The organism is Paracoccus sp. MC1862, assembly GCF_016617715.1.
Taxonomy (GTDB): Bacteria; Pseudomonadota; Alphaproteobacteria; order Rhodobacterales; family Rhodobacteraceae; genus Paracoccus.
Genome location: NZ_CP067225.1, coordinates 2,068,700 through 2,122,677, shown reverse-complemented (window position 1 = coordinate 2,122,677; position 53,978 = coordinate 2,068,700). Strand labels below are relative to the sequence as shown.

64 protein-coding genes (2 of these 64 running past the window's edge) are annotated in these 53,978 nt (G+C 66.7%); 43 read left to right on the top strand and 21 right to left on the bottom strand.

Annotation, left to right across the window (positions count from 1 at the left end; all coding sequences use genetic code 11):
- Positions 1-2,864, bottom strand: partial view of a GH36-type glycosyl hydrolase domain-containing protein gene (locus tag JGR78_RS10520; protein ID WP_200559298.1) — the beginning only. The gene continues 5,692 nt to the left of window position 1, outside the view; only the first 2,864 of its 8,556 coding nucleotides appear in the window; its start codon is at positions 2,862-2,864; the stop codon falls past the left edge of the window.
- A 167-nt stretch (positions 2,865-3,031) separates the two neighbouring features.
- Between JGR78_RS10520 and JGR78_RS10515 the strand changes: the two genes are divergently transcribed.
- The 4 genes from JGR78_RS10515 (at position 3,032) to JGR78_RS10500 (ending at position 7,694) form a co-directional block, all read left to right on the top strand.
- On the top strand, positions 3,032-4,699 hold the full coding sequence (locus tag JGR78_RS10515) for an alpha-D-glucose phosphate-specific phosphoglucomutase (RefSeq protein WP_182804672.1): 1,668 nt from the start codon (positions 3,032-3,034) through the stop codon (positions 4,697-4,699).
- A 141-nt stretch (positions 4,700-4,840) separates the two neighbouring features.
- Entirely contained in the window at positions 4,841-6,055 is a 1,215-nt protein-coding gene (locus JGR78_RS10510) for an NAD-dependent epimerase/dehydratase family protein (RefSeq protein ID WP_182804669.1), read from the top strand.
- On the top strand, positions 6,055-6,882 hold the full coding sequence (locus tag JGR78_RS10505) for a glycosyltransferase (RefSeq protein WP_182790748.1): 828 nt from the start codon (positions 6,055-6,057) through the stop codon (positions 6,880-6,882). Before JGR78_RS10510 ends, JGR78_RS10505 begins: the two co-directional genes overlap by 1 nt.
- Positions 6,879-7,694: an NAD(P)-dependent oxidoreductase gene (locus tag JGR78_RS10500; protein ID WP_182804667.1), complete on the top strand. Its 816-nt coding sequence runs from the start codon at positions 6,879-6,881 to the stop codon at positions 7,692-7,694. Before JGR78_RS10505 ends, JGR78_RS10500 begins: the two co-directional genes overlap by 4 nt.
- Positions 7,695-7,789: 95 nt before the next feature.
- Here JGR78_RS10500 and JGR78_RS10495 read toward each other — a convergent pair whose 3' ends face one another.
- On the bottom strand, positions 7,790-8,584 hold the full coding sequence (locus JGR78_RS10495) for an IclR family transcriptional regulator (RefSeq protein WP_182790746.1): 795 nt from the start codon (positions 8,582-8,584) through the stop codon (positions 7,790-7,792).
- A gap of 102 nt (positions 8,585-8,686) precedes the next feature.
- On the opposite strand from JGR78_RS10495, the gene JGR78_RS10490 reads away from it, so the two are divergent.
- Positions 8,687-10,813 carry a malate synthase G gene (locus tag JGR78_RS10490; protein WP_182790745.1) on the top strand — a complete coding sequence of 709 codons (2,127 nt, stop codon included), beginning with the start codon at positions 8,687-8,689 and terminating at the stop codon, positions 10,811-10,813.
- On the opposite strand, the gene JGR78_RS10485 is transcribed toward JGR78_RS10490, so the two are convergent.
- The 3 genes from JGR78_RS10485 to JGR78_RS10475 are packed head-to-tail and all read right to left on the bottom strand — an operon-like array spanning position 10,810 to position 14,030.
- Positions 10,810-12,342, bottom strand: coding sequence for a phospholipase D family protein (locus JGR78_RS10485; protein ID WP_182804664.1), 1,533 nt, complete (start codon positions 12,340-12,342; stop codon positions 10,810-10,812). The genes JGR78_RS10490 and JGR78_RS10485 overlap by 4 nt on opposite strands.
- A gap of 45 nt (positions 12,343-12,387) precedes the next feature.
- Complete coding sequence (locus JGR78_RS10480; protein WP_182790743.1) at positions 12,388-12,771, bottom strand: host attachment protein; 384 nt, start codon at positions 12,769-12,771, stop codon at positions 12,388-12,390.
- 44 nt (positions 12,772-12,815) lie between these two features.
- The gene (locus JGR78_RS10475; RefSeq protein WP_182790742.1) at positions 12,816-14,030 is read right to left on the bottom strand and encodes a pyridoxal phosphate-dependent aminotransferase; all 1,215 of its coding nucleotides are present in this window, start codon (positions 14,028-14,030) and stop codon (positions 12,816-12,818) included.
- 76 nt (positions 14,031-14,106) lie between these two features.
- Between JGR78_RS10475 and JGR78_RS10470 the strand changes: the two genes are divergently transcribed.
- Together JGR78_RS10470 and JGR78_RS10465 are read left to right on the top strand one after the other, a co-directional pair.
- Positions 14,107-14,397, top strand: a complete 291-nt coding sequence (locus JGR78_RS10470; RefSeq protein ID WP_182804662.1) for a succinate dehydrogenase assembly factor 2 — start codon at positions 14,107-14,109, stop codon at positions 14,395-14,397.
- A gap of 57 nt (positions 14,398-14,454) precedes the next feature.
- Entirely contained in the window at positions 14,455-14,979 is a 525-nt protein-coding gene (locus JGR78_RS10465) for a MarR family winged helix-turn-helix transcriptional regulator (protein ID WP_182804660.1), read from the top strand.
- A gap of 4 nt (positions 14,980-14,983) precedes the next feature.
- Here JGR78_RS10465 and JGR78_RS10460 read toward each other — a convergent pair whose 3' ends face one another.
- Positions 14,984-15,406 carry a VOC family protein gene (locus tag JGR78_RS10460; RefSeq protein WP_182790862.1) on the bottom strand — a complete coding sequence of 141 codons (423 nt, stop codon included), beginning with the start codon at positions 15,404-15,406 and terminating at the stop codon, positions 14,984-14,986.
- A gap of 106 nt (positions 15,407-15,512) precedes the next feature.
- Here JGR78_RS10460 and thyX point away from each other — a divergent pair, with 106 nt between their 5' ends.
- From thyX to JGR78_RS10445, 3 genes are read left to right on the top strand one after another with little or no spacing between them, the layout of a single operon-like run.
- Positions 15,513-16,418 (top strand): FAD-dependent thymidylate synthase, encoded by a 906-nt coding sequence (gene thyX, locus JGR78_RS10455; RefSeq protein ID WP_182790739.1) that lies wholly within the window; start codon positions 15,513-15,515, stop codon positions 16,416-16,418.
- A gap of 49 nt (positions 16,419-16,467) precedes the next feature.
- The gene (locus tag JGR78_RS10450) at positions 16,468-16,953 is read left to right on the top strand and encodes a Panacea domain-containing protein (RefSeq protein ID WP_182804658.1); all 486 of its coding nucleotides are present in this window, start codon (positions 16,468-16,470) and stop codon (positions 16,951-16,953) included.
- Positions 16,954-17,634, top strand: coding sequence for a hypothetical protein (locus JGR78_RS10445; RefSeq protein WP_182804656.1), 681 nt, complete (start codon positions 16,954-16,956; stop codon positions 17,632-17,634). It begins immediately after the preceding gene.
- Positions 17,635-17,713: 79 nt separating this feature from the next.
- Here the strand turns inward: JGR78_RS10445 and JGR78_RS10440 are convergent, their stop codons facing one another.
- The 5 genes from JGR78_RS10440 to fabA form a co-directional block, all read right to left on the bottom strand.
- Entirely contained in the window at positions 17,714-18,553 is an 840-nt protein-coding gene (locus JGR78_RS10440) for an alpha/beta fold hydrolase (RefSeq protein WP_182804654.1), read from the bottom strand.
- Between the two features lie 150 nt (positions 18,554-18,703).
- Positions 18,704-19,384, bottom strand: coding sequence for a DUF1045 domain-containing protein (locus tag JGR78_RS10435; protein WP_182790736.1), 681 nt, complete (start codon positions 19,382-19,384; stop codon positions 18,704-18,706).
- A gap of 75 nt (positions 19,385-19,459) precedes the next feature.
- The gene (locus JGR78_RS10430) at positions 19,460-20,245 is read right to left on the bottom strand and encodes an enoyl-ACP reductase (RefSeq protein WP_182790735.1); all 786 of its coding nucleotides are present in this window, start codon (positions 20,243-20,245) and stop codon (positions 19,460-19,462) included.
- A 2-nt stretch (positions 20,246-20,247) separates the two neighbouring features.
- Positions 20,248-21,477 (bottom strand): beta-ketoacyl-ACP synthase I, encoded by a 1,230-nt coding sequence (gene fabB, locus JGR78_RS10425; RefSeq protein WP_182790734.1) that lies wholly within the window; start codon positions 21,475-21,477, stop codon positions 20,248-20,250.
- 19 nt (positions 21,478-21,496) lie between these two features.
- Complete coding sequence (fabA, locus tag JGR78_RS10420; protein WP_182790733.1) at positions 21,497-22,006, bottom strand: bifunctional 3-hydroxydecanoyl-ACP dehydratase/trans-2-decenoyl-ACP isomerase; 510 nt, start codon at positions 22,004-22,006, stop codon at positions 21,497-21,499.
- Positions 22,007-22,257: 251 nt separating this feature from the next.
- On the opposite strand from fabA, the gene gdhA reads away from it, so the two are divergent.
- Entirely contained in the window at positions 22,258-23,613 is a 1,356-nt protein-coding gene (gdhA, locus tag JGR78_RS10415; protein ID WP_182790732.1) for an NADP-specific glutamate dehydrogenase, read from the top strand.
- A 123-nt stretch (positions 23,614-23,736) separates the two neighbouring features.
- On the opposite strand, the gene JGR78_RS10410 is transcribed toward gdhA, so the two are convergent.
- Together JGR78_RS10410 and JGR78_RS10405 are read right to left on the bottom strand one after the other, a co-directional pair.
- Entirely contained in the window at positions 23,737-24,597 is an 861-nt protein-coding gene (locus tag JGR78_RS10410; RefSeq protein WP_182790861.1) for a glycosyltransferase family 2 protein, read from the bottom strand.
- A 122-nt stretch (positions 24,598-24,719) separates the two neighbouring features.
- Complete coding sequence (locus JGR78_RS10405; RefSeq protein WP_182790731.1) at positions 24,720-25,397, bottom strand: hypothetical protein; 678 nt, start codon at positions 25,395-25,397, stop codon at positions 24,720-24,722.
- Between the two features lie 201 nt (positions 25,398-25,598).
- On the opposite strand from JGR78_RS10405, the gene infC reads away from it, so the two are divergent.
- A complete protein-coding gene (infC, locus tag JGR78_RS10400; RefSeq protein ID WP_182790860.1) occupies positions 25,599-26,138 on the top strand; it encodes a translation initiation factor IF-3 in 540 nt (179 codons plus the stop codon).
- A gap of 69 nt (positions 26,139-26,207) precedes the next feature.
- Positions 26,208-27,332: an NAD(P)/FAD-dependent oxidoreductase gene (locus JGR78_RS10395; RefSeq protein WP_182790730.1), complete on the top strand. Its 1,125-nt coding sequence runs from the start codon at positions 26,208-26,210 to the stop codon at positions 27,330-27,332.
- Here JGR78_RS10395 and rlmN read toward each other — a convergent pair.
- Together rlmN and JGR78_RS10385 are read right to left on the bottom strand one after the other, a co-directional pair.
- On the bottom strand, positions 27,305-28,504 hold the full coding sequence (gene rlmN, locus JGR78_RS10390; protein ID WP_182804651.1) for a 23S rRNA (adenine(2503)-C(2))-methyltransferase RlmN: 1,200 nt from the start codon (positions 28,502-28,504) through the stop codon (positions 27,305-27,307). The genes JGR78_RS10395 and rlmN overlap by 28 nt on opposite strands.
- A gap of 97 nt (positions 28,505-28,601) precedes the next feature.
- Positions 28,602-29,123 (bottom strand): invasion associated locus B family protein, encoded by a 522-nt coding sequence (locus JGR78_RS10385; protein ID WP_182790728.1) that lies wholly within the window; start codon positions 29,121-29,123, stop codon positions 28,602-28,604.
- A gap of 147 nt (positions 29,124-29,270) precedes the next feature.
- On the opposite strand from JGR78_RS10385, the gene JGR78_RS10380 reads away from it, so the two are divergent.
- Positions 29,271-30,260 carry an asparaginase gene (locus JGR78_RS10380; RefSeq protein WP_182804713.1) on the top strand — a complete coding sequence of 330 codons (990 nt, stop codon included), beginning with the start codon at positions 29,271-29,273 and terminating at the stop codon, positions 30,258-30,260.
- Positions 30,261-30,269: 9 nt separating this feature from the next.
- On the opposite strand, the gene JGR78_RS10375 is transcribed toward JGR78_RS10380, so the two are convergent.
- From JGR78_RS10375 to JGR78_RS10355, 5 genes are all read right to left on the bottom strand, one after another.
- Entirely contained in the window at positions 30,270-31,019 is a 750-nt protein-coding gene (locus JGR78_RS10375; RefSeq protein ID WP_182804649.1) for a TSUP family transporter, read from the bottom strand.
- A gap of 7 nt (positions 31,020-31,026) precedes the next feature.
- A complete protein-coding gene (gene hspQ, locus JGR78_RS10370; protein ID WP_182790726.1) occupies positions 31,027-31,347 on the bottom strand; it encodes a heat shock protein HspQ in 321 nt (106 codons plus the stop codon).
- A gap of 116 nt (positions 31,348-31,463) precedes the next feature.
- Positions 31,464-32,186 (bottom strand): metallophosphoesterase family protein, encoded by a 723-nt coding sequence (locus JGR78_RS10365; RefSeq protein WP_182804647.1) that lies wholly within the window; start codon positions 32,184-32,186, stop codon positions 31,464-31,466.
- Between the two features lie 54 nt (positions 32,187-32,240).
- Positions 32,241-33,833, bottom strand: coding sequence for a phosphoglycerate dehydrogenase (serA, locus tag JGR78_RS10360; protein WP_182804645.1), 1,593 nt, complete (start codon positions 33,831-33,833; stop codon positions 32,241-32,243).
- 103 nt (positions 33,834-33,936) lie between these two features.
- Positions 33,937-35,085, bottom strand: coding sequence for a phosphoserine transaminase (locus JGR78_RS10355; protein WP_182804643.1), 1,149 nt, complete (start codon positions 35,083-35,085; stop codon positions 33,937-33,939).
- A gap of 321 nt (positions 35,086-35,406) precedes the next feature.
- On the opposite strand from JGR78_RS10355, the gene JGR78_RS10350 reads away from it, so the two are divergent.
- The 24 genes from JGR78_RS10350 (at position 35,407) to JGR78_RS10235 (ending at position 52,338) form a co-directional block, all read left to right on the top strand.
- Positions 35,407-35,655: a hypothetical protein gene (locus JGR78_RS10350; RefSeq protein ID WP_182804721.1), complete on the top strand. Its 249-nt coding sequence runs from the start codon at positions 35,407-35,409 to the stop codon at positions 35,653-35,655.
- Positions 35,655-37,259 (top strand): helicase RepA family protein, encoded by a 1,605-nt coding sequence (locus tag JGR78_RS10345; RefSeq protein WP_182804640.1) that lies wholly within the window; start codon positions 35,655-35,657, stop codon positions 37,257-37,259. Before JGR78_RS10350 ends, JGR78_RS10345 begins: the two co-directional genes overlap by 1 nt.
- Entirely contained in the window at positions 37,256-37,555 is a 300-nt protein-coding gene (locus tag JGR78_RS10340) for a hypothetical protein (protein WP_182804638.1), read from the top strand. The genes JGR78_RS10345 and JGR78_RS10340 overlap by 4 nt, the downstream gene beginning before the upstream one ends.
- Positions 37,548-37,781, top strand: a complete 234-nt coding sequence (locus tag JGR78_RS10335; RefSeq protein WP_182804636.1) for a transcriptional coactivator p15/PC4 family protein — start codon at positions 37,548-37,550, stop codon at positions 37,779-37,781. Before JGR78_RS10340 ends, JGR78_RS10335 begins: the two co-directional genes overlap by 8 nt.
- A gap of 86 nt (positions 37,782-37,867) precedes the next feature.
- The gene (locus tag JGR78_RS10330; RefSeq protein WP_182804634.1) at positions 37,868-38,113 is read left to right on the top strand and encodes an AlpA family transcriptional regulator; all 246 of its coding nucleotides are present in this window, start codon (positions 37,868-37,870) and stop codon (positions 38,111-38,113) included.
- Between the two features lie 66 nt (positions 38,114-38,179).
- Positions 38,180-39,382, top strand: coding sequence for a phage portal protein (locus JGR78_RS10325; RefSeq protein WP_182804631.1), 1,203 nt, complete (start codon positions 38,180-38,182; stop codon positions 39,380-39,382).
- On the top strand, positions 39,369-39,758 hold the full coding sequence (locus tag JGR78_RS10320; protein ID WP_182804629.1) for a hypothetical protein: 390 nt from the start codon (positions 39,369-39,371) through the stop codon (positions 39,756-39,758). Before JGR78_RS10325 ends, JGR78_RS10320 begins: the two co-directional genes overlap by 14 nt.
- Entirely contained in the window at positions 39,758-41,287 is a 1,530-nt protein-coding gene (locus tag JGR78_RS10315) for a phage major capsid protein (RefSeq protein ID WP_182804627.1), read from the top strand. The genes JGR78_RS10320 and JGR78_RS10315 overlap by 1 nt, the downstream gene beginning before the upstream one ends.
- A gap of 12 nt (positions 41,288-41,299) precedes the next feature.
- A complete protein-coding gene (locus JGR78_RS10310) occupies positions 41,300-41,680 on the top strand; it encodes a hypothetical protein (protein ID WP_182804625.1) in 381 nt (126 codons plus the stop codon).
- Between the two features lie 38 nt (positions 41,681-41,718).
- The gene (locus JGR78_RS10305; RefSeq protein WP_200559296.1) at positions 41,719-42,042 is read left to right on the top strand and encodes an HNH endonuclease signature motif containing protein; all 324 of its coding nucleotides are present in this window, start codon (positions 41,719-41,721) and stop codon (positions 42,040-42,042) included.
- Positions 42,039-42,518, top strand: a complete 480-nt coding sequence (locus tag JGR78_RS10300; protein ID WP_182804621.1) for a hypothetical protein — start codon at positions 42,039-42,041, stop codon at positions 42,516-42,518. Before JGR78_RS10305 ends, JGR78_RS10300 begins: the two co-directional genes overlap by 4 nt.
- Positions 42,519-42,521: 3 nt before the next feature.
- Positions 42,522-42,986, top strand: coding sequence for a hypothetical protein (locus tag JGR78_RS10295; protein ID WP_182804619.1), 465 nt, complete (start codon positions 42,522-42,524; stop codon positions 42,984-42,986).
- Positions 42,986-43,297, top strand: coding sequence for a head-tail connector protein (locus tag JGR78_RS10290; protein ID WP_234450950.1), 312 nt, complete (start codon positions 42,986-42,988; stop codon positions 43,295-43,297). The genes JGR78_RS10295 and JGR78_RS10290 overlap by 1 nt, the downstream gene beginning before the upstream one ends.
- Positions 43,297-43,716, top strand: coding sequence for an HK97-gp10 family putative phage morphogenesis protein (locus JGR78_RS10285; protein ID WP_182804711.1), 420 nt, complete (start codon positions 43,297-43,299; stop codon positions 43,714-43,716). The genes JGR78_RS10290 and JGR78_RS10285 overlap by 1 nt, the downstream gene beginning before the upstream one ends.
- Positions 43,716-44,126, top strand: a complete 411-nt coding sequence (locus tag JGR78_RS10280; protein WP_182804615.1) for a DUF3168 domain-containing protein — start codon at positions 43,716-43,718, stop codon at positions 44,124-44,126. Before JGR78_RS10285 ends, JGR78_RS10280 begins: the two co-directional genes overlap by 1 nt.
- A complete protein-coding gene (locus JGR78_RS10275; RefSeq protein ID WP_182804613.1) occupies positions 44,123-44,440 on the top strand; it encodes a phage head closure protein in 318 nt (105 codons plus the stop codon). The genes JGR78_RS10280 and JGR78_RS10275 overlap by 4 nt, the downstream gene beginning before the upstream one ends.
- Positions 44,437-44,826, top strand: a complete 390-nt coding sequence (locus JGR78_RS10270) for a phage terminase small subunit P27 family (protein ID WP_182804611.1) — start codon at positions 44,437-44,439, stop codon at positions 44,824-44,826. The genes JGR78_RS10275 and JGR78_RS10270 overlap by 4 nt, the downstream gene beginning before the upstream one ends.
- Before the next feature lie 10 nt (positions 44,827-44,836).
- Entirely contained in the window at positions 44,837-46,576 is a 1,740-nt protein-coding gene (locus JGR78_RS10265) for a terminase large subunit (protein WP_182804608.1), read from the top strand.
- A 9-nt stretch (positions 46,577-46,585) separates the two neighbouring features.
- Positions 46,586-49,081, top strand: coding sequence for a hypothetical protein (locus JGR78_RS10260; protein ID WP_182804606.1), 2,496 nt, complete (start codon positions 46,586-46,588; stop codon positions 49,079-49,081).
- On the top strand, positions 49,081-49,434 hold the full coding sequence (locus tag JGR78_RS10255) for a hypothetical protein (RefSeq protein ID WP_182804604.1): 354 nt from the start codon (positions 49,081-49,083) through the stop codon (positions 49,432-49,434). The genes JGR78_RS10260 and JGR78_RS10255 overlap by 1 nt, the downstream gene beginning before the upstream one ends.
- A gap of 316 nt (positions 49,435-49,750) precedes the next feature.
- Positions 49,751-50,134: a transposase gene (locus tag JGR78_RS10250; RefSeq protein ID WP_200559294.1), complete on the top strand. Its 384-nt coding sequence runs from the start codon at positions 49,751-49,753 to the stop codon at positions 50,132-50,134.
- Positions 50,131-50,487, top strand: a complete 357-nt coding sequence (tnpB, locus tag JGR78_RS10245) for an IS66 family insertion sequence element accessory protein TnpB (protein ID WP_200559292.1) — start codon at positions 50,131-50,133, stop codon at positions 50,485-50,487. The genes JGR78_RS10250 and tnpB overlap by 4 nt, the downstream gene beginning before the upstream one ends.
- Positions 50,488-50,554: 67 nt before the next feature.
- The gene (locus tag JGR78_RS10240; protein WP_182806247.1) at positions 50,555-52,123 is read left to right on the top strand and encodes an IS66 family transposase; all 1,569 of its coding nucleotides are present in this window, start codon (positions 50,555-50,557) and stop codon (positions 52,121-52,123) included.
- Entirely contained in the window at positions 52,087-52,338 is a 252-nt protein-coding gene (locus tag JGR78_RS10235) for a Rha family transcriptional regulator (RefSeq protein ID WP_182804999.1), read from the top strand. The genes JGR78_RS10240 and JGR78_RS10235 overlap by 37 nt, the downstream gene beginning before the upstream one ends.
- Before the next feature lie 28 nt (positions 52,339-52,366).
- Here the strand turns inward: JGR78_RS10235 and JGR78_RS10230 are convergent, their stop codons facing one another.
- Complete coding sequence (locus JGR78_RS10230; protein WP_182805001.1) at positions 52,367-52,660, bottom strand: Arc family DNA-binding protein; 294 nt, start codon at positions 52,658-52,660, stop codon at positions 52,367-52,369.
- Positions 52,661-52,761: 101 nt separating this feature from the next.
- Between JGR78_RS10230 and JGR78_RS10225 the strand changes: the two genes are divergently transcribed.
- From JGR78_RS10225 to JGR78_RS10205, 5 genes are all read left to right on the top strand, one after another.
- Entirely contained in the window at positions 52,762-52,914 is a 153-nt protein-coding gene (locus JGR78_RS10225) for an Arc family DNA-binding protein (protein WP_182805003.1), read from the top strand.
- 13 nt (positions 52,915-52,927) lie between these two features.
- Positions 52,928-53,134 (top strand): hypothetical protein, encoded by a 207-nt coding sequence (locus JGR78_RS10220; RefSeq protein ID WP_200559290.1) that lies wholly within the window; start codon positions 52,928-52,930, stop codon positions 53,132-53,134.
- Positions 53,134-53,343: a hypothetical protein gene (locus JGR78_RS10215; RefSeq protein WP_182805007.1), complete on the top strand. Its 210-nt coding sequence runs from the start codon at positions 53,134-53,136 to the stop codon at positions 53,341-53,343. Before JGR78_RS10220 ends, JGR78_RS10215 begins: the two co-directional genes overlap by 1 nt.
- A complete protein-coding gene (locus JGR78_RS10210; protein WP_182805009.1) occupies positions 53,340-53,681 on the top strand; it encodes a hypothetical protein in 342 nt (113 codons plus the stop codon). Before JGR78_RS10215 ends, JGR78_RS10210 begins: the two co-directional genes overlap by 4 nt.
- 94 nt (positions 53,682-53,775) lie before the next feature.
- Positions 53,776-53,978, top strand: partial view of a hypothetical protein gene (locus JGR78_RS10205; protein ID WP_200559288.1) — the start only. 322 nt of this gene lie beyond the right edge of the window; the window shows 203 of its 525 coding nt (coding positions 1-203); its start codon is at positions 53,776-53,778; the stop codon falls past the right edge of the window.

Sequence of the window (53,978 nt, the reverse complement as noted above, 5' to 3'; positions counted from 1 at the left end):
TATTCGCCCCGGACGCCGTCGCCTGCCGCCCGCTCCAATTCGCGGGCGGTGCGCCATTCCAGCAGGTTGCGGCGGCTCACGAACATCCGCCACAGCGCCCGCCCGATGGCGTCCACCGAGGCCGCCGCCCGGTGCGCCGCCGTCCCCAGGCGCAGGCCGAGCTGGGTGATATAGGTCATGAGGTCGCGCCCCATGTGGCGCAGGTGATAGTCCCAGGACACGCCATAGCCGGGGCGGAAGATCCGCATGTCGATCTGCAGCACCGGCACCAGCGCGACCAGCAGGATCAGCGCCGCCTGCCACAGGATCGGATAAGCGCCCGGCAGCATCAGCCAGCCCGCGATCGAACCCGCGACCCAGAAGGGCGTGACCAGCGACCGGCGCAGGTTGTCCACCATCTTGAAGCGTGACAGCCCCGACAGCCCGTTACGGGGATCAAGGATCAGCGGCAGCAACTGCCAGTCGCCGCGCGTCCAGCGGTGCTGGCGGCTGGCCTCGGTGGCGTAGCGGATGGGGAAGTCCTCGACCACCTCGACATCCGTGACCAGCGCCGAACGGGCGAGGCTGCCTTCCAGCAGGTCGTGCGACAGGACCGCGTTTTCCCTGATCCGGTCGCCGATGGCGCGTTCAAAGGCGTCCACGTCGTAGATGCCCTTGCCGGTGAAGCTGCCTTCCCCGGCAAGGTCCTGGTAAAGATCCGAAACGGTGAAGACGTAAGGGTCCAGCCCCCGGTTGGCCGAGAAGATGCGCTGGAAGACCGAGGCCTCGGCCCCGGTCGTCAGCGAGGGCGTGACGCGCGGCTGCATGATGCCGTAGCCGCGGATCACCACCCCGTCCTCGCGGTGGACGGGGCGGTTCACGGGATGCGCCATCTTGCCCGCCAGCGCGCTGACGGTGTCGCGCGGCAGGCGGGTGTCGCTGTCCAGCGTCACGACATAGCGGATGCCTTCGGGGGGCGTGGGACCGGTCGGCAGGAAGCTGGTGCCTTCGTGCCCGCGCAGAAGCTGGTTCAGTTCGGCCAACTTGCCGCGCTTGCGTTCCCAGCCCATCCAGACGCCTTCCGACGGGTTCCACTGGCGGCTGCGGTGCAGAAGGAAGAAGCGCCGGATGCCGCCATGGTCATAGCGGTCGGCCAGCGCGTCGATGCGCGCGCGCGCATGGGCCAGCAGCCGCTCGTCGTCGGGCAGGGACTCGGTCGGCGCATCCTTCCAGTCCGACAGCAGCGCGAACGAGACATCGCCCAGCGGATTCGCCAGATAGTGCGATTCCAGCATGCCTGCCAGTTCGTCAATGGCGTCCACCGAGGTGATCATGCCGGGGATGACGACCAGCGTGCGCGATTCCGGCGGCACCCCCGCGCGGAAGTCATAGGCCGGCAGGCGCTGCGGCGGGATCACCCGCGCGGCGATGAACGAGATCGCCTGCATCGCCGTGTCGGACGCGGGCAGCACCGCCAGCGTCAGCAGCAGCGCCACCTGCCAGCCCGCCAGCCCGAACGAGGGCAGCGCATGGCCGAGCAGCGAAATCAACATCGCTGTGATGGCCAGCAGCGGCAGCGCCAGCATCCACCATCCCGCCCCCTGCGCGGGCTGCGCGAGGCGCTCGACCGGGCGCGGGCGATAGCCGCAGGCGCGGCGGAAGTCCCTCCGCCGGGCCCCGACCAGAAGGTGGCCGACCTCGGCGCGGCTGCCAGCAGGCTCGTCCCGCGCCGAGGCGTCGGCCCGGCCCTGGTCGATGGCGCGCTGGGCCACCTGCATTTCGGTCAGGTCCGAGCGGCGGGCGATCCGCTCGATGGCGCTGCGATAGTCCGCGCGGGTGGCCTGGTCGAGCCGGTCGAACTCGGTCGCGCGGCTCAGCAGGGCATCGACGTGGCTGACGCCCTCGAACCACTCGAGCCAGTCGATCTCGCCCATCCGGCGCAGGCTGCGGATGATGTTGCCGACGGTGACGTTGCCGCGCGACTGGCGCGCATATTCGGCCTGCACGGCGCGGTCCCCCGCCCCGGCGCTGCCGAGCCGGCGTTCCAGCGCCTTCAGCGCCGCCTGCGCCTCGGCGCCGCCGTCGCGCAGGCGGTAGAACAGTTGCGCGGCCACGGTGTCGTCGATGACAAGGTCGCCATGGCGGTCGATGACGGCGGCTGCGGCGCGGCTGCCCTCGATCTCGGCCAGCTCGTCGGCGATGGCATTGGCCAGCACACGGCGGTCGCGCGCCTGCGCCACCCGGTCCGACAGCCGCCGCAGGTTCTCGACCAGCACATAGCGCAGGAAGGTCGGCACTGCCCACAGCTCGGCGATGTCCAGCACCGCCACCGACTGATAGCCGCGCAGGAACTCGGTCAGGCCGTCGCCGGTGACTTCCGAGTTGGTCAGCGCCACGAAGAACCAGGCGATCACCAGACTGCGCGGCGCGGTGCCGCCGCCGGACAGTTCGACTTCGGGCAGGCGCCTGAGGAAGTCGGGGCCGAAGGCCTGCCGCAACTGGCGCAGGTTTTCCTCGACCATGTGGTGGTTGTCGATCAGCCATTCGGCGGCGGGGGTGATCGCCTCGTCGCTTTCATCGGCGGCGACCGTTTCGAGGTAGTTGCGCCGGATCGCGGCCTGGTTGTCGATCAGCCGCCGAATCGGCCGCTCGGGCGCGTCGGCCAGATCCGGCCGCAGGGTCGAGGCGAGTTCCCGCCCCGCATCATGCAGCGTGCGCCCGGTCCAGATGTCCAGCCGGATCGGCCGGGGCATCGCGGGCCAGGACGGGGGAAGCCCGTGCCCGCGCGTGCCGTCGCGGTCGCCGTTCCGCGGCAGCAGGCCAAGAAAAGCCCTGCCGCCTTCGCGGCGGCGCCCACGCGCGATCCGTGATCTGTATCTGGCCATGTCCTGTCCCGGTTGATTGTGCCTGCGACCGTGGGGCGGCGCCGGGGAAAGCACAAGCCCGCGGCAGAGTTCCCGGCGCGGTCCCCCGGGCATGGCCCCCTGTTGCGCCCGTCACAACTGCGCTATGGCACCCCTGTCAGCCTGAACGCCGCAAGGAATTGTCCCCGATGACCGCGCTTTCCGATCCTGCCCTTTCCCCGGCCACCGACATCCGCAGGGTGACGGCCCGGCCGTTCGAGGGGCAGAAGCCCGGCACCTCGGGCCTGCGCAAGAAGACCCGCGTCTTCATGCAGCCGGGCTATCTGGAAAACTTCACCCAGTCGATCTTCGACGCGATCGGCGGGCTTTCGGGAAAGACGCTGGTGTTGGGCGGCGACGGGCGCTTCTTCAACGACCAGGCGATCCAGACCATCATGCGGATGGCCGCCGCCAATGGCGCGGCCCGGGTGATCGTGGGGCAGGGAGGGATCCTCTCGACCCCCGCCGCCTCGAACCTGATCCGCATCCGCCGTGCCGACGGCGGGATCGTGCTGTCGGCCAGCCACAACCCCGGCGGCGAGGACGAGGACTTCGGCATGAAGTTCAACGGCCCGAACGGCGGCCCTGCGCCCGAATCCCTGACCGATGCGATCTTCGCGCGGACGGGCGGGATCACGGAATACCGCACCCTCGACACGCCGGACCTTGACTTGTCCGCTCTGGGCGAGTGCATGCTTGGCGGCATGACCGTCGAGGTGATCGACCCCGTCGCCGATTATGCCGCGCTGATGGAAAGCCTGTTCGACTTCGACGCGATCCGCGGCCTGTTCGCCTCGGGCTTCACGATGCGCTTCGACGCCATGCACGCGGTCACGGGGCCTTATGCGCGCGAAATCATCGAGCGCCGTCTGGGCGCCGCCCCCGGCACCGTCGTCAATGCCGTTCCCCTGCCGGACTTCGGCGGCGGCCACCCGGACCCGAACCCGGTCTGGGCCAAGGATCTGGTCGATTTGATGATGGGCGGGGATGCGCCGGATTTCGCCGCCGCCTCGGACGGGGACGGGGACCGCAACATGATCCTCGGGCGCGGGGTCTATGTCACGCCCTCGGACAGCCTCGCGGTGCTGGCAGCGAACGCGCATCTGGCGCCGGGCTATGCCAAGGGAATCAGCGGCATCGCGCGATCCATGCCGACCAGCCGCGCCGCCGACCGGGTAGCCGAGCGGCTGGGCATCGAAATGCACGAGACGCCGACCGGCTGGAAGTTCTTCGGCAACCTGCTGGACGCCGGCCGCGTCACCATCTGCGGCGAGGAAAGCGCGGGCACCGGGTCCGACCACGTGCGCGAGAAGGACGGGTTGTGGGCAGTGCTGTTGTGGCTGAACATCCTCGCCGTGCGGCGTGAACCGGTAGCCGGGATCATGGCAGCACATTGGGCCGAATACGGTCGCAACTACTACAGCCGCCACGACTATGAGGCGGTGGCCTCGGACCGCGCCAATGCACTGGTGGACAGGCTGCGGGGGATGCTGCCCATGCTGCCGGGGCAGGTCTTTGCGGGCCTGCGGGTGCAGGCGGCGGACGACTTCGCCTATCTGGACCCGGTGGACGGCTCGACCTCGGCGCGTCAGGGCATCCGGGTGATGTTCGAAGACGGCAGCCGTGTCGTCCTGCGCCTGTCGGGCACCGGGACCGAGGGCGCGACGCTGCGCGTCTATCTGGAACGCTATGCGGGGACGGACCAGCCCCATGACCTCGATCCCGACCGGGCGCTGGCGCCGGTGATCGTGGCGGCCGAGGAACTGGCGCTGATCCGCGCGCATACCGGCCGCGAGCGGCCGGATGTCACGACCTGACCGGCGACGGCAGCGGCTCTGGGCCGCGCAAGGCTTGCCGGAGGGTCACGAAAGCGTCACCCTGTCGCCATATGGCATTCGACAGCGTCCCGGCGGCGCTGTAATCGGCGCCGGGCGCGCTTGTGGAAAAAGGAACGAGTCATGCGGATTGCGGTTCTCGGTGGTGACGGTTTCGTGGGCTGGCCCACCTCGCTGCACCTGTCCAACCTCGGCCACGAGGTCCATATCGTCGACAACCTGTCGCGCCGCTGGATCGACACGGAACTGGGCGTGCAGTCGCTGACGCCGATGGATTCGATCCAGGAACGCTGCCGCATCTGGAAGCAGGAAAGCGGCAACGTCATCCATTTCCACCTGCTGAACCTCGCCAAGGAATACGAGCGGCTGAAGCAGTGGCTTGCGGACCACAAGCCCGACGCGGTGATCCATTTCGCTGAACAGCGCGCCGCGCCCTATTCGATGAAGACCGACCGCCACAAGGTCTACACCGTGGACAACAACGTCAGCGCCACCCACAACCTGCTGGCGGCGCTTGTGGAAACCGGCATCGACGCGCATCTGGTTCACTTGGGGACGATGGGCGTCTACGGTTATTCCTCGGTCGGCGCGCCGATCCCGGAAGGCTATCTCGACATCGAGATCGACACGCCCTCGGGCAGGAAGCCGCAGCAGATCCTGTATCCGACGCGGCCGGGTTCGGTCTATCACATGACCAAGAGCCTCGATCAGATCCTGTTCCAGTTCTACGCCCAGAACGACGGGCTGCGGATCACCGACCTGCATCAGGGCATCGTCTGGGGCACCCACACCGACCAGACCCGGCGGCACGAGCAACTCATCAACCGCTTCGACTATGACGGCGACTACGGCACGGTGCTGAATCGTTTTCTCATTCAGGCGGCGATCGGCTATCCACTGACCGTCCACGGCACCGGCGGGCAGACACGCGCCTTCATCCACATCCAGGACTGCGTGCGCTGCATCGAGCTTGCTTTGGACGATGCCCCGAAGGCAGGCGAGCGGGTGAAAATCTTCAACCAGATGACCGAAACGCACCGCGTCCGCGACCTCGCCCATCTGGTCGCCCGGATGACCGGGGCCGCGGTGCGGATGCTGCCGAATCCTCGCAAGGAAGCCGACGAGAACGACCTGATCGTGAAGAACGACCAGTTCCTGTCGCTGGGCCTGAACCCGATCACCCTGCAGGAGGGCCTGCTGGCCGAGGTCGTGGACGTGGCGCGCAAGTATGCCCACCGCATTGACCGCTCGCGCGTCCCCGCCGTCAGTGCCTGGACCAAGGACATCGCCAAGCGCGTCGATCACGACCCCGAGGGCAAGAAGCTCAAGGCGGTCTGATGCGGGGTCTGACGCCGGACCGCCCTGCGCGGTCCGACCGTGCCTTTGTCACATTGGTGACGAACGCCGACTATGCGCTGGGGGCAAAGGCGCTGGTGCGGTCCATCGTGCTATCGGGAACGCAGGCCGACATCTGCGTCCTGCATACCGACGTGGCCAAGGCGGAACTTGCGTCCCTCTCGGCCCTTGGCGCCCGGCTGGTCCGCTGCGAGTTGCTGCCGACCTCTCCCGAGTTCAACGCCACACATGCCAAGGACGCGCTGCACGGCCGCGCCGCCTTCACCAAGGGCGAGAAGCCGCCCTTCCACACGCCGCTCGACAATTTCGCCAAGCTGCGGCTGTGGCAGTTGGACTATGAGCGGCTGGTATTCATTGATGCCGACGCCTTGGTGTTGCAGAACGTGGACAAGTTGTTCGACTATCCCCAATTCTGCGCCGCGCCGAACGTTTATGAAAGCCTCGCGGATTTTCACCGGATGAACTCGGGCGTCTTCACGGCCCGGCCCTCTCAGGCGACGTTCGAGGACATGCTGGCAAGGCTGGACGTGCCGGGCGTGTTCTGGCGGCGGACGGACCAGACGTTTCTGGAGCACTACTTCCCCGACTGGCACGGCCTGCCGGTGTTCATGAACATGCTGCAATACGTCTGGTTCGCCATGCCCGATCTGTGGCGCTGGCAGGACATCAAGATCCTGCATTTCCAGTATGAGAAGCCATGGCAGGACCATGCCAAGGCCGACTGCGTCCGCCCGTTGATCGAGTTGTGGCGTGCCTATGCGGGCGACGGCCCGGTGCCCGACTCGCGCAGCCTGCCCGACCCCGCATGAGGATCGCCCTTACGGGCGCAAGCGGCCTGGTCGGACGCTTCCTGTCCCGCGCCTTCCGGGCTGAGGGGCACGAGGTCGAGACGCTGCCCGGCTGGCGCCTGGGCCAGCCCGCGCCATTAGAGGGCTGCGAGGTGCTGATTCACGCCGGTTTCGCCCATGTTCCCGGCAAGTATCGCGGCGGCGAGGGCGACGATCCGGAAGGCTTCGTGGCGCTCAACCGTGACGGCTCGCTGCGGCTGTTTCAGCAGGCGAAGGCTGCAGGCGTGGGGCAGGTCGTCTTCCTGTCCTCGCGCGCGGTCTATGACGCGCTACCCGCGGGCACGCCGCTGCCGGATGGAACGCCGAGTGCGCCCCAAAGCCTTTACGGCCGCGTGAAGGCCGAGGCCGAGGCGGGGCTCGCCGCGCTGGATGCGCCCGGCTTCGCCACCGCAAGCCTCCGCGCTACCGGCATCTATGGTCCGGGCGAAGGGCACAAGTGGACGGGCCTTTTTGCGGACTATATCGCCGGACGTCCGGTCACGCCGCGCATCGCCACGGAACTGCACGGCGACGACCTTTCCGCCGCGATCCTGCTGATCCTGCGGAGCGGCGCGCGAGGTGCCTTCAACGCCTCGGACCTGCTGCTCGACCGCCATGACCTGCTGGCCGAGGCGCAGCGGCTGACCGGCTGCCCCTATCCGCCGCCGCCTTGCGCCGACGCGGTCGTTTCGGTGATGAGTTGCGACCGCCTTGCCGCAATGGGCTGGCAACCGGGCGGCTGGCCCCGGCTGCGGGACAGCCTGCCAGCCATGCTGCCTTCGGACGGTTCTTGAATATCCTGCGGGGCTGTCGAACGCCCGGACAGGAGGCGGATCAGAAAACAACCGTCATGTCTGTCTTTCCGCTGGATGGGGCCAAGCGACCGTTTTCAGCGAGGCAGGGGCGATGTCACCTCAGCATCCGGCGCCACCCCGCCCAACAACTCCGTCAACTCGCCCGCCGCCTGCGTCACCAGCGCTCCCATCTGCTCGATCCGGTCATCCGTCAGCCGCCCCGCCGCGCCCGAGATCGAGATGGCGCAGGCGGCCTCTGCCTGCGGCGACCAGACCACGGCGGCAAGGCAGCGCATGCCGAGGTTGAACTCCTCGTCATCCAGTGCCCAGCCACGCCTGCGGGTGCGCTCGATGTCGGCCAGCGCGGCGTCGCGGGTGCGCAGGCTTTTCGAGGTCAGCGGCGGCAGGCCGGCGCGGTCGGCCAGCGCCAGCACGTCCTCGTCGCGCCAGGTGGCCAGGATCGCCTTGCCCATGGCCGAGGAAAACACCGGCACCCGGCGGCCGGGGGGCGAGAGCGCCCGGCGGATTTCCCGGCTTTCGACCTGGCTGACCGTCACCAGATGGTCGTCGTCAAGAATCCCGAGGTTCGCCGTCTCGCGCGTCGCGTCCCGCAACCGGCGCAGCATCGGCAGGGCAGGGGCCACGAAGCTGAGCCTGCGGCCATAGGCCATCCCCACGGAAAAGGCATCGCGCCCGACGTGCCAGGCAGAGGCGGCGGGTTCGAACTGCGCGAAACCCTGCTGTTCCAGCGTCGTCAGCAGACGGTGCGCGGTGGACACTGGCAGTCCCGCCGCCCGCGCCAGGTCGCTGAGCCGGCTGCCATCCCCCTGCGCCAGCAGCCGCAACAGGGTCAGCGCGCGGCTGACGGACTGGACACCACTCTCCGCCATAAGTCTTCCTCCGTTTGCCGCATGATGGAAAAGATTGGCGGGGTTGTCACGTTCTTCCAACGGGCCTGCTATCCATCCTGCTGCACTGATGGAGGGTTGAAGATGACCGATCACGTTGAGCGGGCCGGCTTGCAGGTGGCGGCCTCCCTGGCCAATCTGGTCGAAACGGAGCTGCTGACGGGTGGCGTTACGTCCGACGCCTTCTGGAACGGCTATGCCGCCCTGCTGCGCGAGCTTGCCCCCGAGAACCGCGCCCTTCTGCAGCGGCGCGACGAATTGCAGGCGCAGATCGACGACTGGCACCGCACGCGCCGCGGCCAGCCGCTTGACGCTGAGGCTTACCACGCCTTTCTGCGCGAGATCGGCTATCTGGTGGACGAGCCCGCGCCCTTCACCATCGGCACCACCGACGTGGACCCGGAACTGGCACAGGTCGCGGGGCCGCAGCTTGTCGTCCCGATCAGCAACGCCCGCTTCGCACTCAATGCCGCCAACGCCCGTTGGGGTTCGTTGTATGACGCGCTTTACGGCACTGACGCGCTGCCGGGGAAAGCGGCTCCGGGCGGCTATGACGCCCAGCGCGGCGCGCAGGTAATCGACTGGGCACGCAAGCATCTGGATTCGGTGGCGCCGCTGGAGGGCACCTCCTGGGCGGACGTGACCGGGATGAAGGCCGAGGGCGGCCAGCTGGTCCTGACCACTGGCGCGGGCGAGACCGGCCTTGCCGATCCGGTGCAGTTCGCGGGCACCAGTGGCGAGGACGTGTTCCTGCGCGTGAACGGCCTGCTGATCCGCCTCAAGGTGGACCGCAGCACGCCCATCGGGCGCGACGACAAGGCGGGCATCTCGGATGTCATCCTGGAAAGCGCCCTGACGGCGATCCAGGACTTCGAGGATTCGGTTGCCGCCGTCGATGCCGAGGACAAGGTTTCCAACTACCGCAACTGGCTGGGCCTGATGCGGGGCAATCTGGCCGAGAGTTTTGAGAAGGGCGGGCGGCAGATGACGCGCCGTCTGGCCCCTGACGTGACCTACACCGACCCGCAGGGGAACGAGGTCACCCATCCCGGCCGCGCCGTGCTGCTGGTCCGCAACGTCGGCCACCTGATGACCACCGACGCCGTGCTGCTGGACGGGCAGGAAACGCCCGAGGGCATCATGGACGCCCTGATGACCGTCGCCGCCGCCGTGCATGACCTGGATGCCGGGCGGAACTCGCGCACCGGCTCGATCTATGTCGTGAAGCCCAAGATGCACGGCCCTGACGAGGTCGCCTTTGCCGAGCGGCTTTATGCCGGGGTCGAGCGCATCCTCGGCCTGCCCGCGAACACCGTGAAGCTGGGGGTGATGGACGAGGAGCGCCGGACCTCGGCCAACCTTTCGGCCTGCCTTGCGCAGGTGAAGGATCGCGTCGTGTTCATCAACACGGGCTTCCTCGACCGCACCGGCGACGAGATCCACACGTCCATGGAGGCCGGGCCGATGGTGCCGAAAGGCCGCATGAAGGATCAGGCGTGGCTGGGGGCCTATGAGGCCGGGAACGTGGACACGGGCCTTGCATTGGGGCTCGCGGGCCGGGGCCAGATCGGCAAGGGCATGTGGGCCAAGCCCGACGACATGGCCGATATGCTGGCGGCCAAGATCGGCCACCCGCAGGCGGGCGCGAATACCGCCTGGGTGCCTTCGCCCACCGCCGCCACGCTGCACGCGACGCATTACCACCAGGTCTCGGTTCATGGGGTGCAGGAGAAGCTGCGCTCGCGCGAGAAGCCCTCGCTGGACGCGCTGCTGACGCCGCCGCTGCTGGGGGGCGCGAACCTGTCGCCCGAGGAAGTGGCCTATGAGATCGACAACTCCTCCCAGTCGATCCTGGGCTATGTCGTGCGCTGGGTCGATCAGGGGGTCGGCTGTTCCAAGGTGCTCGACTACGAGGACGTGGCACTGATGGAGGACCGGGCGACGCTGCGGATCTCGGCCCAGCACCTCGCGAACTGGCTCAAGCACGGGATCATCACCGAGGCGCAGGTGCAGGATTCGCTGGCGCGCATGGCCGAAAAGGTGGACCGCCAGAACGCGGGCGATCCGCTTTACAAGCCGATGGCGCCGGCGCTGGACGGTCCCGCCTTCAACGCGGCGCGCGACCTGATCCTGAAAGGGGCCGCGCAGCCTTCGGGCTATACGGAACCGCTGCTGCACGCCGCCCGCCGCGCGGCCAAGGCTGCGGCCTAGAGCAGCCACTCGATCGGCAACCGGCCGATCAGCCACAGGAACCCGCGCTGGGCGAAATTGGTGCCGGGTTCGCGGCGGTGGACGGTCCCGGGGTTGTCCACCGCCGGTTCATGCCAGACCAGCCGCCCGCGCCCGCCGCGGCGGGGGCCATAGCTGACTAGCGGCAGCACCTCGTCCAGCCCGTGGCTGACCTCGCCCGCAAGGCGGGGGCTGTCGATCATCACCCCCATCTCGGTGTTGAAGATGATGGACCGCGGGTCGAAGTTGAACGAGCCGATGAAGATCCGCTCGCGGTCCACGCAGACGGTCTTGGAATGCAGGCTCGCGCGGGTCGAGGTGCCGGGCGTGCGCGGTTCTCGCGGCAGCTCGCGGGTGGCGCGCAACTCGTACAGCCGCACGCCGCCGTCGATCAGGGCGGGGCGGTATTTCACATAGGCCGAATGGACCACCAGCACGTCCGTCGCCTCCTGCGAGTTCGTCAGGATGCGGACCTGCCGCCCTTCCGCCACAAGCCGGTTCAGCCGCTGGGTGAAGCGGCGGCCGGGGACGAAATAGGCCGAGATGATGTCCACCGAACGGTCGGGGCTGGCGATCATCCGCATCAGTTGCGCGAACATCAGGTCGCGGTTGCGATGCCGCCCCAGCCCCTTGGACGGGTCGTCGCTGATCAGCGTCACCGGCACCCAGTCCAGCGCCAGTCGTTCTTCAATCATGTCATGCACAAGAGGCCGGGTGACGACCGTCTGCCGGTAAGCCAAAGCAGCCTCGTCGGCCAGCATCGCCTGCAGATCGTCGCGGGCGCTGGATGCCCCCGGCGCGGGCAGGATCAGTTCGGCGGGATAGGCCGATCCGCTGGCCCAGTAGCGGTCAAAATCCTCGCCCGCGTCCACTGCTACCCGTCCCAGCGTCAGCACATCGGTATCAAGGTAATGCGGCCCCTCGCCATAGGCGAAATAGACATCGCCGATGTTGCGCCCGCCCAGGATCGCGGCGGCGCCATCCGCGATCATCAGCTTGTTGTGCATCCGCCTGTTCAGGCGGCGGAAGTCGAAGAGATAACCCAGCAGCTTGGGCCGGCGCAGGATGAAGGGGTTGAACAGCCGCACCTCGACATTGGGCAGCGCGTTCAGCGCGGCAAGGTCGGCGTCCAGCCCCCATATGCCGTTGTCGTCCAGCAGCAGCCGGATGCGGACGCCGCGTTCGGCGGCCCGGTGCAGTTCGTCCAGCAGCACGAGGCCTGTCAGGTCGCGCTGCCAGATGTAATATTGCACGTCCAACGCCAGCCCGGCCTCGCGGATCAGCGAAATGCGCGCGCCGAAGGCGTCCAGCCCGTCATGCAGCGCCACGACGCCGCTGACGTTCGACCTTGCGCCGCCATGCGCCAGCACCATGCGGCCCAGCGTGGTCGCATCCGACAGCGGCACGGCCCGGCTTTCGCGGCGCCCCTTCAGCGAGGGCGGGCGGTAATAAAGATGCAGGACGCCCAGGACGACCGCCGGGACAATGACGAAAAGGGCCGCAAGCTCCATGTCGATGATCCGCGCCGCGGCGCCCCGGCGTTCCGTTCCCTGCGGTCAGGCCAGCGCGCGGGCGATCTCGTCGGCCGAGGCCGCGGTCAGCGTCTTGGCAACTTCCTTGACGACCTTCTGTTCCAGCATCTTGTGATAGTTCTTCCGCATGACGCCCAGCGTGTTGGGATCGGCGATGATCGCCAGTTCCTGCACCTTGTTCTGCAGCACCATCAGGTTCAGCCGCTCGGTCAGTTGCTTGGCAAAGGTCGCTTCGTCCTCGTCGCGGGGCGGCGTATCCTCGGGTTGCCTTCCTTGGCTTTCGTCCTGCAGGTTGGCCGGGCCGATCCGCTCGACCTCCTCAAGCTCGATCTTGAACTTGGCGGTGTTGCGGAACAGCACGGCCTTCTGGCCATCGGCCACGATGACGAGCGCATCACGAGACAGCATGGTCTTGTCCTCTCGGGTTTATTCCCGATGAGAACGCCCCCCTGTCACGCCGGTTCCTGCCGCAGCTTGCCGCAGAAGCCACGGATGCGGGCGATGGCGTCGGCCAGTTGCGCGTCCGACGCCGCGTAGCTGATGCGGAAATGCGGCGAGAGGCCAAAGGCCTCGCCGAAGACCACGGCCACGCCAGTGGCATTCAGCAGTTCCATCGCGAAGGTGCGGTCATCGGCGATCACGGCCCCCTCAGGCGTGCGGCGCCCAATAAGCCGGGCGATCGAGGGATAGACGTAGAAGGCCCCCTGCGGGGTGGGGCAGTCGATCCCCTCGCATTGGTTCAGCCCCGAGACGACCAGATCGCGGCGACGCTGGAAGACGGCCCGGCTTTCCGCGATGTAGTCCTGCGGCCCGGTCAGCGCGGCCAGCGCGGCATATTGGCTGATCGAACTGGGGTTCGAGGTCGATTGCCCCTGCACATTCGCCATCGCCCTGATGAGTTCCACCGGCCCCGCGCCATAGCCGATCCGCCAGCCGGTCATGGCATAGGCCTTGCTGACCCCGTTCATGGTCAGGGTGCGGTCCATCAGCTTCGGTTCCACCTGGGCGGGCGTGACGAAGCGGAAGCCGTCATAGACCAGATGCTCGTAGATGTCGTCGGCCAGCACCCAGACATGGGGATGACGCAGCAGAACATCGGTCAGGGCGCGCATCTCGGCTTCGCCATAGCCGGCACCCGTGGGGTTCGAGGGCGAGTTCAGGATCACCCATTTCGTCTTCGGCGTGATTGCCGCCTCAAGCTGGTCTGGCGTGATGCGATAGCCGTTCTGGATGCTGCCGGTGACGATGACGGGCGTCCCGCCGCCCAGTGCCACCATGTCGGGATAGCTGACCCAGTAGGGGGCGGGAATGATGACCTCGTCGCCGGGATTCAGCGTCGCCATCAGCGCGTTATAGAGGATCTGCTTGCCGCCCGTTCCCACGCTGACCTGCTGCGGGGAATAGTCCAGCCCGTTCTCGCGCCGGAACTTGTCGGCGACGGCCCGCTTCAACTCGGGAATGCCGTCCACAGCGGTATAGCGGGTGTGCCCCGCGTCGATGGCGGCCTTGCCCGCCTCGCGGATATGGGCGGGCGTGTCGAAATCCGGCTCTCCGGCCGAGAGGCTGACGATGTCGCGGCCCTCGGCGGCCAGTTCGCGCGCAAGGTTCGTCATCGCGATGGTGGGCGAGGGTTTGACGCGGGACAGGGTCTGGGACAGAAAGCTCATCGACGCGCTCCGGGTTTCTGGGACGGGGTGGTGATAGGCGCGGGACAGCGTGGCTGCAAGCGCGGGGGGAAAGCGGATGGACGATCACGAGGCCCGGCTGAAGCGGATCACCATGCGAAGCTGGCGGCGCGGCACGCGCGAGATGGACCTGATCCTCGGCCCCTTCGCCGAGGCCGAACTGGCCACGATGGATGCCGGTACGCTCGACGCCTATGAGCGGCTGCTGGAGGAAAACGACCAGGACCTTTACCCTTGGATCACCGCCCGGCTGTCGGGCGGGACCGCGGGTCCGCAGGCCCATACGGCGATGCTGGACCGGGTCGCGGCTCATGCAAGGGGGCGGCTGCGGGAAATTCGCGGCGCTTAACCGAATCTTGGGACGTCGGTGGCAGTGTGGCGGAAAGACGCCATACGGAAGATACCGATGACCCGACTCGCCGTGCTGCGCCCCTCTGCCACGCCGCTTCCACCGCCGGATTACAGCCCGCCGGACCTGCTGGAGCCTTACCTGCAAAGCATCCAGATCCTCGACCGGCTGCACCGGCTGATGCTGGACCTGATCAAGGACGAATTCGAACGCCTGCGCCGCGACGACCTGACCCCGGTTCAGGCGCTGCTGCTGTTCAACTTGGGCGGGGCCGAGGTTTCTGCAGGCGAGCTGCGGTCGCGCGGGATGTATCAGGGCTCGAACGTCAGCTACAACCTCAAGAAGCTGGTGCAGATGGGCTATGTCACCCACCAGCGATGCGAAAACGACCGGCGGTCTGTCCGCGTGCGGCTCAGTCCGCGGGGAGAGGAAGTGCGCGAGATCGTCGGCCAGATGTTCCTGCGCCACGTCATGGGGCTGGAGGCCTCGGGCATCCTGGACGACCCGCCGCTGCCGCAGGTGAACCTGCAATGGCGCCGGGTCGAGCGTTTCTGGGCCGAGCAGATCCGCTACATCTACTGACCCCTCACCAGTGGCCGGTGTTGCCCATGCTGGCCCAGGGCTCCTGCGGCGGCAGGCGGTCGCCCTTCTGCAGAAGCTCGATCGAGACGTTGTCGGGGCTGCGGACAAAGGCCATGTGGCCGTCGCGGGGCGGGCGGTTGATCGTCACACCACTGTCCATCAGGTGCTGGCAGGTGGCGTAGATGTCCTTCACCTCATAGGCGAGGTGCCCGAAATGGCGGCTGTCCGAGGGCAGGCCCTCATCGCCGTCCCAGTTGTAGGTCAGCTCGACCGGCGTTTCAGGCTGGCCTGGCGGCGCCATGAAGACCAGCGTGAAGCGGCCCTGCTCGCTGTCCGTCCGCCGGATCTCCTCCAGCCCCAGCAGGCGATAGAAACCCATGCTGGCCTCCAGATCCTTCACGCGGACCATGGTGTGCAGATAACGCATCGTGCTTCTCCCGTATTGGTGCGGCGGCGATCCTGACACGCCGCCCGCTGACTCGCCAGCCGGGGCGCGCTAGACAGGCGGGCGACAGACCTGAAAGGACCGCCCGATGCCGCTCACCCCCGAACAGCAAGCCGAGATCGACGAGGCCCGCGCCACCCCGCGCCCGACCCTGCGCGCGGTCAGCGAGGGGATGGAGCGGCATCTTTACGTGGCCCATCCGGTGCTGGACCACGGGCTTTTGCGCGTCATCGACTACATGGGCGACGATTCCGCCATCGTGCAGGCGGCGCGTGTGAGTTACGGCCGCGGCACCAAGGCCGTGTCGAACGACGAGGGGCTGATCCGCTACCTGATGCGGCACTGGCACTCGACCCCTTTCGAGATGTGCGAGGTCAAGTTCCACGTCAAATTGCCGGTCTTCGTCGCCCGCCAGTGGATCCGCCACCGCACGGCCAACGTGAACGAATATTCCGCCCGCTATTCGATCCTCGACCGCGAGTTCTACATCCCCGCCCCCGAACAACTTGCTGCCCAATCCACGGTGAACAACCAGGGCCGGGGCGCGGTGCTGTCGGGGGACGAGGCGCAGCGCGTCCTGGACATCCTACGCGAGGACGCGATGCGGTCCTATGACCATTACGAGGGGATGCTGAGCCAGGACGGCCAGCAGGGCCTCGCCCGCGAACTCGCGCGGATGAACCTGCCCGCGAACATCTATACCCAGTGGTACTGGAAGACCGACCTGCACAACCTGTTCCATTTCCTGCGCCTGCGCGCCGACGCCCACGCGCAATACGAGATCCGCGTCTATGCCGAAGCGATGTGCCGCATTGTGGCGGATTGGGTGCCGCTGGCCTACGGGGCCTTCGAGGACTACCGACTGGGCGGGGTGTCCCTGTCCGGGAAAGCCGTGGAGGTGCTGAAGCGGCGGCTGGCTGGGGGGATGGTGACGCAGGAGACGAGTGGGATGAGCAAGGGCGAATGGCGGGAGTTCGAGGGGGTGTGGGGTTGATTAATCGCAGCACAAGCCGTAAACAAAAAGAGAACTTGTGCGGGGTGCGATGGGCTACGACGTTCGTGGAATCGCAAACTTAGTCTTGGATCGTGCAGCTGATGCAGGCCTAACGATATCCAACATGCACATTAATAAGATCATATTCTTTGTGTATGTTGAATGGCTAAAAGCAAGGGGCTCGATCTTGACAAGCGCGAAGATTGAGGCGTGGAAGCATGGGCCTGTTTTTCGAGAGGTCTATAGTCAGTTCAAAAAATATGGTGCGTCTCCAATAACAGAAAAGGCTAGGAAGGTCGATTTCGCGACTGGCGAGTGGGTTGACGTAGAATTAGATGTTCGGGTCAAAAAAGATGATTTTCTTGTTCGTGCAGTAGATTATTATATTAGGGTGCCGGCCGGACGGCTTGTTGATCTATCGCATGAGCCAGGAGGGGCTTGGCACTATGTTTGGAATCATCAAGGTGAATTTAATGTTGGAATGGAAATAACCCCCGACATCATTCGGGCCTATCAGTTGAAGCAGGGGCACTAAATGGACAAGCTTGCGAAACTTAATCGTCCGCCGGCAGCCGAGAATTGGGCGCGCCTTCAACACCCGTCGGTGGGCGAAACTACTAAAAAACTTTATTGTTTTATGAAGGGTTCGCCTACATGGAACTATCTACCGGCTCGTAACGCATCTCTTTATCACATCGAAGATCGAATCTCTCGTGCTACAGCGCTGGAAGTCGTCGAAAGGAGCGGAAGCAGGCTCGGACGTCCATATAATATTGAACTAATCAATGCTTTCTTTGATCATGCAGAGAAAAGCCCGTTTGACGGGGTTCCTGCTTTTAAGGGCTTCTCGCAGTTCTTCCCTCTTGGTCGTAACGTTGGAATTCCAGTTCGTCCTTTGGCGGTTGTCAGGAGAAACGGAAGATTTTCGCCGATTTTTCTTTGCCCGTGGAGTTCGGAAGGGCTGAGTCAGTATCAGAAGAGCCTTTACATGACGATTTTAGAAAAGGCTATTTTCACGCTAACTGACTTCGACGATGCAGAAGGGCAAGTGCTATTGTTTCCCAAGTGCTCCGTGCAAGGTGGGGTGAAAAAGAGAACTCCGGTTGTTTGGCGGCGAGGTGAGGTTCCGCTCCTGTCCGACAAAGATTTCTTGGATCAGATCAAGATATTCTTTGAGGGTCAAAAGATGGCTGCGAAATTGCTATCCTCCCAATAACTAGCAAGCGTAGCAAACGTAGGGTGCGTGCTCCGCACGCACCATCCCGCCGCCGAACGGTGCGTGCAGAGCACGCACCCTACGCAGCCGCGCCTTGCACGGCGGCTACCCACGCCCTGACCACTCGCACACTCTCCCCCTCATCCAGCCACGGGATATGCCCGCGCCCCGGGACCTTGCCGTAGATCATGTCCGGCCGTCTCCGGCGCATCTCCTCGACCGCGTCCTCGCCCAGCAGGTCCGAGCCCTCGCCGTGGATCAGCGCGATCTGCAGCCCTTCCAGCGCGTCGAACAGGGGCCAGGCGGTGGCGTCGGGGTTCTTGAAGGCGAGGAGGAAGGCGTCGCGCAGGGCCGGGTCGTAGGTCAGGTTCACACCGTCCTCGACCTGCCGGTAAAGCCGTGCCGCTTCCTCCTCCCACCGGCCCTCCGGCACCTCGCCGAAGCCGCGGAGCGTCCGGGGCAGGCGCTCGGCCACCTCGGCGAGCGTCCGGGCGTTGGGACGGCGGCCGACATAGTCCATGATCGCCTCCAGCCCCTCGCGCCGCAACTGGGGGCCTACGTCGTTCAGGCAGACGCCCAGCAGGCGGTCGCGGGCCACCGCCGCCAGATACATGGCAATTAGCCCCCCGCGCGAGGTGCCGACGATGGCCGCTTTCTGAAGCCCGAGGTGATCCAGCAGCGCCAGCGCATCCGCCCCCTCCTGCGGGACGGTGTAGGTCTCGGCGCCCGTCCAGTCGGACTGCCCGCGCCCGCGATAGTCCATGCGGATCATCCGGCAGTCGGCCAGCGTCGGCGCGAGATAGTCGAAGTCGTCCATGCTGCGCGTCAGCCCCGCGAGGCACAGGACCGGCAGCCCCTCGCCCTGGTCCCGATAGGCGATCCGTGCGCCGTCCGCGGCGGTGAAGTGCTGCACGTCCATGAACCGTCCCCTCGTCATTTCGCGGGCATCCTGCCGCGCCCGCCGCGCGCAGGCAACAGTGTCGGCCGTCATCGGACAAGGCCGCGCGAAAGCCTGATCCCTGCCTTTGTCGAAGCGCGGGTTCCGCTTCGCGCGTCCGAAAGCGGCCTTTCAGCCCGAAAGGGCCGCGCGGTGCAGCAGGTGGAAGCGGCCGTCCCGGTCCTCGCCGAAGAGGCAGAGGTCCTCGATCGCGAAGGGGCGGGGCAGGACCGGGGACAGGTGCTCCTGCAGGGCCGCCATGACCGGGGCGCGCTCGGCTTCGGGCAGGCTGTCGGTCAGGGTCAGGTGGAACTGGAACTCCTCCATGACAAAGGGATAGCCCCAGCGGTGCAGCAGCTCGCGCTGGCGGGGGGAGAGCCGGTCAGGCTTGCGGCGGGCGATCTCTGTGTCCGTGAGAGGCGCGCGGAGGTGGTCGGTGCCCTCGACCACCGCGGCAGCAAGGGCCTGCAGCGCGTCGTCGCAGCCTTGAGGGATCAGGGCGAGGAAGCCGTGCAGATCCTCGATCTGCAGCCCGTCGCAGGTCACGGGGGAAAGCCGCGCCGCCAGTGCCTCGACCGCTGCCGTTGCATCGGCCGGGCTGATGCCCTCGGCCAGCCGGAAAGGCGCGCGGATTGTGCCGTGGAAGCCGTATTTCCGCGGATCGCGCGTCAGTTCAGCCGGCGGACAGAGCAGGGCGGGCAGATCGGGTTGCGTGACCTCGCGCCGTGTTTCGGGGTTCCAGCCCAGCCAGGCGGCAGTGCGGGCGGCGAGGTCACCAGGGCGCGGGGCATAATAGACGGCGAAGCGTTTCATCCGGGCCTCTGAGGGATGCTCGGGGCAAACGGCCAGGGCGCAGGGATGTTCCGCTGTGCCAGCAAAAGGGCTGGCTCAGATATTCTCGGACTGGGGCATCCCGAGGACGTGATAGCCGCTGTCGACCATCACCACCTCGCCGGTGGTGCAGGTGCCCCAGTCCGAGGCCAGCCACACCGCCGTGCCGCCGATCGCCTCAAGCGTCGCATTATGACGCAGCGGCGCATTGGCCTCGGTGTGGCGATAGGTCTTGCGCGCGCCGCCGATGGCTGCGCCTGCCAGGGTCTTCATTGGGCCGGGGCTGATCGCGTTCACCCGGATGCCCTGCGGGCCGAGGTCGTTGGCAAGATAGCGCACAGCCGATTCCAGCGCCGCCTTGGCCACGCCCATGACGTTGTAGAAGGGCGTCACCCGGTTCGAGCCGGCATAGGTCAGGGTCAGGATCGTGCCGCCATCGGTCATCAGGGGCAGGGACCGGCGGGCGACCTCGATCAACGAATAGCAGGAGATGTCGAGCGACTGCTTGAAGTTCGCCCGGCTGGTATCGACGAAACGGCCGGTCAGCTCGTCCTTGTTGGAAAAGGCGATGGCGTGGACCAGGATGTCCAGCCGCCCCCAGCGTTCCCCCAAAGCCCCGAAAGCCGCGTCCAGCGAGGCGTCGTCGGTCACGTCCACGTCCAGCAGGATGTCGGACCCGAGCGATTCCGCCAAGGGCTGGACCCGCTTGCCAAAACCCTCGCCCTGATAGGTGAAGGCCAGCTCCGCCCCCTGCGCGGCCAGCGCCTGCGCGATCCCCCAGGCGATGGAACGCTCGTTCGCGACGCCCATCACCAGCGCGCGCTTGCCTTGCAGCAGGGCCATGCTCACTCCCGGAACTTCGACATCACAAGGGTCGCATTGGTGCCGCCGAAGCCGAAGCTGTTGGACAGCACGCTGTCGAAATCGACGTTGTCGATGCGCTGCGTGGCGATTTCCTCGGGCCGGATCTCGGGGTCGAGTTCGGTCACGTTGGCGGATGCGGCGATGAAGCCATGCTGCATCATCAGCAGAGAATAGATCGCCTCGTGAACGCCCGTAGCGCCCAGCGAATGGCCGGTCAGCGACTTGGTGGAACTGACCTTGGGCACCGCATCGTCGCCAAAGACACGGCGCAGGGCCTTGATTTCGGTCACGTCACCCACCGGGGTCGAGGTTCCATGTGCGTTCACATAGCCGATCTTCCGGCCTTCCGGCAGGGTTTCCAGCGCCAGCCGCATGGACCGCTCGCCCCCCTCGCCCGAGGGCGCGACCATGTCATAGCCGTCCGAGGTCGCGCCGTAGCCCGTCACTTCGGCATAGATCTTGGCGCCGCGTGCCTTCGCGTGTTCCAGTTCCTCAAGCACCACCACCCCGCCGCCGCCGCCGATGACGAAGCCGTCGCGGGTCACGTCGAAGGGACGCGAGGCGGTTTCCGGTGCATCGTTGTATTTCGACGACATCGCGCCCATCGCGTCGAACAGGCACGAAAGCGTCCAGTCCAGTTCCTCGCCGCCGCCCGCGAAGACGATGTCCTGCTTGCCCATCTGGATCAGTTCGGTCCCGTTGCCGATGCAATGCGCCGAGGTCGAGCAGGCCGAGGTGATCGAGTAGTTCACGCCCTTGATGGAAAACGGCGTCGCCAGGCAGGCCGAGTTGGTCGAGGACATGCAGCGCGTGACCATGAACGGCCCCATGCGCTTGGGCGCGCCCTTCTCGATGACGATCTTGTGGGCGTTGAAGAAGTTGGACGTGGACGGCCCGCCCGAGCCCATCACCAGCCCCGTGCGCGGATTCGAGACGTCGCCGGGTTCCAGTCCCGAATCCTCGACCGCCTGCTGCATGGCGATGAAGTTCCAGGCCGCGCCCTCGCCCATGAAGCGCAGGTCGCGCTTGTCCACATGGGCGGCGATGTCGATGGTCGGCCGACCCTCGACCTGGCTGCGGAAGCCGTGTTCGGCGTATTCGGGCGAGAAGACAATGCCTGACCGGCCCGCGCGCAGGCTGTCGGTGACCTCAGTGGCATTGTTGCCGATGGGCGAGACGATCCCCAGCCCGGTGATGACGACGCGGCGCATGATGCGGCCCTCCTTCGGTTCAGCTCTCGGAAAGAGCGACCTTCATGTCCTTGACCTGGTAGATGACCTCGCCATCGGCTTCCACGATGCCGTCGGCGACGCCCATGGTCAGCCGACGGGTCTGCACCGCCTTGGTGAAATCGACCTTGTAGGTCAGCAGCTTGCGGTCGGGCCGGACCATGCCGGTCAGCTTGACCTCGCCCACCCCCAGCGCATAGCCACGGCCCTGCCAGCCGCGCCAGCCCAGGTTGAAGCCGGTCAGTTGCCACAGCCCGTCAAGGCCAAGGCAGCCCGGCATGATCGGGTTGCCGGGGAAGTGGCAGGCGAAGAACCACAAGTCGGGGGTGATGTCGAACTCGGCCACGACATGGCCCTTGCCATGGGCGCCGCCGTCCTCGCTGATGTCGGTGATGCGGTCCATCATCAGCATCGGGGGTTCCGGCAGTTGCGCGTTGCCGGGGCCGAACAGCTCGCCCCGCGCGCAGGCCAGAAGGTCGCCCTTGTCGAAGCGGGTCTGTTCCATCGCCATGCGGTCTGGTCCTGTCTGTGGCGCCGGCCCGTCCGCCGGCTTTTCCCGCGTCTATCATCCGGGCGGCGAACCACGCAAGCAGGCGAGGGCACCTCGGCCCGGTCCCCGAAACATTACGCGCAACCAAGCCGAAGGTGGCAGAGCGCACAGGATTTCATCGCATTTCCGCACAAAAATTGCGCAAGGCAGTTGTAGCCTGCCACGCTCTGGGATTATTCCGCGCGCCGGATACCCACAATGGCGGGACGGACATGGCGCGCATCGACGAGAAACTTCAGCATATCCTGACCACGGTCATGGAACGCAACGCGGGCGAGCCCGAATTCCACCAGGCCGTGATCGAGGTCATGGAAAGCCTTGGCCGCGTCGTCGCCAAGCATCCCGAATACCTGGAGGAAGGGCTAATCGAGCGCATCTGCGAGCCCGAGCGCCAGATCATCTTCCGCGTTCCGTGGATCGACGACCAGGACCGCGTCCAGATCAACCGCGGCTTCCGGGTCCAGTTCAACTCGGCCCTTGGCCCCTACAAGGGGGGCATCCGCTTCCACCCCTCGGTGAACGTGGGCATCATCAAGTTCCTGGGCTTCGAGCAGACCTTCAAGAACGCGCTGACCACCATGCCCATCGGCGGCGGCAAGGGCGGGTCCGACTTCGACCCCAAGGGCCGCAGCGACCGCGAGATCATGCGCTTCTGCCAGTCCTTCATGCTGGAACTGCACCGTCACCTCGGCGAATACACTGACGTCCCCGCGGGTGACATCGGCGTGGGCGGGCGCGAGATCGGCTACATGTTCGGGCAATACAAGCGCCTGACCAACCGCTACGAGGCGGGCGTTCTGACCGGCAAGGGCCTGTCCTACGGCGGCTCGCGCGCCCGTCCCGAGGCCACGGGCTATGGCACGGTCTTCTTTGTCCGCTCGATGCTGAAGGCCATGGGCGAGGATTTCGAAGGCAAGACCGCAGTCGTCTCCGGCTCGGGCAATGTCGCGACCTTCGCCATCGAGAAGCTGCAGGAATACGGCGCCAAGGTCGTCGCCTGTTCCGATTCCAGCGGCTATGTCGTGGATGAGAACGGCATTGACCTCGATCTCCTGCGCGAGATCAAGGAAAAGCGCCGCGGCCGGATTTCCGAATACGCCCGCATCAAGGGCACGGGAACGTATTTCATCGAGGCCGCCAAGGGCACGATCTGGGACGTCCCCTGCCAGATCGCGCTGCCCTGCGCCACCCAGAACGAACTGACCGGGCGCCACGCCAGGACGCTGATCAAGAATGGCGCCCAGGTGGTGGCCGAGGGCGCCAACATGCCCTGCACCCCCGATGCGGTGGACACGCTGCGCCGGGGCGACGTGCTTTACGCCCCCGGCAAGGCCGCGAACGCGGGCGGCGTCGCCACTTCGGCGCTGGAAATGCAGCAGAATGCCTCGCGCGACAGCTGGACCTTCGAGGAAACGGTGGAACGGCTGGACGACATCATGACCAACATCCACGATGTCTGCGCCGAAACCGCCGAGGAATACGGCGCCCCCGGCGACTATGTCCTTGGCGCCAACATCGCAGGCTTCGTCCGCGTGGCCGAGGCGATGCGCGCCCTGGGCGTCATCTGACCTGCACTGCCGCGGCCCCAGGGCGGGCTTCGGACGGTTCCCGAATATCCTTCGGGGGTGAATGGTATCGCAGATGCCAGAGGGGGCAGACAGCCCCTTCCTTCCCTTGTCGTCAGGCCCGCGTCAGAACCACTGCCCCGGTTCCATCAGCCCCTGCTCCATCAACTGCTGCGAGGTCCAGCGGAAGGGTTCCGAGTTGCGCCAGGTGAAATCCCGGATCTGCTCGCGCGAGCCGGGGTTGCGCGCCAAAGCCTTGGCCACCCGGAAGGACGCCACCGCGGCCGTCAGGTTGTTGTGCCAGGGGCAGGCATAGGTGTTGTATTCCTCGATCGACAGCCGGTGGTCGGGCAGCAGCCGCAGGTCCTTTTCGGTTCGGAACAAGGCGATGCGATCGATGCGGCGACGGTCGGAGGGCAGATGCTCCTCCAGCCGCCAGCGCAGTCCGCCGTAGAAGTCGAGCTGCCGGTCCTTGACCCCCCCGCTACGGTCGGACCGCCCCAGCGCGTAATAGCCGGTGCGGTCGAACATCGCCTCGTCCATGCTGACGGCGTTCGGATAGCGGCCCAGGTCGGGGGCATAAAGGTCGATGACATAGGTCAGCATCCCCCGCCTGCGTTCCTCGGCATGGAAGGCCAGCATCTCGCCCACGGCGCGGGTTTCCGAAAAGGGATAGAACAGGAACTCGGCGTTGTAGCCGTAATAGAGCCACGTGTCGGCGGGAACGGCGGCGATCACCGCATTGACGGACCGGATATGGGCGCCGCCGGCGCGAACATCGAACAGAAGATTCAGCACCCGGCTCTTGGGATCGTCGGGCAGGTCGGACGGCGGCAGGGGTTCGGGCGACAGCGCGAGGATCTTCCTGAAGCCTAGGGTCATGTGGTGGGCCAGCGTCGCCGCGACCTCGACGCGGTCTTCGATCAGGATGACGGCAATGGGACCGCGACGCAGGTGATCGCCGGGACTGGCCAGAAAGGCGTCCAGCGGGACGGGACGCCGTGGCGCGGCCGGGGCCTCGGTCCGGGCGGGCGCCGGCGCGGCCTCGGCAACCTCCTTCAGCCCCAGGGGATCGCTGGGGTCGGGGCGGATATGGGGGGTGGCGTCGTTCACCGCAGCACCGCGCGGACCTGCTCCAGCGCGGATCGCAGCATCGCCGGGCTGCTGGAGGCGGCTGCGACGATGGTTTTCAGCGATTCCCGCTGGGCGGGGTCGAGGTTGCTGTTGTCGATCAGCGCGGCGACCTTCTCGGCGTTGAAGCCTTCGGGTGTCAGCAGGCGGTCGATCCCGATCGCTTCGCGGGCGGCTTCCGTGGCGTCGCTGACCGCGGCCCCCGCCGCGCGCGCCGCCGAACCGGCGGCCTCGGCGGCGGTCGCGGTGTCCTGCGGATCGCGGGCGGCGGCCCCCGCATCGGCCTCGGCTGCGGCGTCGGCCGCATCCGCGGCGGCCCGGATGGCGGCTTCGGCGGCCGTCTGCGCTTGGCGCGCGGCATCGTCCAGCGGCGGAATGGCAGTGCCCTCGGCCGCCTTCGAGGCCTCGGCGGCCACATCGGCCGCGACGGCGGCGGCATCGGCCGCGGCATCCGCCGCGCTGCCTGCGGCCGTGGCCGCATCCCCGGCGGCGCTTGCCGCAGGGCCCGGCGGGGTAGCCTGACCCCCGGGCGCGGCCGGGGCAGGGACCGGCGTCACCGCTTCCGGCGCCGCGGGCTGGCGCGACTGCCATTGCCAGAAGAAAGCGCCGCCCAGCAGGACGGCCAGCACGAGAATCAGGCCGGCAAGACGTGACATCCCCAAGACCTCACTGAAATCCCACACAGGACCTGTTTGCGGCACATCGACGCGCCGGCAAAGGCCCGGAACTCTATCGCACAGCGTCGGGGACGGGAAAACCCGCCGCGATCGCCAGAGCGGGCCCTCAAGACAGTTGAAACGGTGCCGCCGGTTGATTATTTCGTGAAGGAAATCTTCAACCATGCAAGGATCACGCCCATAGCCCGCAGACCCCACAACGCTCCGCCCACCCGTGACACCGGACCGCGCACGAATGATCGCATCCGGGTGCCTGAAATCCGCCTTATCGGCGCCGACGGGGAAAACGTCGGAGTGGTGACACCCGCCCGTGGCATGGCGCTTGCCCAGGAAGCGGGGCTCGACCTTGTCGAGATCTCGCCCAACGCCGTCCCGCCGGTCTGCAAGATCATGGACCTTGGCAAGTTCAAGTATGAGCAGCAGAAGCGCGAGGCCGAGGCGCGCAAGAAGCAGAAGACGATCGAGGTCAAGGAAATCAAGTTCCGCCCCGGAACAGATGACCATGACTATGACGTCAAGATGCGGTCGGTGAAGCGGTTCCTTGAGGAAGGCGACAAGGTCAAGGTGACCCTGCGCTTTCGTGGGCGCGAGATGGCCCACCAGAACCTTGGCATGGAACTGCTGAATCGCGTCCGCGACGAGGTGGGCGAGGCCGGCAAGGTCGAATCCATGCCCAAGCTGGAAGGCCGGCAGATGGTGATGATGATCGCGCCGCGCTGAGGCTGCGGATCATAGCGGATAAACGGCCCGCCCCTGGGGGCGGGCTTTTTTGTGTCAGCGGGGACAGGAATGGATCGAGTCGGCTGCATCGTCGTGGGCGCGGGTGTCGTGGGGCTTGCCATTGCGCGGGCTCTGGCGCTGCGCGGGGTCGAGGTCGTCATTGCCGAGAAGGCCGAAGCCATCGGCACCGAGACCAGTTCCCGCAATTCCGAGGTGATCCATGCGGGGATCTACTACGCCCCCGGCAGCCTCAAGGCGCGGCTCTGCGCGCAGGGCAGGGGGATCCTTTACGACTATGCGGCCGCGAAGAACGTGCCTCACCGTCGCTGCGGCAAGCTGATCGTCGCCACCTCGCCCGAGCAACTTGCCGTGCTGGAAGGCATCGCGGGCCACGCGGCGTCGAACGGCGTCGAACTGACGCTGATCTCTGGGGCAGCGGCGATGGCGCTGGAGCCGGCGCTGTCCTGCCACGGGGCGCTTCTGTCGCCGGAAACCGGCATCGTGGACAGCCATGCCCTGATGGCCGCGCTGCTGGCGGATACCGAGGCGGCGGGCGCGCATCTTGCCCTCGGCACCTGCGTGACCGGCATCGAGGCGGGGCAGAGGGGCTTTATCGTCGAGACAGAGGCTGCCGGGGAACGCTTCACCCTCGCCGCCGATGCCGTGGTGAACGCGGCCGGGCTTTGGGCCTCGCAGGTGGCGCAGGCGGTGCAGGGGCTTGATCCGGCCCATGTGCCCGTGACCCGCTATGCGCGCGGCAGCTATTACGCGGTGCCGGGCAGGCCCGCCTTCTCTCGCCTGATCTATCCGGTGCCCGAGCCGGGCGGGCTGGGGGTCCACCTGACGCTGGACCTCGGCGGCGCGATGCGCTTCGGGCCGGATGTCGAGTGGATCGACGGCATCGACTACCGCGTGAACCCCGGCCGTCAAGCGCATTTCGAATCCGAGATCCGCCGCTACTGGCCCGGCCTGCCTGAAGGCGCGCTGGCCCCCACCTATTGCGGCATCCGCCCCAAGATCAGCGGCCCCGGAGAGCCCGCCGCCGATTTCCGAATCGACGGGCCGGAAGCCCATGGCATCGTCGGCCTCGTCAACCTTTTCGGCATCGAAAGCCCCGGCCTGACCTCATCGCTGGCGATCGCCGAGGAGGTCGCGGCGCGTCTGGATCAGACCCCGGCCTCGGCCGCGACCTGAGCCGCCGACTTGCGGCCGCGTTCCGTGGCCGATTTCAACTGCCCGCAGGCGGCCATGATGTCCTCGCCTCGCGGCGTGCGGATGGGCGAGGCGTAGCCGGCCTTGTAGATGATGTCCGCGAAAGCCTCGATCCGCTCCCACGAGGACCGCTTGTAGGGCGCGCCCGGCCATTCGTTGAAGGGGATCAGGTTGATCTTGGCCGGAATGCCGCGGATCAGCCGGATCAGGCGGCGCGCGTCCTCATCGGTGTCGTTCACGCCATCGAGCATCACATATTCAAAGGTGATCCGTTCGCTGTTCGACAGGCGCGGGTATTCGCGCAGGGCAGCCAGCAGCTCGTCGATGTTCCAGCGCTTGTTGATCGGAACCAGCCTGTCCCGCACCGGGTTGGTGGTCGCGTGGAAGCTGACCGCAAGCTGGCAGCCGATCTCTTCGGCCGTCCGCGCGATCTCGGGCACGACGCCCGAGGTGGACAGCGTGATGCGGCGGCGCGACAGCGACAGCCCCTCGCCGTCCATCACCACCTTCATCGCGTCCCGCACGTTGTCGAAGTTGTAAAGCGGCTCGCCCATGCCCATCAGCACCAGGTTCGAGACCAGCCGCGTCTCGTCCTTGGGCGCGCCGGGTTCCGGCCATTCGCCCAGGTCGTCGCGCACGACCATCAACTGGCCGACGATCTCGCCCGTCGTGAGGTTGCGGACCAGTTTCTGTGTCCCCGTGTGGCAGAAGGAACAGGTCAGCGTGCAGCCGACCTGCGACGACACGCAGAGCGTGCCCCGGCCTTCCTCGGGGATATAGACCGTCTCGACCTCATGCCCGCCTGCGATCCGCAGCAGGTACTTGCGGGTGCCGTCGCCGCTGATCTGGCGGGTGACGACCTCGGGCAGGGCGATCTCGAACCGTTCCGCCAGAAAGGCGCGGTAGTCCTTGGCGAGATTCGTCATCGCGCCGAAATCGCGCAGGCCCCAGTGATAGACCCACTGCCAGATCTGGCCCACGCGCATCCGCGCCTGCCGCTCGGGCGTTCCCGCCTCGACCAGCGCCGCGCGAAGCTGCTCGCGCGTCAGCCCGACGATGTTGACGCGCCCGCCGGCTTCCGGCCTGCGCGGGATCGTCCGCAGATCCTGCACGATCGGCGCATCGGCACGGGCTTCGGGAACAGGCGTCGTCATGGGCGGAAAATCCCTGCGGGTTGGAAAGAGAAAGGGGGCCGCACCCAGATGGGGCGGCCCCGGCCATATCACAAGGGACGCAAGGACGCAGCCGCGATCAGCGGCAGTTGTCACGCGCCGAGTTCGTCATCGCGGTGATGCCCGACAGCGAGAAGGTGTCCGCCGTGTTGGTGCCACGGCTGGACCGGCCCTTGACCACCACCTCGGAGCCTGCGCGCAGCGCGCTGATCAGCTTGGCATCCTCGTCGGGCGAGCCGGTCCAGGCGTTCTCGCCCTCGGTGAACAGCTTGAATGTCTGTCCGCCGATGCTCACGTCCACGGTGGAATCGGGGGCAAAGGGATAGCCGCCCTGGAACGATACCTCGCCGTTCTGGCCGGGGCGATAGGCGACATACAGGCGGATGTCGCTGCGCGTCACCTCGCGCGGATTGCCCTCGGCATCGGTGTTGCGGGTGGACTTGGGCGGAGAAACGGCCCAGCATTCCTTGGGGTCGTCGCCGATGAACGCGGTCCAGTCCCCCTGGCTGCCCAGCACCCTCGGCTCGGCCGCAAGCGCGGGGGCGGCAACCGCCATCAGCGCGGCGGCCACAAGGCCGAGGTTGAAGATGGGTTTCGTCATGCTCTCGTGCCCTCTTGCTGCCCCGGTTAAGGCCCGGGTTGTCACGGATCGGTGGTCTTGCGACCGGATGGGCCTTAGATAACCGGAAAGCAAGGGATGGCAAAACCCCTGCGGACGGAAATCGCGCATTTGTCAAAGGGCTGGATGATGGCGGCAGTCGATCTGATCGAATTCTGGCGGGGCGGCCTGCGGGAAAGCGTCCACCGCGGTCATGCGGTCGTCTGGGACCGTGGCGGCATGGTCGCCGCTTGGGGCAACCCCGGGGCGGTGATCTTCCCGCGGTCCTCCTGCAAGATGATCCAGGCGCTGCCCCTGCTGGAAAGCGGCGCGGCGGATGCGGCGGGCCTGGGGACCCGGCAACTGGCGCTGGCCTGCGCCTCGCACAGCGGCGCGCGGATGCATGCCCAAGGGGTGCGGGACTGGCTGCACGGGCTGGGGATGGCCGAGGGCGATCTGCGCTGCGGGACGCATATGCCCTGGGACGCGGCGGAAAACCGGCGGCTGACCTGCTCGGACGAGGCGCCCTGCCAGTTCCACAACAACTGCTCGGGCAAGCACGCGGGCTTCCTGACCTGGAACCGCCACCACAAGGGCGATGTCGAATATCACCTGCCCGAGCATCCGCTGCAGCAGGCCATCCGTGCCGCGACCGAGGAGGTCACGGGCGAAAACGTCGCGGGCACCGGCATCGACGGCTGCTCGGCCCCGAACTTCGCGGTTTCGATCGCTGGGCTGGCCCGGGCGATGGCGGGCTTTGCCTCGCCCGCGGGGGACGGGCGCGGCCGCGCCATGCGGCGGCTGACCGACGCGATGGCAATGCACCCCGAACTTGTCGCGGGCGAGGGGCGGGCCTGCACCGACCTGATGCGCGCCATGGGTGGCCGCGTCGCGGTCAAGACCGGGGCCGAGGCGGTCTTTGTCGCCATCGCGCCGGAACGGGGCCTCGGCATCGCGCTGAAGGTCACGGATGGCGGCACGCGGGGGTCCGAGGCCGCCATCACTGCGCTGCTGGTCCATCATGGTCTGCTGGACGCCAACCATCCGGCGGTCGGCAAATACCTGACCGGCCCGATCCGCAACTGGCGCGGAACCGAGGTCGCGGAGCGGCGGCTGGCAGAGGGATTCGCGGGGTTCTGACGGCGGTGCTCAGGCCAACTGCCACAGCAGCCGCAGCGCCAGCGCCGTCGAGGTGACGACCAGCAGCGGCTTGATGACCCGCGCGCCCACCCGCATCGCCAGCCTCGCCCCGATCCAGGCCCCGAGGATCTGCCCCGCGCCCATCAGCAGTCCGATCATCCACAACGGACTGCCGGCGAAGGCAAAGACGGCCAGCCCGCCGATGTTCGAAGCGAAGTTCAGCAGCTTCGTATGCGCCGTGGCCTTGAGGATGCCGAAGCCCCCCAGCGTGACGAAGGCGAGCATGTAGAACGCCCCCGCCCCCGGCCCGATCAGTCCGTCGTAAAAGCCGATGGCCGGCACCGCTGTCAGCGCGAACACAGCGGGCGTCAGCCGCGCCCTGCGGTCGATATCGTCCAGCCCCGGCTTCAGTGCGAAGAACAGGGCGATGCCGATCAGCATGACCGGCAGGAAGATCCGCAGCAGATCAGTCGGCAGGATACTGACCAACGCCGCCCCCGCGCCGCCCGCGGCAAAGGCCAACGCCGCCGTCGGCAACTGCCGCCGCAGATCCACCAGACCGCTGCGGGCATAGCTTGCCGCGGCGGTGGCCGCGCCAAAGCTGCCCTGGACCTTGTTCGTCGCAAGCGCTTGGTCCGGCGGCAGGCCCGCCAGCATCAGCGCCGGGACCGTGATAAGCCCGCCACCCCCTGCGATCGCATCGACGAAACCGGCCGCAATGGCCGCCGCCACGAGGGCCGCGATCAGATGCAGGTCCATGCGGGGATCAGTTCAGACCGTGCTGCAGCGGATAGCGGCCGTTCTCGAACTCGCCGAAAAGGGCGATCAACTCGGGATGCTCCAGCGGCTCGCCCGAGGGGTCGGGCAGCAGGTTCTGTTCGGACACATAGGCGACGTAATAGGTCGCCTCGGTCTCGGCATAAAGGTGATAGTAGGGCTGGTCCCTGGAGGGACGGCAATCCTCAGGGATGGATTGATACCATTCCTCGGTGTTCGAGAACTGCGGGTCCACGTCAAAGACCACCCCGCGGAAGGGGTGCTCACGGTGACGGACCACCTGCCCGATGTTGTATTTCGCAAGTCGCATCCGGTTTTCCCGGTTCCTGTGTGCCTGGATGTCTTAACGCGAGCACCGTCGCGAGTAAATCGTCGCGCGCCTCAACCTTATATCAAATGTCGTAGAACTGCCACCATGCCGTCGGGTCATGGGGTGAGCGGGCTGGCTCCTGTGTCATCGAGGACCCACAGCCCCCCTTCGTCCAGCCGTATGGCAGTTAGCGGCCCGCCGTCGCCCGCGCCGGTGTCGATGTTGACGCGGTTGCCATAGTGGGTCGGGCGCCGGACCGGCGTATGCCCATGCACGACCAGCGCGCCATGGTCACGCCTGTCGTCGTGAAAGGGCTTCCTGATCCACAACAGGTCATCCTCGGCCTGCGCGCGCAGGTCGATGCCGGGCCGGATGCCGGCATGTACGAAGAGGGCGTGGCTGCCGAGATACCACGCCGGCAGTCCCAGCAGCCAGCGGGCGTGATCGGGCGGCACCGCAGCGACCGCCTCGGCATGGACTTCGTCCAGCGGCCGGTGGCCCGCATCCGCTACTCCGTAAGAGGCCAGCGCCGCCTCGGCCCCGACATCGCGGGAGATCCAGTCCTTCTGGTCGGCGGCGCGCGGGTCGATCCAGCGTGGGTCGCGCAGGAAGTTCGGCAGCGCCCGGTCGTGGTTGCCCTTCAGCACGATCCACTTCCGGCCCTGTACTTGCCCGTCCATCAGCAACTCGACGACCCCGCGCGATTCCGGTCCCTTGTCGATCAGGTCGCCCAGATGGATGACCGGCGCATCCGCGCCGCCGTCCCGTTCGATCCGGTCATGCGCCTCGCGCAGCCGTTCAAGCTGGCCGTGGATGTCGCCGATGGCATAGATGCGCATGAACCGCTCCCAAGGGATCCCCCGGCCAACAAGGCGGCCGGGGAGGAGGTTCCGTCAGACCTCGAAGCGCAGCGGGCGGACCTGGATGAACTTGCCGGTGGCCAGCAGCGCCTCGCGGACGTTGTCGCGCAGCGGCTCGTCCAGATAGGTGATGGCGATGGCATCGCCGCCGTTAGCCGCTCGGCCCAGCGAGAAGTTCGCCATGTTGACGCCCAGTCCGCCCAGCGTCATTCCCAAGGCCCCGATGACGCCCGGCACGTCCTTGTTGCGGGTGTACATCATATGTTCGCCGATCTCGGCATCGACGTTGATGCCGCGAATCTGGATGAAGCGCGGCTTGTGGTCGCTGAAGACCGTGCCGGCGATGGACCGCTCCCGGTCGCCCGACACCATCGTGACCTTGATGTAGCCGTCATAGACGCCCGACTTGTCCTGGGTCGTGGTGGCGATGTGGATGCCCCGCTCCTTCGCCATGACGGGGGCCGAGACCATGTTCACGTCCGGGTTCGCGGCCTTCATCACGCCTGCGATCACCGCCGCGTTCAGGGCGTGAAGGTTCATCTCCGAGGCCACGCCGTCGTAGAGGATGTTCACCGCCGCGATCGGCTCGTCCGTCATCTGGCCGACAAAGGCGCCCAGGTGCCCCGCCAGCTTGATCCACGGTCCCATGACGGCGGCCTCTTCGGCCGTGACCGAGGGCATGTTCAGCGCGTTCTGCACCGCGCCCGTCAGCAGGTAGTCGGCCATCTGCTCGGCCACCTGCAGCGCCACGTTCTCCTGCGCCTCGGTGGTTGAGGCGCCGAGATGCGGCGTCACGACCACATTCGGCAGACCGAACAGCGGGCTTTCCGTGGCAGGTTCGGCGGCGAAGACGTCCAGCGCCGCCCCCGCGACATGGCCCGACTTCAGCATCTCGGCCAAGGCCGCCTCGTCGATCAGCCCGCCGCGGGCGGCGTTGATGATGCGGACGCCCTTCTTCGTCCTGGAAAGGCTTTCCGCCGACAGGATGTTGCGGGTCTTGTCCGTCAGGGGCACGTGCAGGGTGATGAAGTCGGCCTTGGCCAGCAGCTCGTCCAGCTCGACCTTGGTCGCGCCCAGATCCTTGGCGCGCTCTTCCGACAGGAAGGGGTCGTAAGCCAGCACCTTCATGTGCAGCCCCCGTGCCCGGTCGATCACGATGCCGCCGATGTTGCCCGCGCCGATCACGCCCAGCGTCTTGTTGAACAGTTCCACGCCCATGAAGCGGTTCTTTTCCCACTTGCCGGCATGAGTTGATACGCTCGCCTCGGGCAGTTGCCGGGCGATCGCGAACATCAGTGCGATGGCGTGCTCGGCGGTGGTGACGCTGTTGCCGAAGGGCGTGTTCATCACGATCACGCCCTTCTTCGAGGCGGCCGGGATATCCACGTTGTCCACGCCGATCCCCGCGCGGCCGATGACCTTCAGCTTCGTCGCGCGCTCCAGCAGCTTTTCCGTGACCTTGGTGGCCGAGCGGATCGCCAGCCCGTCATAATCGCCGATGATCTCGGCCAGCTTCTCCTTGTCCTTGCCGACGTCGGGCAGATAGTCGACCTCGACCCCGCGGTCGCGGAAGATCTGGACGGCGGTTTCGGAAAGCTTGTCGGAAACCAGAACCTTGGGTGCCATGTGCTTGCTCCTGAACGGCAGGGCGCAACAGCGCTCTCCTGCCTCGTTCTTCTTCGTGGAAATATCCCGGGGGCGCGCGGGGGCTGGCCCCCGCTGCAACAGATCACGTTTGCGCGGACAGTTCCTGCTGGAACGCCCACTCGATCCAGGGCATCAGCGCCTGCACATCGGCCGTTTCGACGGTCGAGCCGCACCAGATCCGCAGCCCCGCCGGCGCGTCCCGATAGGCGCCGAGGTCCAGCCCCACGCCTTCCTTTTCCAGCCGCTTGGCTACCGCCTTGGCAAAGGCAGCCGCATCCTTGATGCGCGGATCGGTGAAGCGCAGGCAGACCGAAGTGGTCGAGGTCGTCGCCGGGTCCTCGGCCAGATTGGCGATCCAGTCGTGCTCGGCCACGAAATCCGCCACAACCTGCGCATTGGCGTCAGCCCGCGAGATCAGGCCCCTCAACCCGCCCACGGACTTCGCCCAGTTCAGCGCGACGATATAATCCTCGACACACAGCATAGAGGGCGTGTTGATCGTTTCGCCCTTGAAGATGCCTTCGATCAGCTTGCCGCCCTTGGTCAGACGAAAAATCTTGGGCAGCGGACGGTCAGGGACATAGCTTTCCAGCCGCTCGGCGGCGCGCGGTGACAGGATCAGGACGCCATGCGCGCCCTCGCCGCCCAGCACCTTCTGCCAGCTGAAGGTCACCACATCCAGCTTGTCCCATGGCAGGTCCATGGCAAAGGCCGCGCTGGTCGCATCGCAGATGGTCAGCCCGGCGCGATCAGCCGGGATCACCTCGCCATTCGGCACCCGAACGCCCGAGGTCGTGCCGTTCCAAGTGAAGACGACATCCTTGTCAAAGTCCACCTGCGTGAAATCGACGATCCGGCCGTAATCGGCCCGCCGCACGGTCGCATCCAGCTTCAACTGCTTGACCGCATCCGTGACCCAGCCCTCGCCGAAGCTTTCCCAGGCCAGCACCTCGACCGGGCAAGCGCCCAGCATGGTCCACATCGCCATCTCGACCGCACCGGTGTCGGAGCCGGGGACGATGCCGATGCGATAGTCGGCGGGAACTTCCAGCACCTCGCGAGTGAGGTCGATGGCCTGCGCCAGCTTGTTCTTGCCGATGGCCGCGCGATGCGAGCGGCCCAAGGGCGCGTCGCTCAGCATGTCGAGGGAAAAGCCGGGGATCTTGGCGCATGGGCCAGACGAAAAACGCGGATTGACCGGCCGCGCAGCCGGGGTCGTGATGTCGAACATGGTTAGCCTTCCAGCTAAAAAGCCCCTCGTTGGGGAGGGGTGTCCCACTCCCGGACATACGCTCCCCCTGAAAATCCCGCAATACCCTTCGATACTTCCCTTGCAGGTTCATGCACCTCGGTGCGGAACGGGGCAGGAACGTGCAGGGAGAAGTGGCACAAAATCGACACAAGGAGTTCTGGAGGCGTTCCGCCTGAAACGCTGAAGACTGAGGAGAAAAACAAAAACCCCGGCGCGCTGGGGGGCGCAACCGGGGTCAATGTGGAGACGAAAGCTGTCGTCGATCAGACTACCCTGATCGATCTGCAAAAGGCAACCGCCTTGGTCGATGCGCTTCTGGCCTGTGACCATTACGACCGCGTCCCCTTCCTGGAAGCCCTGCTGGACGAGTTGCGCCCCGGCTGGCCACAGACGCCCTTTCTCTGCGGGCTGATGGAGGAAGCCGGGTTCTGGGCGGACATGGCGTCCCGCGCCGAACTGAAGGCCTACTGCCTCGCCAGCTACCAGCGGATGACGCCCGCCGATCAGGCCGCCTTCCTGGGCTACGTCCAGCAGACGGAGGCCGCGTGATGGGGGCCTTCGAGATGATGGGCGCGCTGGACGCCCGGCACCGCGAGGAACACGGCGTCACCCCTGCGCGGATGCTGACCGGCCGTGCGGGCGATCTGGCGGCGGCGCTCATTCCGCTGGGCCGCGTCAAGCCGATCCTCAAGTGCCGCTATCTGGTCAAGGGCTGGCTGGATCAGGGCGCTTTCAGCGTCGTCTATGGCGAGTCCAACGTGGGCAAGACCTTCTTGGCGATGGACCTGGCGCTGCACGTCGCGGCCGGGATGGATTGGCACGGCAGCCGCGTTCCCAGCGGCGACAAGTGGGCCGGGCCGGTGATCTACGTCGCCAGCGAAGGCGGCAGCGGCATCCACAACCGTGTTGAGGCCATGCGCCGGGACAATCCCGAGCTGATGCGCCGGGTCGAGGAACGGGGCGACTTCCTGTTGCTCAAGACCGGCCTGGACCTCTGCACGTCCGATGACAGTCAGTGGCTGGTCGAGGCAATCGGGACCATGCCGCGCAAGCCGTCCCTGATCGTGGTGGACACGCTGGCTCGCGCAATGGGCAACGGGGACGAGAACACGGCCAAGGACATGGGCCAGTTCGTCCGCAGCGTGGACCATCTGCGGGAAGTGACCGGCGCCCACGTCATGGTGATCCACCACAGCGGCAAGGACGCCAGCAAGGGCGCGCGAGGGTCAGGCAGCCTTCGGGCGGCGGCCGATACCGAGATCGAGCTGACCCGCGACGGCGACACGATCATGGCCGAGCAGCGCAAGCAGCGGGACATGCCCTGCGAGGGCGTGTTCGCCTACACCCTCAAGTCGGTGTTCCTCGGGATGGACGATGACGGGGATCGCGTCACATCCGCTGTTGTGACGCCGGCCGAGGCAGTGACGCGCAAGAACAAGGTCAAGCTGACCGGCACCGACAAGATCGGGATGCAGGCGCTGTCCGACGCCCTGGCGAAGCACGGCGAACGGAAGTCGGGAGACATGTTCCCGAGCAACCGCCAATGCGTCAGCCTCGAACACTGGCGCGAGTTTTGCGACCGCCACAGCCTTTCTAGCGGCGAAGGCGATAGCAGCAAGAGGACTGCCTTCCACAAGCTCAAGAACCGCCTGCAAGACAAAGAGATTGTCCGCATCGTGGATGGCTTCGTCTGGAAGGTCGAGGGGGATGACCGTTCCCAAAGCAGAGGGAACGCTATTCCCGAGCGTGAGAACGCCAGCGCAGCCCCGTTCCCGAGTGAGCAGGGAACGCCCGTTTGCCCCGCAAATACTGGCCAGAATGATCAGCGTTCCCACCGTTCCCCGACCGTTCCCGAGAACGCAGGGAACGCCGGTCATGCTGCCGTTCCCACCGTTCCCGCGCTCTATAAGAGCGGGAACGAGGGAACGCTGACCCAGCCCAGCAACGAGGGTCAGTCCAAAACTGGACCCACCCCTGCACCTTCCCCAGCAACTGATCTGGCATGGCATCAGGGCAGCGAGGTTGTCCCCGATGATGGGGAAAACGTCGCCCCTTCCCCAGCTCTGACCCCGCCCGACCCGGACGCTATCCGCGCCGCCTTCGATGACTACGCCGCAACCGACAACCCGAAAGACGAGAGGGCCTGGCGATGACCATGACACCCGACATTCAGATCACGGCGCTCAAGATGATTGATGCCGTCCCAAGCCGGATCGGCAACCGGCTGCTGGCTTTGTTCGACGCCACCATATCGGGTGTGTGCCTCCAAGGCTGTGCCCTGATCGAAGGCGCTGACGGCATCGCCCGCGTGAAGGGCCCGGCTGGCAAGACGCACAAGGGCGACGTGGTGCGGGCGACCATCATCGACCCGGCGCTCGAGCGGGCGATCACCAGGAAAGCCGCTGGCCTCTATGCCGCCTGCACCGGCCGGGAGTTGGCTGATGAGTAAGCCAGTCGCCACGATCCAGAAGAACAAGCGCGAGGCGATCCACGTCCTGATCGACGAGTTCAACGGCCGGCAGATCTTCAACGTCCGCGTCTTCTATGAGGCAGAGGACGGCAGCGTGAGGCCCGGCAAGGCAGGCATCGCCTTCAGCATCACCAAGCTGCCTGAGTTCGCTGAGGCGGTGCAGAAGGCGCTCACCGAGGCGCAGCGGCAGGGGCTGGTGCCATGATGGGGGGTGGTCTCGAACTTTGCCCCTTTGGCGGGGACCGGCGCGGGGGGCAGCGCGCAAGATATGACCGAATTGGAGATTTTGAGATGACCATGCAGGACAAGCCGCCGTTGGATCGCTGGCGAGCGGACGCGGTTCTGGAGCCCGAAAGGAAGCTCTGGGGCCTTCCGCAGATCGCCGAAGTGCTGGGCGTGAGCGTCGACAAGGCCCGGGAACTGGCGAAGCTGCCCGAGGTGCCGATCTCGCGGCCTGTCGGGTCCGGCAGCTACTTCGCCTTCCGTTCCGAGCTTCTGGCCTGGCTTCGCGGCCAGCCGACCCACGAAAACCCATGATTTCCTAGGCTTTCCAACGATCTCCCATCTGCCGGAGCAGGGCTGAAGTGGGGCATATCATGGTCCATGAGACTGTGGCCCTTCACCCGCAAGACTGTCCCGGCTGAGCAGAAGTCGCTCGCTTCGCCCGATGCCGCCCTGATGGCGGCCCTGGGCATCCTCGACGTCACCTCGACCGGCATCGTCGTCAGCCCTTCCGAGGCCTTGCGCGTCCCGGTGGTGGCGAACGCGATCCAGCTGATCTCGGAGGCCGTCGCCTCGCTCGACGTGACCGTGAAGCGGATCGAGGGCGAGGACGAGATCGACGTTCCCGACCACCCGCTGCTGGCGCTGCTGCGTGACGAGGCCAACGACTGGACCTCGGGCTTCGAGCTGATCCGCCAGATCGTCCGCGACGCGCTGATCAGCGATGCCGGCGGGATGGCCTGGGTCAACCGCATCGGCGGCGAGGCCCGCGAGATCATCCGCTACCGCAACGGCGTCCTGCAGTTCGAAACGGACGTGGAAACCGGCGAACGGCGCTACCGGACCGTCAACCGCGTCATTCCCGCGCGCGACGTGATCCACCTGCTGCCGCCGCACGACCGCGCGCCCCTGACGCTGGCCCGCGAGGCGATCGGCATTGCGGTGGCGCTGGACCGCCACGCGGCCAGCCTCTTCAGCCGCGGAGCCCGCCCGTCCGGCGCGCTGGTGATCCCCAAGGGCATGGGCGAGGAGGCGATCAAGGCCGCCCGCGCCGGCTGGCGCGCGGCGCATGAGGGCACCGATCAGGGCCGCACCGCCTTCCTTTACGACGGGATGAGCTTCGAGCCCTTCACGTTCAACTCGACCGACGCGCAATTCCTCGAAAACCGGAAGTTCCAGATCGCGGAGATCGCCCGCGCCTTCAACATCCCGTCGCCGATGCTGGGCGACCTGGAGCGCGCCACCTGGTCGAACAGCGAACAGAAGGGCCGCGAGTTCCTGTCCTACACGCTGGAGCCGTGGCTGCGGGCGCTGGAAGGCGCCATGCGCCGCGCGCTGTTCTCGGACGACGAGCGGCGTGACCACGTGATCCGCTTCGACCGCGACGACCTCACGCGCGCCGACCTCGCCACGCGCGCCACCACGATCAACAGCCTGATCGCCAGCCGCACGATCAACCCGAACGAGGGCCGCTCCTGGCTCGGCCTGCCGCCCCGCGCCGGCGGCGACGAATTCCTGAACCCCAACATCAGTGCGGCGCCCGAGGCACCGCCCGCAAGCGAGGCTGACGATGCAGCTGAATGACATTCTGGCCGACGCGCAGGATCAGGATCGAGGTCGCGACTTCGACCTCCTCGACCCTGTCACCGGCAAGACGACCGGCATCACCCTGCGGATCGCAGGGCCTGACAGCGCCACGCAAGCCCGCGCCCGGCTGCAGCTGGTCGACGACCTGGCCGAGATGGCTGACGACGAGGGCCGGATCAGCGCGAGCGCCCGCGAGAAGGCTCGCCTCAACAGCCTCGCCCGTTGCGTGCTGGGCTGGGACGTCAAGGAAGACGGCGAGCCCGTCCCCTTCACCCATGCCAACGTCGTGCGGCTCCTGCGGGCCGCCACGTGGGTGCAGGCGCAGGTCGACGGCTTCGCATCCGACCGGGCCGCCTTCCGGGGGACCCGCTGATGCAGCAGATCGAGATCAAGGCCCAGCTGAGCGTCGACGACGCCGGCACCATCACCGGCATCGCCTGGCCCTTCGGCTCGGCGGACCGTGTCGGTGACGTGATCGAGCGCGGCGCTTTCGCCAAGGCCCTGCCGCCCCTGCCGATGCTCGCCAGCCACGACCAGAAGGACACCGTCGGCGTCTGGGACGAGGTCATCGAGACCGCCGAGGGCCTGTCCGTGAAGGGACGGCTCCTCGTCAACGAAGTGGCGCGGGCGGCAGAGGTCAGGGCGCTCATCCGGGAGGGCGCCCTGCGCGGCCTCTCGATCGGCTTCGCCTCGCGCAAGGCTCTGCCCCGCAAGGGCGGCGGCCGCACGATCCGCGACCTGGAACTCCTCGAAATCAGCGTGTGCGCGGTGCCTGCGCATCCCGGCGCGCGCATCACGTCAGCAAAGGACATGGACATGACGGACACGACCGAAACCGAAACCCCGGACATCGCGGCGCTGGAAGCCAAGATGACCGACCTGGAGAAGAAGGCCGACCCAGCGCCCCTGCTGGCCCGGCTCGACAAGCTGGAGGCCAAGATGAACCGGCCGCAGGGCGATCAGAAAAACGACGACGGGCCGAGCATCGAGCGCAAGGCCTTCGCCAACTACCTGCGCCTGGGCGACCGCATCTCGTCCGAGGACCAGAAGGCCCTGAACGAGACCAGCGACACGCAGGGCGGCTTCATGGCGCCCCCGGAACTCTCGACGGAAGTCCTGCGCGACCTGGTCGAGTTCAGCCCGATCCGGCAATACGCCAGCGTCCGCACCACCGACGCGCCCGGCGTGATCTACCCGGTCCGCACCGGCGCCACGAATGCGCAGTGGGTCGCGGAGATGGAGCCGCACGACGAATCCACCATCGGCTTCGGGCAGGCCGAGATCGAGGTCGACGAGCTGGCGACCTTCGTCGACATCTCCAACCGGCTGCTGCAGGACGCCCCGCAGGTCGAGACCGAGGTGCGCAGCGCGCTGGCCGAGGACTTCGGCCTGAAGGAGGCGAGGGCCTTCCTGTTCGGGGACGGCAACAAGAAGCCGGAAGGCCTGATGGTCGATCCCCGGATCCAGACCGTCGCCAACGGCCACGCGACCAACCTGTCGACCGACGCCCTGATCGCCCTGATGTATTCGCTGCCCGGCCCCTACCGGAACCGCGGCGCATGGGTTCTGAACGGCACCACCCTCGGCAAGCTGCGCACCCTGAAGGACGCCCAGGGGCAATACATCTGGCAGCCCTCGCTGCAGGTGGGCCAGCCGGAAACCCTGCTGGGCCGCCCGGTGGTCGAGATGGTCGACATGGAGGACGTGGCCTCCAACGCCCACCCCATCATCTACGGCGATCTTCAGGGCTACCGGATCGTCGACCGCCTGCAGATGTCGGTGCTGGTCGACCCCTACACCCGCGCCCGCGAACGGATCACCCGGCTGCACGCCACCCGGCGCGTCGGCGGTGCCGTCCTGCAACCCGACCGCTTCCGCAAACTCAAGATGGCCACGAGCTGAGGAGCCTGACCCATGCGTGACCTGTATTCCAACATCACCTCGCTGCCCGCCCTCGCGCCGGCCGTGCAGACCGCCGCCGCGCAAGGCGCCACCATCGACACCCTCGGCGCCGGCCGGCTGGCCTTCGTGGTCAACACCGGCGCCGTGGCGGGTGACGGAAACTTCGGCGTGAAGCTGCAGGAGAGCGACACCGGCTCGACCGGCTGGACCGACGTTGCCGCCGACCAGGTGGACAGCACCGCGCCCGCCACGCTGGCCGCGAACAGCAGCTACCGCCTCGGCTATCGAGGCTGGAAGCGCTACGTGCGGCTTGCGACGACCAAGGCAAGCGGGACGAGCATCGCCGCCGGTGCCGTGGCGGTGATCGTGCCCCAGACCCGGCCGGGTGCCTGATGCCGGCCCGTGCGCCTCGCCTGTGTTCATGTGGCAAGGTGGTGCCGCCCGGCGCCTCCTGCCCCTGCCAGGCGAAGCGCGCGGCCGAGCGCAAGGCCCGCTTCGACAAGACCCGGCCGAACAGCAGCCAGCGTGGCTATGACGGCCGCTGGGAGCGGGAAGCGAAGGCCTTTCTAGCCCGACGCGAGAACAGCCAATGCGCCGCCTGCGGTGCCCCTGCGGTGGTCGTCATGCACATCAAATCGATCCGCTCGCGGCCGGAACTCCGCATGGACCAATCCAACTGGCGGCCCGGCTGCCAGCGATGCAACGCAATCGAAGCCGCCCGTGAGCGGCGCGCACCCCGAAAGGTTCAGCAATGACTATCTACGCCACCAACGGCAGCAAGCTCTACATCGGCGCTGCGCTGCCCGCGAAGTCCACTGACTTCGTCGCCGCAGACTTCACCCCGCAGACCTGGGTGGAAATCGGCGAGATCGAGGCCCTCGGCACGCTTGGCGATGCCGCCACCGAGATCAGCTTCGACGCCATCAGCACGTCGCGCACGCGCCGCCTGAAGGGCACGCGGAACGCCGGCTCGATGGAGGTGGTCGCGGGGCTCGACTATGACGACCCGGGCCAACTGGCCGTGATCGCCGCCGAGAAGACGCCCCATGATTATGCCTTCCGGCTGGTGCTGAACGACGCCCCTCCCGGTGGCACGCCCTCCGAGCGCCTGTTCGTCGCCAAGGTCGCCTCGGCCGCCGAAGCCCTCGACGGGGCCAACTCGGTCATGAAGCTGAACATGACGCTCTGGGTGAACTCCAACGTGGTCAAGGTCGACGCGGACGCGGCCTGATCCATGCTGTATTCGACCTCAGGCTCAAGGCTGTTCATCGCGAATGCCCCGGTCGAAGAGTCCGGGACGTTTCCTGCGTCGGGCTGGGTGCAGATCGGCGAGATCGAGGCCCTCGGTATGCTCGGGGTCGAATGGGACGTGGATTCTGGCAACCCGGTTGGGGAGTGGGACTCGAATGGCATGCCGGTCGAGTATTCCCTCAAGACAGGCATGCGGCGCCCCGAGATGCCCCTTGTCATGGGGAATGACCCCACAGATGCAGGGCAACTGCTGCTGTGGACGGCGGCCCGTTCGCAGGCAAGCTATCCCTTCCGCCTGGTGTTCCCCGATGGAACCACGACCCGCGCGTGGTTCGCCCTGGTGATCCGCATCGGCGAGGTCTTCGACACCGCCAACAGCGTGATGAAGCTGCAGGTCGACCTCAAGCCAACCTCGGACATCTCCAGAAACGGGGTAATCCTGACATGATGACCGTGGCAGACCTGCAAGAATTGATGGCCCAGGCCGGCCTCACCGGAGATGCCCCCAGCAGCGACCTCCTGCTTCTGCAGCAGAAGGGAGACGCGGCCCAGAACCACATCGAACGCCTTCTCGGCTACAGGATCGACGCCATGTTCGGCGGCCCTGGCCTGCCGCCGGTGCCCGAGGCGCTGAAGGAAGCCGTCCTGCAACTGGCCTGCTGGTGGTTCGAGAACCGCGAGGCCGCGGCCGACCGCGAGCGCCACCTGCCTTTCGGGGTCAAGGACATCGTCAACGAATACCGCGGGTGGACCTTCTGATGTCGGACGGCGGCCTCAAGAGCTTTCAGAAGCGGATGCGGGCGATCCCGCAGGCCGCGCGCAATGCCGTGCAGCCGGCCCTGGTGAAGTCCGCCGAGGAAATCGCCGCCCTGCAGCGCGCTATGGCGCCCGACGATCCGAAGACCTCGGCGCCGGACCTGAAATCCTCGATCGCCGTCACCGGACCGGGGCAGACGACGCCGCCCTATTCGCAGCCCGGCGGCTCGATGGTGGTCCCCGAGAACATGGCCGCGATCACCGCCGGCAACACCGACGTGCGCTATCCGCACCTGCAGGAATACGGGACCACCTTTCACGCCGCGCAGCCCTTCTTCTGGCCGGGCTTCCGCCTGGGCCGCAAGCGCGCCCTCGACCGGATCAAGCGATCCATCGGCAAGGCCATCAGGGAGGCGAAGTGATGGAGCTTGAGGTCCAGAAGGCCCTGCGCGGCCGCTTCACGACCACCGCCGCCCTGATGGCGCTGGTGCCCGCTCAGAACGTGCTGGACAGCAACCAGCGGCCCGCCCCGGTGCCCTCGATCATCCTCGGCGAAAGCCAGTCGGTGGACGAGGGAACGAGCCTGCGCCGCGCCCATGTCCGGGTCTTTCACACCGTCCATGTCTGGAAGCGCGAGCCCTCGCTTGAGGGGGTAAAGGCCATCGGCGACCAGATCAGGCGCGCCATCGGCTTCGGACGCCTGGTGGTGGCCTCGCCGCTCCATTGCGCCGACGTGCGGGTCTCCTCGATGCGCTACCTGCGCGACCCTGACGGCGAGCATTCGCACGGGGTCATCACCATCGAGGCCCTGATCACGGAGGACCTGTCATGAGGGCCGGCCGTCTGACCGAACTGATCCGCATCGAGCGCGCGACCGAGAGCCTGAACGAATATGGCACGCCCTCGACGACCTGGGCGCGCGTGGCGGAGGTCCGGGCCGAGCTGGTGCAGCAATCCACGACCGAGTTCATCCGCAACTTCGGCGCCACCGACGAGGAGTTGGTGATCTTCCGCGCCCGCTTCGTCGAGGGGGTCTCCAACGCCGACCGGGTAATCTGGAAGGGCGAGGCCTTCAACATCAAGCAGGTTGCCCCCATCGGCCGGCGGGAGGGGCTGGAACTGCGCTGCGTGAGGACCCCGGAATGAAGGGCGCCAAGCCAGCACTGCAGGTGGGAGGGGGCGATCTGACCGATGCGCTGCCGCCGCCGCGCTGGCTGGCGGCCGAGGCCAAGGCGGAATGGAAGCGCGTCATGCCGGTGCTGACCGAGCGGCGCATCCTGACCGATGCCGACCTGGGCGGGCTTGAGAACTACTGCGTCTGCATCGGCCGCGCCCGACAGATGGAGAAGGCCATCCAGAAGGAGGCCGACCCCGAGATGATGCTGAAGCTCATCCGCGTGCAGGACAAGGCGATGGCCTCGGCCCGCCAGCTTGCCGCCGAACTCGGCCTCACGCCGGTTTCCCGCTCGCGTCCTGCGATCCGCGAGGACGATGACCGCGACGATACCGCCAACCCGCTGGACGTGGGGTGAAGGTATGGGGATGACGCCCATACCTTCGGGGTTTTTCCCCAAACCGGGAAATACCGGATTGGTCCCCGGATCGGGGGAGCAAAGGCACAACGATCGCCGTGATACCTTCCCCGAATGGATCTATGACAACAGCGAGATCCCCGATCCCTTCGGGCATGGCGAGCGCGCCGTGCGCTTCCTGCGCGCCCTGCGGCATCCGAAATCCATCCTGCCGAACCGTGCCTTCCAGCTCGACCCCTGGCAGGAGCGGATCGTGCGCCGCATCTACGGCCCGCGCCACGACGACGGCACCCGCATCGTCAACACCGTGGCCCTGCTGTTGCCGAGGGGCAACCGCAAGACCTCCCTCTCGGCCGCGCTGGCGCTGCTGCACACGATCGGCCCGGAACGGCGCCCCGGGGGCGAGGCGATCTTCGCCGCGGCTGACCGCAAGCAGGCCGGCATCGGCTTTCGCGAGGCCGCAGGCATCATCCGCGAGGACAAGCGGCTGGTCTCCCAAGTCGGCATCTATGACGCCCATAACGCTCCCAAGAAGCTCCTTTACCGCAGGGAAGCCTCCTACCTGGAGGTGATCTCGGGGGATGGCGGACCCCAGCACGGCCGGACGCCGGGCTTCGTGCTGGCCGACGAAATCCACATCTGGAAGGGCCGCGACCTCTGGGAAGCCCTGACCACCGGCCTTGAGAAGATCGACGACAGCCTGCTGGTTGTCGCATCCACCGCGGGCCGGGGGCAGGACAACCTCGCCTGGGAGTTCTTCGAGGACGCCCGCAACATCGCGCGGGGCAAGGTCGACGACCCTTCCATCCTGCCGATCCTGTTCGAGGCCGACCGGCGCGACGATTGGGAGGACGAGGCTCTGTGGCACCGGGTGAACCCCGGCCTGCAGCATGGCTATCCGAGCCTCGGGGGCTTCCGCCGCCACGCCAGGCGCTCGCAGCGCAGCGTGGGCGACCGGCAGTCCTTCAAGCAACTGAAGCTCAACATCTGGCTCGACGCCTCAACCGACCCCTTCGTCGACATGGACATCTATGACGCAGGGGGGAAAGACTTCGATCTTGAGGCCCTCAAGGACGAGCCCTGCTGGCTGGGGGTGGACCTGTCCTCGACGGTCGACCTTTCCGTGATCGTGGCCTGCTGGCGGGTGGCCGAGGGCTACTTCGTCAGGCCCTGGTTCTTCTGCCCGCAGGAGGCCCTGGACGCCACCTCGGGCGACAGCCCCCTCGACGACGAGGACGGCATCAGCAGCCGCGAGGCGCAGTCCGGCGCCCCCTATGAGGCGTGGCACGAGGAAGGCCTGATCACCGCCACCTCAGGCGCAGTGATCGACTATGCCGAGATCGAGGGCCGCATCATCGAACTCTGCGAGGAGTTCAACGTCCAGGAGATCGCCTTCGACCCGCACATGGCGCGGCAGGTGCAGCCGAAGATCCTCGAGGCCGGCCTGCCGGCCGTGGACTTCCGGCAGGTGCCCTCGCTGATGATGCCGGCGGTCCTCGAACTGGAGCGCGCCCTTCTCGGCGGCGAGTTCTTCCACGGCGGGCACCCGGTTCTGCGGCACTGCTTCGCCAACGTCGTGGTGAAGCGCAACGACCACGGCCACGTCGTGAAGTTCACCAAGCCCAAGCGCTGGCTGTCGATCGACGGCGCCGTCGCGGCCGCCATGGCCGTGGCCCGGGCAAGCGCCAACGAGAACACCATGACCACCAAGGCGGGGTGGTTCACCGAAGACCTTTGGCAGCCCGTATAGGAGGGCAGGATGAACGCAAGCGTAGGAGCCGACGAACGGCTGGTGGTGATGCTGGAGGCGCGCGTGAGCGAGTTCGAGAAGCGCATGCGCCAGGCCGAGCAGCGCGGAACCCGGACCTATGACGGGCTGCGGCGGGGCTCGCGATCCGCCACCCGCGACATGGAGCGCGACATGAACCGGGCGGCCGCCTCGATGCGGCAGTCGGTGGCGAGCATCTCCGGTTCCATCGGCTCGCTCGGCCGGGCCATGGCGGGCGGCTTCCTCGGCGGGCTGGCGATCGGCGGCCTCTCGGAGATCGTCAGCAGTTCCCGGCAGGTGGTGCAGGGGCTGGCCAACATTGGCAACGAGGCCAGGCGCGCGGGCCTCTCGGCGCAGGCCTTCCAGGAATGGGCCTTCGTCGCCGATACCAACCGGATCAGCGTCGACGCCCTGGTCGATGGCTTCAAGGAACTGAGCCTCAGGGCCGACGAGTTCATCGCCACCGGCGTGGGACCGGCTGCGGAAGCCTTCGGGCGGCTCGGCTATCGGGCCGAAGACCTCAAGCGCAAGCTGAAAGACCCGTCCGCGCTCATGCTGGAGATCATGGAGCGGCTGGAGGGCATGGACAAGGCGGCCCAGATCAGGATCGCCGACGAGATCTTCGGGGGCACTGGCGGCGAGCGCTTCGTGGAGATGCTGGGCCAGGGCGAAGGCGCGCTCAGGGACACCATCGCCCGCGCCCATGAAGCCGGGGCGGTGCTGGACGACGAGTTGATCCAGAAGGCTGACGAACTCGACCGGCGCTTCCGCGAGCTTCAGACCACGGCCGGCAACTTCTTCAAGCGGGTGATTGTCGGCGCGGCCGACGTGACCGCCGAACTGGCCGACACTCGGGCCCGGCTCGACGAGATATTCAGCAGCGAGGCCGAGGGGCGCATGCTTCTCGGCGACGACACCTATGACGCCCTGCGTGAGAACCGCGACCTGGTCGACGAGAACCGGGTCGCGATGGAAGACCTCGAAGCGATCCACCAGCAGCTTGCCGAGACCGCCACGGCCACGGCGGCCGAACTACGGGGCGCCATCGGGCTTCTGGACAGCTGGGGTTATGACGGGGCCGCCGACGCCCTGCGCATCGCCGCGGCCGAGATGGACGCCCTGTCGACCGCCTTCCAGGACGGCGAGATCACCGGCGACGAGTTCGCGGCCAAGCTGGTGGAGGTCCAGGGCGCGGCCGAGGATGCCTTTGCGGAACTGGAGGCCGGGGACCGGGTGCAGTTCACCGGCGTCATGTCGCAGCTCACCCGCCTCGGCGGGGTGATCAGCAGCGTCACCGCCCTCGCAGGACAGCTCAGGGCGGCATTGTCAGCGGCGGCGGGCACATCCCCTTCGCAAGTCTCGACACAGGCCCTGAGGGACCGCCACGCGGCCGAGCAGGCGAGCATGGAAAGCGCCCGCGCCTTGGCCGAGGCGAACGACCGCTTCACCGACAGCGAGACCGCCCGCAACAGCGCCACCCGCGAGCAGCTGGCCCTCGAACGCGAGATGGCTTCCGTCCGCCAGCGTGCCAAGGAGACCGGCGCCACCCTGACCGATGCCGAGGTGCGGGGCTTCGCGGAAGCCGCCATTGCGGGCGAGGCAGGCCGTGCAGCGGCCGGGGCCGCGGGACGAGGTGGTGGTGGTGGTGGCGGATCGGGCCGAGGCGGCGGACGAGCTTCGCGAGAGCGGCAGAGCGGCTTCGACCGGGATGTCGAAAGGATTCGGGAACGGATCGACGCCTACCAGATCGAGGCGGCGGTCCTGACGGCGGCGGCCCTCAGCGGCGAGACCTACGGCGACGTGATGGCCTATGCGGGCGAGAAGGCGAAGCTGCTGGCCGAGGCGCAGAAGGAAGGCCGGGAGATCACGCCGCAACTGGAGGCCCAGATCGACGGTCTCGCCCGGGCCTATGCCGAGGCCGGACAGAGTGCCGAGGACGCGGCCGAACGGCTGGAGAAGGTGCAGGAGGCGGGCGAGCGGGGCGCAGAAGCCGTGTCAGGCATCTTCACCGCGGCGCTTCAGGGCGCAGACGCCGCCAAGCAGGCGGTGGCCGGTCTCCTCGACCAGATCGCCGAGGCGATGATGAACCGGGCCTTCTCAGGACTCGCAGCCAGCGGTGGCGCTGCGGGCGGGTTCTTCGCGGGACTCGGCTCGCTCCTCGGCTTCGCAGGCGGCGGCTTCACCGGCAGCGGCGGCAAGCATGAGCCCGCCGGCATCGTCCACCGCGGCGAGTATGTGATGAGCGCCGAGGCCGTGAAGAGGATCGGGGTGCGCAACCTTGATGCAATTCACAAAGGCTCATCGGCTCAGGGCGGTAGTGGCGGGGGCAGCGTGACCGTCAACGCTACCATCGACCTGCGCGGCACCACGGGCGACCGAGCGCTTGATGAGAAGATCCGTGCCGGCGCGGCTCATGCCGTCGCGCAAGCGAACCGGGCGATGCCTTCGCGCGTGGCCGAGATCAACCGAGATCCTTTGAGGCGATAATGGATAGACTGCAGAACCAACTCTGCGCGGCGGTGAAGGCGGCCCTGGCTGGTGGGAAGGTCCGCCCGCCCGAAGCCGGCATCGAACTCTGGAAGGCCTTCCAGCGCCTCTCCGCGACCCGCACCTATCACCCGGCTGGGCCGAACCCGATCCAGCCTTCCGAGATCGCCGCCTGGTGCCAGCTGATGCGGATGCCACTGGAGCCCCGCCACGTCGAGATCATCCTCGCGATGGATGGCGCCTGGCTGGATCAGGCCTATGCGCGGGACCGGACACCTGACGGGGTGAAGACATTGCCGCCGATCTCGCAACAGCCTCTCACGGTCGCGCTGCTGGACGCGGTGATGGGGTGACGAGACAGGGCCGGGATGCGCCCTGCGGGTTTGTTCAGCCGCGAAGCATCCGGGATCAGACGGTGAGTGCCCGGGCAGTGTCATGCCCATAAACCCCGTCACGGCGCGGCCCTTCCACCTCCTGGGGGCGTGGCGCAGGGTGTCATGCCGAAAGCAGGGGCAGCCAACGCGGCACGTGCAAGGTAAGCGCGAGGCCGACGCCCTCCTGCCATTGCTGATCTGAACCGGCCATTCTCCGCGTATGCGGGTGGTGGAGGAGACCGATTTGGCAAGAGACGGCAAATTGGGCGTCTGTTTGGACGGCTCATCCGGTGGCTTGGTTTCCCGACTGGATGTGATCGAGGGGCCAAGCGGACGGCGGCAGCGCACCGAGGCGGAGCGGGCGCGGATTGCGGCTGAAAGCCTGATCTCGGGTATGCGGGTGGCGGAACTCGCCCGCAGGCACGGCACCACGCGTTGGCAGATCTACAATTGGCGCAAGAAGCTGCGGACGGGACAGTTGGTGGTGCCCGAGAGCATGGCGGGCCTGCCGATGTTTGCGGAACTGGTGGTCGAGGGCGGCGCGGCGGTTGTGCCGCAGGCCGAGGCCGCGTCCGAGTTGGAGATCGTCGTCGGCGATGTCGTGATCCGCGCCGGTGCTGACGCCAATGAGGGCCAGCTGACGCGGGCGATCCGCGCGGCTCGGGCGGCAATGTCATGATGCTCGGCCAGGGCGGACCCGTGAAGGTCTTCGTGGCGATGCGGCCGGTGGACTTCCGCAAGGGGATCGATGGCCTGGCGCTGGCGGTGCAGGAGATGTTCGGGCTCGACCCGTTCTGCGGGGCGATCTTTGTGTTCCGATCGAAACGCGCCGACCGGATCAAGCTGCTGGCCTGGGATCAGACCGGGATGGTGCTGGTTCACAAGCGGCTGGAGGGCGGGAAATTCGTCTGGCCGCAGGTGCGGGACGGGGTGATGCGGATGTCCTCCGCGCAACTCGCCGCCTTGTTCGAGGGGCTGGACTGGCGACTGGTCCGGCCGGAGCGGGCGCGTCGTCCGCTGGCAGCAGGGTGAGCGTGATGGTGCGGGAAAGCCCTGTTTTTACTGGTCATATACCGCGCTCCATGATTCACTTCACCCCATGGATGCTGCCGCTCTCGCCCGCGAAAACGCCCTGCTGAAGGCTCGCCTTGCCGAGGTTGAGGCGGTGCTCACCGAGGTGCAGGAGGCCAATCGCCGGCTGGAAGACATCGTGCGCACGGCGCAACGCGAGAAGTTCGGCAAAAGCTCCGAGAAGCTGTCGCCCGACCAGTTCAACCTGCCGCTGGAAGATGCCGAACTGGCCCAGGGCGTGCTCGAGGCGGCACAGGAAAAGGCGGAGGCCGCCCTGAGGGCTGCCAAGGGCACGCATGCGCCCCGCAAGCCCCGGCGCAACCGGGGGCATCTGCCGCCGCATCTGCCGCGGGTCGAGCGGGTGGTCGAGCCTGCCAGCATCCTGTGCCCCTGCGGCTGCGGCGAGATGGCCCGGATCGGCGAGGACGTGTCCGAGCGACTGGACGTCATCCCGGCCCGGTTCCGGGTGCTGGTGACGCGGCGCCCGAAATACGCCTGCCGGCGCTGCTCGCAGGGCATGGCGCAAGCCCATGCCCCCGAGCATGTCGTGCCCGGCGGGTTGCCCACGGAGCAGCTCATCGCCTGGATCATGGTCTCGAAGTTCGGCGACCATCTGCCGTTCTATCGCCAAGCCGGGATCTTCAAGCGGCAGGGCATCGATCTTGACCGCGGGACGCTCGGCAACTGGGTTGGCCGTGCCTGCTTCCACCTGCTGCCGATCATCCGGCACATGCAGGCCCATCTGCGCCGGGCCGATCGCATCTTCGTCGACGAGACCCGCGCGCCGGTGCTGGATCCGGGGCGCAAAACCACGAAGAGCGGCTATTTCTGGGCCGTGGTGTCCGATGATCGCGGCCATGGCGGTGTCGGTCCGCCCATCGTGCTGTTCCATTACGCCCCCGGTCGGGGCAAGGAGCATCCGCTGAACTTCCTCGCCGGGTATCGGGGCCGGTTCCTGCAATGCGATGCCTACCAGGCCTACAACGCGATGACCGAGATCGCGCGCGACAATGGTCCCTGGCGGCTGGTCTACTGCTGGACCCATGTCCGCCGCCGCTTCGTGAAACGCTTCGAGAGCGACCGCTCGCCCATCGCCGAGGAGATGTTGCGCCAGATCGCGCTGCTCTATCAGGTCGAGAAGACCGTGCGCGGCAAGGATGCGGCTGCGCGTCTCGCTGCAAGGCGCGAACATGCGGCCCCCATCATCGCCGCGCTCAAACCTTGGCTGGAGATGCAGCTGCCGCGCATCCCGCAGAAATCCCAAATGGCCGAGGACATCCGCTACGCCCTCGCGCACTGGCCCGGCCTGATCCGCTTCCTCGACGACGGCACACTCGAACTCGACACCAACCCGGTCGAGAACCAGATCCGCCCGATCGCACTTACGAGAAAAAACGCGCTATTTGCCGGCAATGAGGTCGGTGCAGAGAACTGGGCCATGCTCGCCTCGCTGGTCGCAACCTGCAAGATGTCCGGCGTGAACCCGGTCGACTACATCGCCGACACCCTTCGCGCCATCCTCGACGGTCACCCAAAAAGCGCCATCGAGGACCTCATGCCTTGGCGCATCAACCAGCCGTCAAGCATCGCCGCATAGGGCAACGATCTCGCGCTTACCGTGCAAGTGCCACCGCCCGCGACATCCGCAATCTGATCGACGCAAACCCGGAGTGGGGTGTGTCCAATTTTGGACAGACCCCCTATGTCGATGCTCAGAACGGGCAGACCTACCAAATGTATGAGATGACCCGCGACGGTTACTCGATGCTGGTCATGGGCTTCATCGGCAACCTGTCCGCTCGTTCCGGATAAGGGACATGGGAGTTAGGGGCTGGCTGAGCTAGGTTCTGCGGCGGCGGATGAGCCGCTTTGTCTCTTCGGCGAGGAGTGCCAGCAGCCTCTTGTTTTCATCTGATGTGTTTGGGTCGGCGAGTATTTTTGCCAGGAGAGCATCTGCCTTGGCAATTTCCTCCTCAATGAGGACGGGCCGCGGATACTTCTCTTCCAGCGTTGCCACGATCTCGGCGTTCATGCTGCGGTTGTTAGCCTCAGCCGCAGCCTTGATCCGGTCCCGCATCCCCTCCGGCAGACGGACCATGAACTGGTCTGCTCCCCTTCCAGCTTTCCCGCTCATAGTGCCACCCCGCAAACTTCCATGATAGCACTGTGCGAATAGTGCTTGACGAGCAATCCTATCACGGTGCTATATAGAATCACGGTGCTATGGAGATCCGCATGGCTGAGATGAAGCAAGTCCCTGTCCGCTTCCCTGCCGACGTAAAGGCGTGGCTGATGGAGCAGGCGGCGCGTAACGGATCGTCACAGAACAGCGAAGTCATCCGCGCCGTCCGCGAGCGGATGGACCGAGAAGTCCAACCTCAAACCTGAGAGGAACCGACTGATGCAGTCGAAAGAACGCCCCGGGGCGAACGACCCCGTCATGCCTCTCGCCGAGCGAGCCTTGATCGCAGAGAACCTGCGCCTCGCCCTGGACGAGATCGAAACCGGCGCCGGTGACTTCGCCAGCGTCTTCAACGCGGTGGCCTTCCAACGGGAAGCCATCCGCACGGCGCATCGTCGCCTGGACCGCCTGCGGGAGACTGTCTGATGAGTCCGGAACTCAAGAAGCACCTGCAGAAGCAGCAGGCCACCGCCCTGATGGTGATGACCTTGGGCGAAGCCATCGAGACGCTGATCAGCAACAACCTCGGGCATCACCAGGTGGTCGCCAACCTCTCGTCGTCGCTGGTCGGACTGGCGGCAGAACTGAACACCGCACTCGACTCGGTGAACCTCAACAAGGTGGACGTAGCATGAACCGCCGCGCTCTTCTGAAAGCCGCGCCTGCGCTCGCCTTGGTCGGGGCTGTGCCGGCGGTGGCAGCACCTGCAGACAGCTTGGAGATGGCCGCTCTCTACGAACGGTGGTCCGCGGCGAAGGAGGCCTACAACAAGTTCGATGGACTTGACGAGGCGAAGGACGCCGAACTCGAAAGCGCGATTAGCCTCGTTGAAGACGAGATTCTGGCGATCCAGCCCCAGACCGTCAAAGACTATGCGTTCAAGGTGCTTGTCTTGAATGACTTCGCCGGCTTCGACGGTTTGCCGTGGGGCGACGCCATGCTGGCCGAAGCGCGAACCCTGATCGGCGCCTGATGCGAGGGCGGGTCGTCATGAAGGGAGTTTTACTCTTTTCAATTGACGGCCCACATGAAAAGAGTAAAACTCCAATCAACATAGGAGTTTGATCATGCGCCTTCCAGGATATCTTCACACCGTTGCTGCCATTGCTGGCATTTCCCCTGAGTCCATGGCGGTGCGCGACCGCGAACTGGTGCGTGCCGGCCTGCGCGAGAGCACTCGTGGCAAGCGCAGCGATGTGCCCACGCTCGCTGAACACCTGATGGTGATCTTTGCCGGGCTGTCGGATGCGGCGACTTCCCGCATCGCCGC

Bases quoted from the DNA above. Each gene is read 5' to 3' on its own strand.
- JGR78_RS10280 (WP_182804615.1), top strand. From the start codon at position 43,716: ATGGAGCTTGAGGTCCAGAAGGCCCTGCGCGGCCGCTTCACGACCACC.
- JGR78_RS10255 (WP_182804604.1), top strand. From the start codon at position 49,081: ATGGATAGACTGCAGAACCAACTCTGCGCGGCGGTGAAGGCGGCCCTG.
- JGR78_RS10375 (WP_182804649.1), bottom strand. From the start codon at position 31,019: ATGGACCTGCATCTGATCGCGGCCCTCGTGGCGGCGGCCATTGCGGCC.
- JGR78_RS10320 (WP_182804629.1), top strand. From the start codon at position 39,369: ATGCAGCTGAATGACATTCTGGCCGACGCGCAGGATCAGGATCGAGGT.
- fabA (WP_182790733.1), bottom strand. From the start codon at position 22,006: ATGGCGATGGAACAGACCCGCTTCGACAAGGGCGACCTTCTGGCCTGC.
- JGR78_RS10470 (WP_182804662.1), top strand. From the start codon at position 14,107: ATGGACGATCACGAGGCCCGGCTGAAGCGGATCACCATGCGAAGCTGG.
- rlmN (WP_182804651.1), bottom strand. From the start codon at position 28,504: ATGACGACGCCTGTTCCCGAAGCCCGTGCCGATGCGCCGATCGTGCAG.
- JGR78_RS10215 (WP_182805007.1), top strand. From the start codon at position 53,134: ATGAGTCCGGAACTCAAGAAGCACCTGCAGAAGCAGCAGGCCACCGCC.
- JGR78_RS10385 (WP_182790728.1), bottom strand. From the start codon at position 29,123: ATGACGAAACCCATCTTCAACCTCGGCCTTGTGGCCGCCGCGCTGATG.
- JGR78_RS10225 (WP_182805003.1), top strand. From the start codon at position 52,762: ATGGCTGAGATGAAGCAAGTCCCTGTCCGCTTCCCTGCCGACGTAAAG.
- JGR78_RS10430 (WP_182790735.1), bottom strand. From the start codon at position 20,245: ATGGCCCTGCTGCAAGGCAAGCGCGCGCTGGTGATGGGCGTCGCGAAC.
- JGR78_RS10495 (WP_182790746.1), bottom strand. From the start codon at position 8,584: ATGGCGGAGAGTGGTGTCCAGTCCGTCAGCCGCGCGCTGACCCTGTTG.
- JGR78_RS10475 (WP_182790742.1), bottom strand. From the start codon at position 14,030: ATGAGCTTTCTGTCCCAGACCCTGTCCCGCGTCAAACCCTCGCCCACC.
- JGR78_RS10500 (WP_182804667.1), top strand. From the start codon at position 6,879: ATGAGGATCGCCCTTACGGGCGCAAGCGGCCTGGTCGGACGCTTCCTG.
- JGR78_RS10395 (WP_182790730.1), top strand. From the start codon at position 26,208: ATGGATCGAGTCGGCTGCATCGTCGTGGGCGCGGGTGTCGTGGGGCTT.
- JGR78_RS10505 (WP_182790748.1), top strand. From the start codon at position 6,055: ATGCGGGGTCTGACGCCGGACCGCCCTGCGCGGTCCGACCGTGCCTTT.
- JGR78_RS10310 (WP_182804625.1), top strand. From the start codon at position 41,300: ATGCGTGACCTGTATTCCAACATCACCTCGCTGCCCGCCCTCGCGCCG.
- JGR78_RS10325 (WP_182804631.1), top strand. From the start codon at position 38,180: ATGAGACTGTGGCCCTTCACCCGCAAGACTGTCCCGGCTGAGCAGAAG.
- JGR78_RS10365 (WP_182804647.1), bottom strand. From the start codon at position 32,186: ATGCGCATCTATGCCATCGGCGACATCCACGGCCAGCTTGAACGGCTG.
- JGR78_RS10405 (WP_182790731.1), bottom strand. From the start codon at position 25,397: ATGTCACGTCTTGCCGGCCTGATTCTCGTGCTGGCCGTCCTGCTGGGC.
- JGR78_RS10510 (WP_182804669.1), top strand. From the start codon at position 4,841: ATGCGGATTGCGGTTCTCGGTGGTGACGGTTTCGTGGGCTGGCCCACC.
- JGR78_RS10435 (WP_182790736.1), bottom strand. From the start codon at position 19,384: ATGAAACGCTTCGCCGTCTATTATGCCCCGCGCCCTGGTGACCTCGCC.
- JGR78_RS10450 (WP_182804658.1), top strand. From the start codon at position 16,468: ATGGGCTACGACGTTCGTGGAATCGCAAACTTAGTCTTGGATCGTGCA.
- JGR78_RS10330 (WP_182804634.1), top strand. From the start codon at position 37,868: ATGACCATGCAGGACAAGCCGCCGTTGGATCGCTGGCGAGCGGACGCG.
- JGR78_RS10515 (WP_182804672.1), top strand. From the start codon at position 3,032: ATGACCGCGCTTTCCGATCCTGCCCTTTCCCCGGCCACCGACATCCGC.
- JGR78_RS10275 (WP_182804613.1), top strand. From the start codon at position 44,123: ATGAGGGCCGGCCGTCTGACCGAACTGATCCGCATCGAGCGCGCGACC.
- JGR78_RS10285 (WP_182804711.1), top strand. From the start codon at position 43,297: ATGTCGGACGGCGGCCTCAAGAGCTTTCAGAAGCGGATGCGGGCGATC.
- JGR78_RS10465 (WP_182804660.1), top strand. From the start codon at position 14,455: ATGACCCGACTCGCCGTGCTGCGCCCCTCTGCCACGCCGCTTCCACCG.
- JGR78_RS10265 (WP_182804608.1), top strand. From the start codon at position 44,837: ATGACGCCCATACCTTCGGGGTTTTTCCCCAAACCGGGAAATACCGGA.
- JGR78_RS10445 (WP_182804656.1), top strand. From the start codon at position 16,954: ATGGACAAGCTTGCGAAACTTAATCGTCCGCCGGCAGCCGAGAATTGG.
- JGR78_RS10315 (WP_182804627.1), top strand. From the start codon at position 39,758: ATGCAGCAGATCGAGATCAAGGCCCAGCTGAGCGTCGACGACGCCGGC.
- JGR78_RS10485 (WP_182804664.1), bottom strand. From the start codon at position 12,342: ATGGAGCTTGCGGCCCTTTTCGTCATTGTCCCGGCGGTCGTCCTGGGC.
- JGR78_RS10440 (WP_182804654.1), bottom strand. From the start codon at position 18,553: ATGGACGTGCAGCACTTCACCGCCGCGGACGGCGCACGGATCGCCTAT.
- serA (WP_182804645.1), bottom strand. From the start codon at position 33,833: ATGGCACCCAAGGTTCTGGTTTCCGACAAGCTTTCCGAAACCGCCGTC.
- JGR78_RS10490 (WP_182790745.1), top strand. From the start codon at position 8,687: ATGACCGATCACGTTGAGCGGGCCGGCTTGCAGGTGGCGGCCTCCCTG.
- JGR78_RS10335 (WP_182804636.1), top strand. From the start codon at position 37,548: ATGAGTAAGCCAGTCGCCACGATCCAGAAGAACAAGCGCGAGGCGATC.
- JGR78_RS10270 (WP_182804611.1), top strand. From the start codon at position 44,437: ATGAAGGGCGCCAAGCCAGCACTGCAGGTGGGAGGGGGCGATCTGACC.
- gdhA (WP_182790732.1), top strand. From the start codon at position 22,258: ATGGCGCGCATCGACGAGAAACTTCAGCATATCCTGACCACGGTCATG.
- JGR78_RS10230 (WP_182805001.1), bottom strand. From the start codon at position 52,660: ATGAGCGGGAAAGCTGGAAGGGGAGCAGACCAGTTCATGGTCCGTCTG.
- JGR78_RS10300 (WP_182804621.1), top strand. From the start codon at position 42,039: ATGACTATCTACGCCACCAACGGCAGCAAGCTCTACATCGGCGCTGCG.
- hspQ (WP_182790726.1), bottom strand. From the start codon at position 31,347: ATGCGACTTGCGAAATACAACATCGGGCAGGTGGTCCGTCACCGTGAG.
- fabB (WP_182790734.1), bottom strand. From the start codon at position 21,477: ATGCGCCGCGTCGTCATCACCGGGCTGGGGATCGTCTCGCCCATCGGC.
- JGR78_RS10380 (WP_182804713.1), top strand. From the start codon at position 29,271: ATGGCGGCAGTCGATCTGATCGAATTCTGGCGGGGCGGCCTGCGGGAA.
- JGR78_RS10260 (WP_182804606.1), top strand. From the start codon at position 46,586: ATGAACGCAAGCGTAGGAGCCGACGAACGGCTGGTGGTGATGCTGGAG.
- JGR78_RS10355 (WP_182804643.1), bottom strand. From the start codon at position 35,085: ATGTTCGACATCACGACCCCGGCTGCGCGGCCGGTCAATCCGCGTTTT.
- JGR78_RS10290 (WP_234450950.1), top strand. From the start codon at position 42,986: ATGACCGTGGCAGACCTGCAAGAATTGATGGCCCAGGCCGGCCTCACC.
- thyX (WP_182790739.1), top strand. From the start codon at position 15,513: ATGCCGCTCACCCCCGAACAGCAAGCCGAGATCGACGAGGCCCGCGCC.
- JGR78_RS10295 (WP_182804619.1), top strand. From the start codon at position 42,522: ATGCTGTATTCGACCTCAGGCTCAAGGCTGTTCATCGCGAATGCCCCG.
- JGR78_RS10340 (WP_182804638.1), top strand. From the start codon at position 37,256: ATGACCATGACACCCGACATTCAGATCACGGCGCTCAAGATGATTGAT.
- JGR78_RS10240 (WP_182806247.1), top strand. From the start codon at position 50,555: ATGGATGCTGCCGCTCTCGCCCGCGAAAACGCCCTGCTGAAGGCTCGC.
- JGR78_RS10210 (WP_182805009.1), top strand. From the start codon at position 53,340: ATGAACCGCCGCGCTCTTCTGAAAGCCGCGCCTGCGCTCGCCTTGGTC.
- tnpB (WP_200559292.1), top strand. From the start codon at position 50,131: ATGATGCTCGGCCAGGGCGGACCCGTGAAGGTCTTCGTGGCGATGCGG.
- JGR78_RS10220 (WP_200559290.1), top strand. From the start codon at position 52,928: ATGCAGTCGAAAGAACGCCCCGGGGCGAACGACCCCGTCATGCCTCTC.
- JGR78_RS10345 (WP_182804640.1), top strand. From the start codon at position 35,655: ATGGGGGCCTTCGAGATGATGGGCGCGCTGGACGCCCGGCACCGCGAG.
- JGR78_RS10460 (WP_182790862.1), bottom strand. From the start codon at position 15,406: ATGCGTTATCTGCACACCATGGTCCGCGTGAAGGATCTGGAGGCCAGC.
- JGR78_RS10480 (WP_182790743.1), bottom strand. From the start codon at position 12,771: ATGCTGTCTCGTGATGCGCTCGTCATCGTGGCCGATGGCCAGAAGGCC.